The sequence below is a fragment of the Aminobacter sp. MDW-2 genome (genome assembly GCF_014250155.1).
Classification (GTDB): Bacteria; Pseudomonadota; Alphaproteobacteria; order Rhizobiales; family Rhizobiaceae; genus Aminobacter; species Aminobacter ciceronei.
The window spans coordinates 333676-389439 of record NZ_CP060197.1 but is presented as its reverse complement, the minus strand read 5'-3'; the positions used below and the strand labels follow the sequence as shown (position 1 = coordinate 389439).

At 63.9% G+C, this 55764-nt stretch carries 58 protein-coding genes and 1 pseudogene (2 of these 59 cut by a window edge); 38 read left to right on the top strand and 21 right to left on the bottom strand.

Features of this window, described 5'->3' with window-relative positions; genetic code table 11:
• The 3 genes from H5P29_RS01995 to H5P29_RS01985 form a co-directional block, all read right to left on the bottom strand.
• Positions 1-919: the 5' portion of an ABC transporter substrate-binding protein gene (locus tag H5P29_RS01995; protein WP_067955032.1), read on the bottom strand. It extends 566 nt beyond the left edge of the window; the window shows 919 of its 1485 coding nt (coding positions 1-919); its start codon is at positions 917-919; its stop codon lies beyond the left edge, outside the window.
• Positions 920-1582: 663 nt separating this feature from the next.
• Positions 1583-2953 (bottom strand): amidase, encoded by a 1371-nt coding sequence (locus H5P29_RS01990; protein ID WP_067955029.1) that lies wholly within the window; start codon positions 2951-2953, stop codon positions 1583-1585.
• Positions 2950-3117 (bottom strand): hypothetical protein, encoded by a 168-nt coding sequence (locus H5P29_RS01985; RefSeq protein ID WP_154384523.1) that lies wholly within the window; start codon positions 3115-3117, stop codon positions 2950-2952. The genes H5P29_RS01990 and H5P29_RS01985 overlap by 4 nt, the downstream gene beginning before the upstream one ends.
• A 101-nt stretch (positions 3118-3218) precedes the next feature.
• Here H5P29_RS01985 and H5P29_RS01980 point away from each other — a divergent pair, with 101 nt between their 5' ends.
• Positions 3219-4478, top strand: a complete 1260-nt coding sequence (locus H5P29_RS01980) for an FAD-binding oxidoreductase (protein WP_169808289.1) — start codon at positions 3219-3221, stop codon at positions 4476-4478.
• A gap of 116 nt (positions 4479-4594) precedes the next feature.
• Here the strand turns inward: H5P29_RS01980 and H5P29_RS01975 are convergent, their stop codons facing one another.
• Both H5P29_RS01975 and H5P29_RS01970 read right to left on the bottom strand, forming a co-directional pair.
• A complete protein-coding gene (locus tag H5P29_RS01975) occupies positions 4595-5359 on the bottom strand; it encodes an SDR family NAD(P)-dependent oxidoreductase (RefSeq protein WP_154384524.1) in 765 nt (254 codons plus the stop codon).
• Positions 5360-5406: 47 nt separating this feature from the next.
• Positions 5407-6879, bottom strand: coding sequence for a gamma-glutamyltransferase family protein (locus tag H5P29_RS01970; RefSeq protein WP_154384525.1), 1473 nt, complete (start codon positions 6877-6879; stop codon positions 5407-5409).
• Positions 6880-7049: 170 nt separating this feature from the next.
• On the opposite strand from H5P29_RS01970, the gene H5P29_RS01965 reads away from it, so the two are divergent.
• The 7 genes from H5P29_RS01965 to H5P29_RS01935 all read left to right on the top strand — a co-directional run bounded on the left by H5P29_RS01965 (position 7050) and on the right by H5P29_RS01935 (position 12083).
• Positions 7050-7808 (top strand): TenA family transcriptional regulator, encoded by a 759-nt coding sequence (locus H5P29_RS01965; RefSeq protein ID WP_154384526.1) that lies wholly within the window; start codon positions 7050-7052, stop codon positions 7806-7808.
• Between the two features lie 9 nt (positions 7809-7817).
• Positions 7818-8126: a 2Fe-2S iron-sulfur cluster-binding protein gene (locus tag H5P29_RS01960; RefSeq protein WP_067955019.1), complete on the top strand. Its 309-nt coding sequence runs from the start codon at positions 7818-7820 to the stop codon at positions 8124-8126.
• Between the two features lie 105 nt (positions 8127-8231).
• Entirely contained in the window at positions 8232-8561 is a 330-nt protein-coding gene (locus H5P29_RS01955; RefSeq protein ID WP_246765368.1) for a ferredoxin, read from the top strand.
• A gap of 25 nt (positions 8562-8586) precedes the next feature.
• Positions 8587-8880 carry a 2Fe-2S iron-sulfur cluster-binding protein gene (locus H5P29_RS01950; protein ID WP_067955016.1) on the top strand — a complete coding sequence of 98 codons (294 nt, stop codon included), beginning with the start codon at positions 8587-8589 and terminating at the stop codon, positions 8878-8880.
• Between the two features lie 74 nt (positions 8881-8954).
• Entirely contained in the window at positions 8955-10409 is a 1455-nt protein-coding gene (locus H5P29_RS01945; RefSeq protein WP_154384527.1) for an aldehyde dehydrogenase family protein, read from the top strand.
• 1 nt (position 10410) lies between these two features.
• On the top strand, positions 10411-11166 hold the full coding sequence (locus tag H5P29_RS01940; protein WP_246670726.1) for a sulfite exporter TauE/SafE family protein: 756 nt from the start codon (positions 10411-10413) through the stop codon (positions 11164-11166).
• A complete protein-coding gene (locus H5P29_RS01935) occupies positions 11163-12083 on the top strand; it encodes an ornithine cyclodeaminase family protein (protein WP_210252512.1) in 921 nt (306 codons plus the stop codon). The genes H5P29_RS01940 and H5P29_RS01935 overlap by 4 nt, the downstream gene beginning before the upstream one ends.
• A gap of 6 nt (positions 12084-12089) precedes the next feature.
• Here the strand turns inward: H5P29_RS01935 and H5P29_RS01930 are convergent, their stop codons facing one another.
• The 6 genes from H5P29_RS01930 to H5P29_RS01905 all read right to left on the bottom strand — a co-directional run bounded on the left by H5P29_RS01930 (position 12090) and on the right by H5P29_RS01905 (position 16647).
• Entirely contained in the window at positions 12090-12392 is a 303-nt protein-coding gene (locus H5P29_RS01930) for a hypothetical protein (protein WP_154384529.1), read from the bottom strand.
• Positions 12393-12442: 50 nt separating this feature from the next.
• A complete protein-coding gene (locus tag H5P29_RS01925) occupies positions 12443-12709 on the bottom strand; it encodes a YjhX family toxin (RefSeq protein ID WP_182573588.1) in 267 nt (88 codons plus the stop codon).
• A 225-nt stretch (positions 12710-12934) separates the two neighbouring features.
• The gene (locus H5P29_RS01920; RefSeq protein WP_154384531.1) at positions 12935-13279 is read right to left on the bottom strand and encodes a hypothetical protein; all 345 of its coding nucleotides are present in this window, start codon (positions 13277-13279) and stop codon (positions 12935-12937) included.
• A 631-nt stretch (positions 13280-13910) separates the two neighbouring features.
• Positions 13911-15419, bottom strand: a complete 1509-nt coding sequence (locus H5P29_RS01915) for a S8 family serine peptidase (protein ID WP_154384532.1) — start codon at positions 15417-15419, stop codon at positions 13911-13913.
• Positions 15416-16078: an anti-sigma factor gene (locus tag H5P29_RS01910; protein ID WP_154384533.1), complete on the bottom strand. Its 663-nt coding sequence runs from the start codon at positions 16076-16078 to the stop codon at positions 15416-15418. Before H5P29_RS01910 ends, H5P29_RS01915 begins: the two co-directional genes overlap by 4 nt.
• On the bottom strand, positions 16075-16647 hold the full coding sequence (locus tag H5P29_RS01905) for a sigma-70 family RNA polymerase sigma factor (protein ID WP_067965790.1): 573 nt from the start codon (positions 16645-16647) through the stop codon (positions 16075-16077). Before H5P29_RS01905 ends, H5P29_RS01910 begins: the two co-directional genes overlap by 4 nt.
• Positions 16648-16870: 223 nt before the next feature.
• On the opposite strand from H5P29_RS01905, the gene H5P29_RS01900 reads away from it, so the two are divergent.
• The 5 genes from H5P29_RS01900 to H5P29_RS01880 all read left to right on the top strand — a co-directional run bounded on the left by H5P29_RS01900 (position 16871) and on the right by H5P29_RS01880 (position 21548).
• Positions 16871-17599: a TenA family transcriptional regulator gene (locus H5P29_RS01900; RefSeq protein WP_067954995.1), complete on the top strand. Its 729-nt coding sequence runs from the start codon at positions 16871-16873 to the stop codon at positions 17597-17599.
• 89 nt (positions 17600-17688) lie between these two features.
• Positions 17689-18168 carry a heme-binding protein gene (locus tag H5P29_RS01895; protein ID WP_067965788.1) on the top strand — a complete coding sequence of 160 codons (480 nt, stop codon included), beginning with the start codon at positions 17689-17691 and terminating at the stop codon, positions 18166-18168.
• A 42-nt stretch (positions 18169-18210) separates the two neighbouring features.
• Positions 18211-19224 carry a 2Fe-2S iron-sulfur cluster-binding protein gene (locus H5P29_RS01890; protein WP_154384535.1) on the top strand — a complete coding sequence of 338 codons (1014 nt, stop codon included), beginning with the start codon at positions 18211-18213 and terminating at the stop codon, positions 19222-19224.
• A 29-nt stretch (positions 19225-19253) separates the two neighbouring features.
• The gene (locus tag H5P29_RS01885; protein WP_154384536.1) at positions 19254-20813 is read left to right on the top strand and encodes a carboxylesterase/lipase family protein; all 1560 of its coding nucleotides are present in this window, start codon (positions 19254-19256) and stop codon (positions 20811-20813) included.
• A 93-nt stretch (positions 20814-20906) separates the two neighbouring features.
• Positions 20907-21548, top strand: a complete 642-nt coding sequence (locus H5P29_RS01880) for a GntR family transcriptional regulator (RefSeq protein ID WP_067954987.1) — start codon at positions 20907-20909, stop codon at positions 21546-21548.
• Between the two features lie 11 nt (positions 21549-21559).
• On the opposite strand, the gene H5P29_RS01875 is transcribed toward H5P29_RS01880, so the two are convergent.
• Positions 21560-22579, bottom strand: coding sequence for a LacI family DNA-binding transcriptional regulator (locus H5P29_RS01875; RefSeq protein ID WP_182573585.1), 1020 nt, complete (start codon positions 22577-22579; stop codon positions 21560-21562).
• Positions 22580-22935: 356 nt separating this feature from the next.
• Between H5P29_RS01875 and H5P29_RS01870 the strand changes: the two genes are divergently transcribed.
• The 5 genes from H5P29_RS01870 (at position 22936) to H5P29_RS01850 (ending at position 29487) form a co-directional block, all read left to right on the top strand.
• A complete protein-coding gene (locus H5P29_RS01870) occupies positions 22936-24291 on the top strand; it encodes an ABC transporter substrate-binding protein (RefSeq protein WP_067954985.1) in 1356 nt (451 codons plus the stop codon).
• A gap of 213 nt (positions 24292-24504) precedes the next feature.
• Positions 24505-25521 (top strand): carbohydrate ABC transporter permease, encoded by a 1017-nt coding sequence (locus H5P29_RS01865; RefSeq protein WP_067965784.1) that lies wholly within the window; start codon positions 24505-24507, stop codon positions 25519-25521.
• Between the two features lies 1 nt (position 25522).
• Positions 25523-26677, top strand: a complete 1155-nt coding sequence (locus H5P29_RS01860) for a carbohydrate ABC transporter permease (protein ID WP_154384537.1) — start codon at positions 25523-25525, stop codon at positions 26675-26677.
• A gap of 17 nt (positions 26678-26694) precedes the next feature.
• On the top strand, positions 26695-28347 hold the full coding sequence (locus H5P29_RS01855) for an alpha-glucosidase (RefSeq protein ID WP_371746536.1): 1653 nt from the start codon (positions 26695-26697) through the stop codon (positions 28345-28347).
• 27 nt (positions 28348-28374) lie between these two features.
• Positions 28375-29487 (top strand): ABC transporter ATP-binding protein, encoded by a 1113-nt coding sequence (locus tag H5P29_RS01850; RefSeq protein ID WP_067954980.1) that lies wholly within the window; start codon positions 28375-28377, stop codon positions 29485-29487.
• A 128-nt stretch (positions 29488-29615) separates the two neighbouring features.
• On the opposite strand, the gene H5P29_RS01845 is transcribed toward H5P29_RS01850, so the two are convergent.
• Genes H5P29_RS01845 through H5P29_RS01830 form a run of 4 tightly spaced genes read right to left on the bottom strand, consistent with a single transcriptional unit; the run spans position 29616 to position 33032 of the window.
• Positions 29616-30458 (bottom strand): metal ABC transporter permease, encoded by an 843-nt coding sequence (locus H5P29_RS01845; protein ID WP_067954978.1) that lies wholly within the window; start codon positions 30456-30458, stop codon positions 29616-29618.
• The gene (locus H5P29_RS01840) at positions 30455-31315 is read right to left on the bottom strand and encodes a metal ABC transporter permease (RefSeq protein ID WP_067954976.1); all 861 of its coding nucleotides are present in this window, start codon (positions 31313-31315) and stop codon (positions 30455-30457) included. The genes H5P29_RS01845 and H5P29_RS01840 overlap by 4 nt, the downstream gene beginning before the upstream one ends.
• Positions 31312-32223, bottom strand: a complete 912-nt coding sequence (locus tag H5P29_RS01835; RefSeq protein WP_371818599.1) for a manganese/iron ABC transporter ATP-binding protein — start codon at positions 32221-32223, stop codon at positions 31312-31314. The genes H5P29_RS01840 and H5P29_RS01835 overlap by 4 nt, the downstream gene beginning before the upstream one ends.
• Positions 32220-33032: a metal ABC transporter substrate-binding protein gene (locus H5P29_RS01830; protein ID WP_246340588.1), complete on the bottom strand. Its 813-nt coding sequence runs from the start codon at positions 33030-33032 to the stop codon at positions 32220-32222. The genes H5P29_RS01835 and H5P29_RS01830 overlap by 4 nt, the downstream gene beginning before the upstream one ends.
• Before the next feature lie 602 nt (positions 33033-33634).
• On the opposite strand from H5P29_RS01830, the gene H5P29_RS01825 reads away from it, so the two are divergent.
• Both H5P29_RS01825 and gndA read left to right on the top strand, forming a co-directional pair.
• Positions 33635-34075, top strand: coding sequence for a Fur family transcriptional regulator (locus H5P29_RS01825; RefSeq protein ID WP_067954969.1), 441 nt, complete (start codon positions 33635-33637; stop codon positions 34073-34075).
• Positions 34076-34209: 134 nt separating this feature from the next.
• A complete protein-coding gene (gene gndA / locus H5P29_RS01820) occupies positions 34210-35628 on the top strand; it encodes an NADP-dependent phosphogluconate dehydrogenase (protein ID WP_154384539.1) in 1419 nt (472 codons plus the stop codon).
• A 127-nt stretch (positions 35629-35755) separates the two neighbouring features.
• On the opposite strand, the gene H5P29_RS01815 is transcribed toward gndA, so the two are convergent.
• Positions 35756-36844, bottom strand: coding sequence for a LacI family transcriptional regulator (locus H5P29_RS01815; RefSeq protein ID WP_154384540.1), 1089 nt, complete (start codon positions 36842-36844; stop codon positions 35756-35758).
• A 356-nt stretch (positions 36845-37200) separates the two neighbouring features.
• Between H5P29_RS01815 and H5P29_RS01810 the strand changes: the two genes are divergently transcribed.
• The 8 genes from H5P29_RS01810 to H5P29_RS01775 all read left to right on the top strand — a co-directional run bounded on the left by H5P29_RS01810 (position 37201) and on the right by H5P29_RS01775 (position 45126).
• A complete protein-coding gene (locus tag H5P29_RS01810) occupies positions 37201-38439 on the top strand; it encodes an ABC transporter substrate-binding protein (RefSeq protein ID WP_154384541.1) in 1239 nt (412 codons plus the stop codon).
• 126 nt (positions 38440-38565) lie between these two features.
• Complete coding sequence (locus H5P29_RS01805) at positions 38566-39468, top strand: carbohydrate ABC transporter permease (RefSeq protein ID WP_154384542.1); 903 nt, start codon at positions 38566-38568, stop codon at positions 39466-39468.
• A 43-nt stretch (positions 39469-39511) separates the two neighbouring features.
• Positions 39512-40414, top strand: coding sequence for a carbohydrate ABC transporter permease (locus H5P29_RS01800; RefSeq protein ID WP_154384722.1), 903 nt, complete (start codon positions 39512-39514; stop codon positions 40412-40414).
• A gap of 4 nt (positions 40415-40418) precedes the next feature.
• Positions 40419-41498: an ABC transporter ATP-binding protein gene (locus tag H5P29_RS01795; RefSeq protein WP_154384543.1), complete on the top strand. Its 1080-nt coding sequence runs from the start codon at positions 40419-40421 to the stop codon at positions 41496-41498.
• A gap of 29 nt (positions 41499-41527) precedes the next feature.
• Entirely contained in the window at positions 41528-42271 is a 744-nt protein-coding gene (locus tag H5P29_RS01790; protein WP_154384544.1) for a sugar phosphate isomerase/epimerase, read from the top strand.
• A gap of 12 nt (positions 42272-42283) precedes the next feature.
• Positions 42284-43426, top strand: a complete 1143-nt coding sequence (locus tag H5P29_RS01785) for a Gfo/Idh/MocA family protein (protein ID WP_154384545.1) — start codon at positions 42284-42286, stop codon at positions 43424-43426.
• A gap of 57 nt (positions 43427-43483) precedes the next feature.
• The gene (mgrA, locus tag H5P29_RS01780) at positions 43484-44536 is read left to right on the top strand and encodes an L-glyceraldehyde 3-phosphate reductase (protein WP_154384546.1); all 1053 of its coding nucleotides are present in this window, start codon (positions 43484-43486) and stop codon (positions 44534-44536) included.
• A 176-nt stretch (positions 44537-44712) separates the two neighbouring features.
• On the top strand, positions 44713-45126 hold the full coding sequence (locus H5P29_RS01775) for a Fur family transcriptional regulator (RefSeq protein ID WP_115733516.1): 414 nt from the start codon (positions 44713-44715) through the stop codon (positions 45124-45126).
• A 6-nt stretch (positions 45127-45132) separates the two neighbouring features.
• Here the strand turns inward: H5P29_RS01775 and H5P29_RS01770 are convergent, their stop codons facing one another.
• From H5P29_RS01770 to H5P29_RS01755, 4 genes are all read right to left on the bottom strand, one after another.
• The gene (locus H5P29_RS01770; protein ID WP_154384723.1) at positions 45133-45762 is read right to left on the bottom strand and encodes a LysE family translocator; all 630 of its coding nucleotides are present in this window, start codon (positions 45760-45762) and stop codon (positions 45133-45135) included.
• A 1-nt stretch (position 45763) separates the two neighbouring features.
• Entirely contained in the window at positions 45764-48745 is a 2982-nt protein-coding gene (polA, locus tag H5P29_RS01765) for a DNA polymerase I (protein ID WP_154384547.1), read from the bottom strand.
• 177 nt (positions 48746-48922) lie between these two features.
• Positions 48923-49354 (bottom strand): GNAT family N-acetyltransferase, encoded by a 432-nt coding sequence (locus tag H5P29_RS01760; protein ID WP_185910227.1) that lies wholly within the window; start codon positions 49352-49354, stop codon positions 48923-48925.
• Positions 49355-49519: 165 nt separating this feature from the next.
• Positions 49520-49906, bottom strand: a complete 387-nt coding sequence (locus H5P29_RS01755; protein WP_154384549.1) for a helix-turn-helix domain-containing protein — start codon at positions 49904-49906, stop codon at positions 49520-49522.
• Between the two features lie 171 nt (positions 49907-50077).
• On the opposite strand from H5P29_RS01755, the gene gstA reads away from it, so the two are divergent.
• The 10 genes and pseudogenes from gstA to H5P29_RS01705 all read left to right on the top strand — a co-directional run.
• Positions 50078-50683: a glutathione transferase GstA gene (gene gstA / locus H5P29_RS01750; RefSeq protein ID WP_154384550.1), complete on the top strand. Its 606-nt coding sequence runs from the start codon at positions 50078-50080 to the stop codon at positions 50681-50683.
• Positions 50566-51068, top strand: a pseudogene (locus H5P29_RS32890) (nuclear transport factor 2 family protein). The gene gstA and the pseudogene H5P29_RS32890 overlap by 118 nt, the downstream one beginning before the upstream one ends.
• A gap of 27 nt (positions 51069-51095) precedes the next feature.
• Positions 51096-51305, top strand: a complete 210-nt coding sequence (locus H5P29_RS01740) for a 4-oxalocrotonate tautomerase family protein (RefSeq protein ID WP_154384551.1) — start codon at positions 51096-51098, stop codon at positions 51303-51305.
• 345 nt (positions 51306-51650) lie between these two features.
• Positions 51651-53039 (top strand): M20/M25/M40 family metallo-hydrolase, encoded by a 1389-nt coding sequence (locus H5P29_RS01735; RefSeq protein WP_154384552.1) that lies wholly within the window; start codon positions 51651-51653, stop codon positions 53037-53039.
• A gap of 76 nt (positions 53040-53115) precedes the next feature.
• The gene (locus H5P29_RS01730) at positions 53116-53733 is read left to right on the top strand and encodes a ribonuclease D (RefSeq protein WP_154384553.1); all 618 of its coding nucleotides are present in this window, start codon (positions 53116-53118) and stop codon (positions 53731-53733) included.
• A gap of 142 nt (positions 53734-53875) precedes the next feature.
• The gene (locus H5P29_RS01725; protein ID WP_154384554.1) at positions 53876-54175 is read left to right on the top strand and encodes a hypothetical protein; all 300 of its coding nucleotides are present in this window, start codon (positions 53876-53878) and stop codon (positions 54173-54175) included.
• Positions 54176-54259: 84 nt separating this feature from the next.
• Entirely contained in the window at positions 54260-54511 is a 252-nt protein-coding gene (locus H5P29_RS01720; protein ID WP_067954926.1) for a hypothetical protein, read from the top strand.
• A gap of 36 nt (positions 54512-54547) precedes the next feature.
• A complete protein-coding gene (locus tag H5P29_RS01715) occupies positions 54548-54748 on the top strand; it encodes a hypothetical protein (RefSeq protein ID WP_154384555.1) in 201 nt (66 codons plus the stop codon).
• 204 nt (positions 54749-54952) lie between these two features.
• The gene (locus H5P29_RS01710) at positions 54953-55174 is read left to right on the top strand and encodes a hypothetical protein (RefSeq protein WP_067954921.1); all 222 of its coding nucleotides are present in this window, start codon (positions 54953-54955) and stop codon (positions 55172-55174) included.
• Positions 55175-55360: 186 nt separating this feature from the next.
• Positions 55361-55764, top strand: the 5' end (the start) of a protein-coding gene (locus H5P29_RS01705) for a transglycosylase domain-containing protein (protein ID WP_154384556.1). Its footprint extends 1840 nt past the window's final position; the window shows 404 of its 2244 coding nt (coding positions 1-404); it begins with the start codon at positions 55361-55363; the stop codon falls past the right edge of the window.

Genomic DNA, 55764 nt, shown 5'->3' with positions numbered 1-55764 from the left:
TGGGGTTGACGACCTGGCCCTTGGCCGGTGTGGCGTAGCCGCCGAACAGGCTCTCGGCCAGCGCCTTGCGGTCGACCGAAATGTTCATCGCTTCGCGGACACGCGGATCCTTGGTCACCTCGTTGTCGGTCGAGACGATCATCAGGCTGGTTTCGAGGCCGCTGACGGCCGCGAATTTCGGCGCCTGCTGGGCGAACTCCGGCAGAAGGTTGGTGATGACATCGAGCTCGCCCGCCATCAGGCCGGAAAGGCGCGTGCCGGATTCGCCTACGAAGCGATATGTCACCTTGTCGATCGACGCGGCATCGCCCCAATAGTCGGCGTTCTTCTCCAGCACGATGTCCTGGCCGCGGTTCCAACTGGTGAACTTATATGGGCCGGTGCCAACCGGCGCCTCGGCGAACTTGGCGTCCGCCGCATAGGTCGCCGGGATCATCTTCATCCAGTACATGCGCGAGGGCAGGATCGGATCCGGACCGGAGGTGATGATGCGCACTGTCAGGTCGTCCACCTTCTCGGCGCCGGTGATGGTGCCGAAATAGGCGGCTTGCTCCGACTTCAGCGCCGGATCGATGACGCGTTTGACGCTGTTGACGACGGCATCCGCGTTGAACGCCTCGCCATTGTGGAACTTGATGTTGGGCCTGAGCTTGAACTCCCAGGTCTTGGCGTCGACCGGCGTCGGCGCCGCGGCCGCAAGGCCGGCGATGAGCTCGCCGTCCGGCGTGCGCGCCATCAGCGTCTCATAGACATTGTCGTTGATCGCGCGCTCGCCGCCGTCGTCGCGCACCTGCGGGTCGAGCGTCGAAGGCTCCGAACCGATCGCGATGGTGATGTCGGCGGCCAGCGCCGACAGCGGGGAAAGTGCCATGATTGCCGCCACGGCGGCGCTGCTTGTCAGTCTCGTCAGTACGTTCATTGGTCCACCCATTCGCCAAAGACAACAAAATCGACCTGATGCGCGCAGTCTTGTGCTGCGCTGATAGTGTGGGCCGCCACATCCCTCGGCCAGAAGAGTGGATTGTATGCAATCGACTGTCAAGCGATTGTTGATCAACTTTGCTGACGATACCGGGTCGAGTTTCTGAAATTCGCCAAACGGCTCCATAAATTATTGAAAATGCACAAAATTTAGAACGTGATTGCTGAAATTTCGTTCACGAATATCACGCAAGAAATCGGTCCAGTGGTTCTTTTTGGCAATTTCTTGCATATAGTATACCAAAAATGACGATGGTAAGAAGGACGACGGCGTTCCTCCGCCTTTCCCGGCGGTCACGACTGCGGAAAATACATCGCGACGACAGCCACGGCTGCGCTGGTGTTGGGCGACAAGAGTGCAAATTGCGCCAGCCTGTTGGTGCAGCGGGAGACGTTATCCTGTTTGGCTGATCTCCACCGCGGCATGAGATTGCTGGGCAATACTCGTTTCGAACAAGGAACTGCTTGTACGTTCTGTTATCGCGTTTCTCGCTGGCAGCGATGTTGAACTGTTGCCCGCCTGCAGTGTTACGCGGGCAGCAGGCGGGCGCCACTGTTGCGGTGGTTCAAGGAGTGGGCCGCCAGATCGGCGGGGCTGGCGTCAGCTGAAATAGCGCGGTGGCAGCCTGACCAGATCGCCGTCGAGGCGCTCGAACATGGCGGCGATGTCGAAGATGCGGTTTTCGGTCCCGCTTGACCCGACGATCTGCAACCCCAGAGGCATGCCACTGCCGGCCTTGCCGAAAGGGAAGGCCAGCGCCGGGTGGCCGGTCAGGTTGGCCAGGATGTTGGGGATAGGCTCCTCGAGGAAGTAGAACTTGTCGACTGTCTTGAGCGGTCCCGCCGGTGCGAGTGCGCCAGGCAAAAGCATGGCGTCGACAGTGGCGAGGCTGGCGTCGACCCGTCTGCGCAGCACGTCGCGCAGCTTCCGTGCCGCGACGACGTCGGCGGCGGCAAGACTTTCACCAACCAGCGCGCGACCGCGAAACATTTCGCCAAAGGCGGAGAAATTGCCGCGCACCTCGGCGCCGTAATGTGCCGCGATCTCGGCCATCATCACCACAGCGCCCGGCGCATGGAAGGTTTCGAGCGGCGGCAGGTCGAGTTCGACGATCTCGCCGCCGTTGGCAGCGAAAAGCTCGAGCGCGTTGCGCATTGCCGTTACCACTTCGGGCCGCAGGCTGGCGCCCAGCCCCCAGGCGTCAGGTGATACACCGAGGCGCATGCCGGTAAATGACGGCGCGTCGCCGGCAGGCATCGGCCCGATTTCGTGCGCCGCCATCGCGGCATAGAGCCTGCGGCAGTCGTCGACACGCGCGGCGATCGGCCCGCAATGGTCCATAGAATGGGCCAGCGCATCGATGCCGTCCACGGGAACGACGCCGAAGCCCGGCTTGAAGCCGACCATGCCGCACATCGTCGCCGGCAGGCGGATCGAACCGGCGGTATCGGTCGCCACCGATCCCAGGCACAGCCCACCGGCGACAGTGACGCCCGACCCGCTCGACGAGCCGCCCGGAAACATCTCAGGGTTCCAGGGATTGCGCGCCGGCGGAAACGGCAGGTCGAAGGACGGTCCGCCGAAGGCCAGTTCATGGCAATTGGCCTTGCCGATGATGATCGCCCCGGCATCGCTGAGCCGGCGCACGACAGGCGCATCCTGCGTCGGCCTGCGGCCGAGCCGCGAATGCGAGGCGCCGGTGTTGGGCATGCCGGCAACCGCGACTATGTCCTTGACCGAGATCGGCACGCCCGCAAGCGGGCCGACAGTCTCGCCGGCCGCGAGGCGCGCGTCGAGACGCCGTGCCTGCGAAAGTGCTGCCTCGTCGGCGACATGGACGTAACCCGAAAGCTCGCCATCAAAACGCGCGATGCGGTCGAGGAAATGGCCCGTCACCTCGACGGCGGCGATCTCGCGGCGGGTCACTGTGGTGGCAAGTTCCGCAATGGAAAGCTGTTCCAGCCTGCTCATTGTTTGTCCTCTCGCTCCTGCGTGCGGGCCAGCTCTGTGACGCGCCTGGCCAGCCTGTCGAGCACTGCTATGCCGCGCGCGAAATCGGCGGCTTCCGCAGCACTTGCCTCAGGCGGCAGCGCGATCTCTTGGGAGGCGGGAGCAGGTGGGGTCACGTCGCGCATGTTTCGTCCGGTGCTGAGAGATAGGAATTGATCAGTATACGTCTGTTATGCATTGTTGGAATCGGCCGGTATCGAACCGACCGGGGCATCGGGTGGGCAGCGTGAAGCAGAATGAAAAGCCGTTCGACGTGGTGGTTGTCGGCGGCGGCATCGTCGGGCTGTCGGTGGCGCTCGAAGCGCAGTCTCGCGGTCTCGCGGTCGCCGTCATCGATCCTGACATTGCCGAGGCCCGGGCATCCTTCGGCAATGCCGGCGTGCTCAGCCGTGGCTCGATCTTCCCGATGGCCGCACCCGGCATCCGCGCGCGCTTGCCGCGTTATGCGCTTGGCCGCGACATCGCCGTGCGTGCCCGCCTGCGCTCGCTGCCGCATCTCGCACCCTGGCTGGTGCGCTTCCTGCTTGCCGCCGAGGAGGGCGCATGGCGCCGCACTGCGGCGGCACTCAACCCGATGGTCGCCGAGGCGTTCGACCGCCATGTCGCGCTGGCCGATCTCGTCGGCGGCCGCCATCTGATCAAGCGCAATGGTTGGCTCCGCCTCTATCGTAGCGCCGAGGCATTCGCCACCAGCGTCCTGGAGCAGGCGGTCCTGAAAGAGAACGGCGTCCGTATCGACTGCCTCGGCGAGGATGAGATCCGCCAGCTCGAGCCGCATCTCGCCCGCCGTTTCAGCAATGGCATCTTCTTTCCCGACACCGGTTCCGTCGAAAGCCCCGGCGAACTTGTCGAGCTCTACCGGCACGCGGCAGAAGGTCGGGGCGCGGTCCTTGTCGCCGGCAAGGCGGAAGCCATCCTCGAAACCGGCGAGACCATGGCGGTCATGGTCGCTGGCCGGAGGATCGAAGGTCGCCATGTCGTGCTCGCCGCCGGTGCCCGTTCGGCCGAGCTTGCTCGCACCCTTGGCTATCGTTTTCCGCTTGCGGCCGAGCGCGGCTACCATCGCCATTTTGCCCTTGCCGAGGGCGTTGAGCTGCGCCGCCCGGTCTATGATGCTGCCGGTGGCTACGTGCTGTCGCCGATGAACGGCAACGTGCGCCTGCTCACCGGTGTCGAGTTGGCGCGGCAGGACGATCCGCCAGAGCATGCCCAGATCGACGGTGTCGAACCCGATGCGCGAAAGACGCTTTCCTTCACCACGCCGGTCGACGGCAAAACCTGGCTCGGCAGCCGGCCGTCGACGCCGGACGGGCTGCCGGTCATCGGCCGCGCCGCCCGCCATCCCAGGCTGATCTTCGCCTTTGGCCACGGCCATATCGGCTTCGCCAACGGCCCGATGACAGGTGCCGTCGTCGCCAGCCTGCTCCACGACGAGCAGCCACCGGTGCCGGTTGCCGCCTTCGCGCCTTCGCGTTTCGGCGGCTAAAGCGTTTCCGCTCTTCCTCGAAATGCGGAAGCGCTGCACCTTCTTGTTCTTGCGCAATTCCGGACGGAAAACCGCGGCACACTTTTTCTGGAATTGCGCTAGGCGGCGGGGCGCGGTCACGGCAGCGTCAACCCGCCGTCGACATGCAGCGACTGGCCGGTGATCTGCCTGGCGTCGCGCGACAGCAGGAACAGGATCGCCGCCGCGACGTCGGCCGGTTCGGTCAGCCGGCCGGTAGGCGTCACGTCGATCGCCTTTTCCAGTGCCGAGGTCGTCGCCGCGAAATGGCCGGTCGGATCCTTGCGGGTGAAGCCCGGCACGACGCAATTGACCGTCACGCCCTTCGGCGCAAGTTGCACGGCCATCGATTTAGCCAGCGCCTCGAGCGCGCCCTTGGCGGCAGACGTCGCCGGAAAATGGATCTCGGCGGTGCCGAAGATGTGAGCGACAAAAGAGCTGACCACCACCACGCGCCCGCAGGCCGAGGCGACGAGGTCGGCCATCGCTGCATTGACGAGACGGAGCAATGCAGTCGGCATCGTCTCGAACGCATGGGCCAGATCGTCTGGCCCGACCTCGCCGAGCGTCGAGCGCGTCGCCTGGGCGGCGTTGGAAACGATCTGGTCGACGCGGCCGAAGCGGGCGCGGGCGGCAGCAATCATTGCCGCCGGCACAACGGGATCGGCGAGATCGCCGAGCACGATCTCGGTCGCAGCCCCCGATGCCCGGCAGGTCTCGGCGACGCTCTCCAGCCCCTCGGCATTCTTGCGTGTGTGCAGCACCAGGCCAATGCCAGGGGTTGCAAGCCGGCGGGCGGTTTCGGCGCCAATGCCGCTGCCGGCACCGGTGATGAGCACGATGCGATCGAATGATGTGGTCAAATCCTTGTCCCCAAAGCTATTGAGAGTGACGTTTGCAGGTGCTCGGCTCAGGCGCCTAGTGCCACGCCGTCCTTGCGCTTGTCCGAGCCGCCGAGCAGGCCGCCGTCTTCGTCGCGCACAACGAATTGCGCACCGCCGAAATCGCTGCGGCCGGCCAGTTCGCCGGCACCTTCCGGATCGCTGTAGCCTGCGTCGCGCAGCGTCCTGACGATCGCATCCGGCGTGCCCGGTTCGATCGCCAGTGCCATATCGCCCTCCAACCGCCAGCGCGGGGCATCGATGGCTGGCTGCAGCTTCTCACCCCAGGCGGCCAGACGGACCATCATCTGGACGTGGCCTTGCGGCTGCATGGCGCCACCGACGACACCGAAGCCGGCATGGAAGCGGCCGTCCTTCAACGTCGCCGCCGGGATTACCGTGTGGTAGGGCCGCTTCGACGGCCCCGGCCCGTTGATGTGGCCCGGTTCGGAAAAGCCTAAGCCCCGATTCTGCAGCACGAAGCCGCAGCCGGGCACGGCGATGCCGGAGCCGAAACGCTTGAAGATGCTGCTCATCAGCGTCACCGCCAGGCCATCCTTGTCGACGACAACTGTGCAGACCGTGTTGCCCGATGGATCGGCGACGATTTTCTTGGCCTTGGCCATGGCGCGGCCGACTGCTTCGACCATGGCACGCGTGGTCGTCGGATCATCCCGGTCGAGCGGCAAGGCATCGAGTTCCTCCAGCGCGTCGAGCACGGCCATGCCGTGGGTGTTGGGCGGGCATTCGAGCACTGTCAGGTCACGGAACTTTCGTTCGAGCGGCAGCACGAAATCGCCGCGATGGTTGGCGAAATCCTCAGCCGTCAGCAGCCCGCCCCTGGTCTGGTTCGCTGCCGCTGCTTGGCGGGCCGGGGTACCGAGATAGAAGGCATCCGGCCCATCGGCGGCGATTGCCCGCAACATTGCCGCCAGCTCGGGATTGGCGAACCGTTCGCCTTCGCGCGGCGTGCTGCCGGCGCTGTAGAGTTTTCCTGCAACCGGGTCGAGCTTGATCACCGGCTCGAACACTGCCCATTCGCGCGCGGTGATCGGCAGGACGGCAAAACCGTCGGCGGCGAGCGCGATGGCTGGAGCGATCAATTGGGCAAAGGGCAGGCGGCCAAAGCGGGCATGCAGGTCGAACCATCCGCGCACCGCGCCGGGCACGGTGACCGACAGTCCGTGTCGTTCGGGGATGCGCCGGTTCGGCAGGTTTTCCAACGCCTCGACCGACAATGCGGCCGGCGAGCGGCCGGTGCCATTGTAGCTGGTGGCATGGCCGTCTGGTTCAACCAGCATCGCCAGAAGGTCGCCACCGATGCCTGTCGCCATTGGCTCGACGACGCCGAGGATTGCATCCGCGGCGATGGCCGCGTCGACCGCGGTGCCGCCTGCGGCCAGCATGTCCTGGGCGGCGCGGGCGGCGAGCGGGTGCCCGGTCGCCACCATCGCGGTTTCGCTGCGAACGCCTGCGTTGCCGTGTGTCTCGGATCTGTCCATCGCTGTCGTTCCAATCCTGGTTCAGGCCTTCGATCATCGCCCTTGCAACATACTGTATGCGTCATGTCGCCGTGATCACCTGCACGACAGTAGAATGCGACTTGCGCCGATGTCAATTTGGTATACAGTATTCTAAATCGAGTTTGACATATCGAAGACAGGGGAACCGCATGACCAAGCCGATGAACCCGGACGAATTTCGCACCGCGCTGGAAAACGCCATCAAGGGCAAGAGCGCCAACAAGTCGCCATTCAGCCTCGCCTGGGCCAGCGGCAAGCTGAGCCGCGACCATCTCTCGCGCTGGGCCGAGAACCACTATCATTATGTCGGGCCGTTCGCGGATTACCTCGGCTACATCTATTCCCGCATGCCTGAGCAATATGTCGAGGCCAAGGATTTCCTGCTCGCCAACATGTATGAGGAAGAGATCGGCGGCGACCGCCACACCGACCTGCTGATCCGTTTCGGCGAAGCATGCGGCACATCCAGAGAGCGCATGACCGACCCGGAGAACATGTCGCCGACGACACGCGGCCTGCAGAGTTGGTGTTATGCGGTGGCGATGCGTGAGGATCCGATCGTTGCCGTTGCCGGACTGGTGGTCGGCCTCGAATCCCAGGTGCCGTCGATCTATCGCAAGCAGACGCCGACGCTGCGCGACAGTTACGGCTTCAGCGACGAGGAGGTCGAGTTCTTCGACCTGCACATCGTGTCCGACGAAATCCATGGTGAGCGTGGCTACCAGATCGTTCTTGAGCATGCGCGTACGGTCGAGATGCAGGAACGCTGCCTCAAGATCTGCGAGGTCGGCGCCCAGATGCGCCTGCTCTACACCACGGCCCTCTACAACGACTATGTTGCCGAGGATGTGAAGCTCGGCCGCGTTGCGCCGATGGAACCCGAACTCGCCGGCATCGGCGGGGTTTGAGGCACGCACATGCCGACAGTCGTGATCCATAGCAAGGGTGAGGCCTTCTCAGGCGAGGTCAAGGAGGACACCAACCTCGTCGTCCGCGCCGGCATCAAGCAGTTTCCCTATCCGCACCTCGCTTACAAATGCGGCATGGGAAAATGCGGCACCTGCGCCAGCCGCATCCTCGCCGGCGCCGAGCACCTGCCCCCGCCCAACTGGAAGGAGAAGAAGCAGCTCGGCGACAAGATCGACGAGGGTTTTCGGCTCGTCTGCCAGCTGTGGATCAAGAACGACATCGAACTCCGCCAGGAGAAGGTGACGGAGCAAGCCTAGCTGCGGTTTTCCGTCCGGAATTGCGCAAGACAAAGTGAGTTCGCCACGCCGGAGGGGCGCGGCACTTCCCGAACAGTTTGCCGGCAACGCTTCGGTGGTGTCGGCGTGACCAGCAATCAGCATGAGGTGGACGATATGTATGTGGTTCTGACGACCAAGCCGGGCGAGTTCCGGACCGAAATGAGCCCCGGCGTGCAGCCGGTCGAAACCTACGACTACATCTTCTACGGCCGCAAGCGCGCCAGCTTCACCATCGCCAAGCTGACCGACCAGGACCAGACGCGCATCCGCATCGTCGAGGACGAGCCGCCGCAGATCGAGAACAACGTGCCGTGCAAGCTGTTCGAGAAATTTTCGTCCGTCGAGGACGCCCGCCACGAGCTCAAGACGCTCACCACCTACGGCAGCATGGACATCCAGCTCAAGCTGGTCTGACCGGCCAACAGCATCGAACGCGCCGATGATCAACATCACCTTCATCACCAACGACAACAAGCAGGTGTCCGCGCCCGAAAACAGCAATCTGCTGCGCGTGTCGCTGCGCGAGAAGGGGGGCATCCCCTTCAAATGCGGCGGCGGGCTGTGCGGCACCTGCAAGTGCCGGATCGAGACCGGCATCGAGAACACCGATGCCGTCAAGCCCAAGGAACGCAACCACCTGACTTCAGACGATCTTGCCGCCGGTTTCCGCATGGCCTGCCAGACCTTCGTGCTCGGCGATGTCGCCGTCTCCTGGGTGCCAAAAGGACGCTGAGCAGGGTGCGCCGAGGCGCATTCTCGAAGCAGAACGACCGCCGAAGCAAACGACTCCCCGAAAGCAAACGACCAATGACAGAGCGACACCTGAACTACATCGCCGGCGAGTGGCAGCCAGCTTTTGGCGGCACCACCTTCGAGGACCGCAATCCCGCCGACGAGCGCGACCTCATCGGCCTGTTCCCGGATTCTGACGCTGCCGATGTCACTGCCGCCATCTCAGGCGTCTCGGCCGCCTGGCCGGCCTGGGCGGCGCAGTCGCCAGAGGTTCGCGCCGACGTTTTGTTCCGCGCCGCCGACATCATGGCCCGACGCGCCGACGAGATCGCCACCGAGCTGACCCGCGAGGAAGGCAAGACGCTGACCGAGGCACGCAACGAGGCCCGGCGCATCGCCGCCAACTTCCGCCTCTATGCCGGCGAGGCGCTGCGGCTCAATGGCGAGACTTACCCGAGCGACAGCGCACAACTGGTGCTGTCGCTGCGCCAGCCGGTCGGCGTGGTCGCAGTCATCACGCCGTGGAACTTCCCGCTGTCGATGGCCGCCCGCAAGCTCGGCCCGGCACTCGCCGCCGGCAATGGCGTCGTGTTCAAGCCGTCCGAAATCACGCCGCTGATGGGCCAGCGCCTCGTCGAGGTGCTGCTTGAGGCCGGCCTGCCACCAAAGCTCGTGGCGCTCGTCCAGGGCAAGGGCGCGAAGGTCGGTCAGGCGATCACCGCAAGCGCCGGTGTCGACGCGCTGACCTTCACCGGCTCCTATGCGGTCGGCAAGCAGATCGCGGCGTCGCTCTCCACCGACACCCGCGTCCAGCTTGAAATGGGCGGCAAGAACGCGACCGTCGTGCTGGTCGACGCCGGCATCGACAAGGCCGTCGCCACCATCGAGCGCGGCGCCTTCGGGCTCACCGGCCAGGCCTGCACCGGCACCAGCCGCGTGCTCGTCGCCCGCCCGCTTTATGCCGAACTGGTGGCGCGGCTCGAAAAATCGGCCTCCGCCATCAAGGTCGGCCCGGGCATGGCAGAAGGCGTGCAGATGGGGCCGCTTGCCACCCGCGTGCAATACGACAAGGTACTGGCCTATGTCGGCATCGCCCGCGAAGAGGGCGGCCGGGTCGTTGGCGGCGATGCGCTGCGTGAGGCCGACTCGAACCTGGCGCATGGCTATTTCGTCCGGCCCGCCGTCGTCTCCGACCTGCCGGAGACCAGCCGTCTGTGGCGTGAGGAGATTTTTGGGCCGGTCGTCGCGGTGCGCCCGATCGACAGCCTCGACGAGGCGATCAAGCTGGCCGACGACACCGAATACGGCCTCGCCGTGTCGCTGGTGACGGGTGATCTGCCGTCGGTGCTGCGCTTCGCCCGCGAGACCCAGCACGGCATCGTCAAGGTCAACAGCCCGACAACCGGTGTGTCACTCAACGCGCCTTTCGGCGGCCTCAAGCATTCGAGCAATCAGGCGGCCAAGGAGCAGGGCGGGGCCAACGTCATGGACTTCTACAGCCGCATCAAGAGCATCTATCTTGGGGCCTGACATGCTCCAGTCCCTGACTGAGCTGATGCCTGGCGACTTCGTGCTGGGCCATCTCGTCGGCATGGGCGCCATGGTCTTCATCGCGGCTTTGCTCCAGGGCATCGGCGGGCTCGGCTTTGCCATGGTCTCGGCGCCGCTCGCGGTGCTGTTCTTTCCCGAGATGGCGCCCGGGCCGCTGCTGGTGTTGGGCGCCGGCCTGGCACTGCTCGGCCTGCTCCGCGATTTCGATGCCGTCGACTGGCCGAGCGTGACGACGTTGATGGCCGGACGTGCCGGCGGCACGCTGCTTGCCGGCGCCACGCTCGCCGCCCTGCCGACCAATGCATTCTCGATCGTCTTTGCGCTGTTGATCCTCGCCGGTGTTGGCCTCAGCTTCGCCGGCTGGAAGGTCAGGGCGTCTCACCCCAACATGGCGATCGCCGGCCTCGCCTCCGGCCTGATGGGCACGATTACCTCGTCCGGTGCGCCGCCCTTTGCCATAGTCATGCAATATGTGCCGCCGCGCCAGATGCGGGCGACCATCAGCTGCGTCTTCTTCGCCGGCGCCATCCTGTCGCTATTGATGTTGGCATATGTCGACCGTTTCACCCTGCCGCAGCTCTGGCTTGGCATCCTGCTGTTCCCGCTGATGCTTGGTGGCTTCTTCGTCTCCGGCCGGTTCCACCGCTATTTTTCGCCGCGTGGCGTGCGTTTACTGCTGCTCACCATGTCCGGCCTCGGCGCGCTCGGCATCCTCGCGAGGACGGTCGTCCCATGAGCCTGCCCCACATATCAGACGAGCTGGTCGAGGCTGCCGTCTCCGCCGCCGAGGCGCGCGAGGTGCTGGCCGATGCCTTTCTGCGTTTCGGCCGCGAGGAGGCGGCGATGCAGGCGCGCATCCGCAGCGATGCCGGCGGCGTCAAGCTGTCGACCCTGGGCGCGGTCATCCCCGGACAGGAGGTGGTCGGCGCCAAGGTCTACACCACCATCAAAGGCCAGTTTTCCTTCATCATCCTGCTGTTCTCCTCGGTCGACGGCCGCGCGCTCGCCACCTTCGATGCCGGCGCCATCACCAAGCTCCGGACCGCCGGCTGCTCGGTCATATCGGCCCAGCACCTCGCCAGGCCGGAGGCCTCGACGCTCTCCGTCTTCGGCTCCGGTCCGCTCGGACGGGCCCATGCGGTGCAGATGGCCGAGGCCTTCCCGCTCCGGCGCGTGCTGCTTGTCAGCCGCTCGTCCGATCCTGCATCGGCGGTAGAACTTGAAGCCGCCTGCGGCATCCCCACGCGACTGGCCACGGCCGAACAGGCGGCCGCGGAAGCCGACATCCTGGTCACCGCCTCGCGTTCGCCATCCGCGCTGTTTTCGGGCGACCTGCTCAAATCAGGCTGTTTCATCGCCGCCGTCGGCTCGAGCCTGCCCAACACCCGCGAGCTCGACGACCGGGCGATGGCCCGTGCTTCGCTCGTCGCCGTCGAATGGCGCGAACAGAGCCAACGCGAGGCAGGCGATCTCGTGCTCGCGGATCCCACGGCGCTCGTTTCGGACAAGATCGTCGAGCTCGGCGAAATCCTCGCCGGCAAGGCACGCGGCCGCACCAGCGAGGACGAAATCACTATCTACAAGTCAGTCGGCGTCGGCCTGCAGGACATAGCCCTTGCGGGACTGGTTTACCGACGGATCGTCGGCGGGTAATTGCCTCTAAGGCTGAGTTGACGAGGGGTGCCTGACCGAGAATACGCGATACAGGCATGCAGCGGCAGACATCAGCCAGAATACGACGACAAGATAGGCGGTGGCGGTCGATCCGACGCACTCACCCTCTTTGATAGCGCAGGAGTTGGTCACGCCGGTAAGCAGGAAATACCCACACACCACCAGCGTGCCCGATGTGAGTGCCGCACTGATGACGCGGTGGCTTCCGCCAGACGTGAGCAGGATCGTCGCCAGCCTCGCAGCCAGTGGCGCAACGATCATCAGGCCCATCGCATAGACAGTTGCCATAGCTGCAATCCCGCTCTCATCGTTAGCTTATCCGATACCTGGCATACCCTCTATCCCTTCTTCGCCGCCTGACGTGCCTGCTGCAGGCTGACCACGCCTTCCCGTGAGATGGTGTAGTTGCCGCCGTTGCGGGAGACCACCAGACGCTTCGCCTTCAGCACCTTGAATTCGGCGAGGCCGGCGCCCTCGAGCGACCAACCTTCCCGGGTGACGAACGACGCTTCCAGTGGTCGGTTTCTGGTGTCTTTTTCCAGGATGATGGTGCCGCCAAACGACAGCACTTCGAGCGCTTTGCGCTCCTTCTTCGAGATATTCATGAAGTTGTGAGTCCGCAGTCCCAGCGCCAATGCACCGGGCGTCATCCACCATGGCGAGCAAAGAGCTCACCGGTTTGGCTGAACACGGCCCCGGTCCACGCGATGCGTGAAGCGGGGCTTTAGCGGGACTCAAAAGAACAGGTCATGATGGCGCGGAGCTATAGGTCAGATTGCGGCATGCTTAAGGCAGTTGCTTTGTCGAACGGCGGTTATGTCCGGCTGAGATCAGCGCCCCTGCAGGACGCGGATCAATTTGCTGTTGTCAGCGGTGGTGGAATCAAGATTGCGGTAGTCCTGGTAGGTGATGCGGTTTCTGGCCATGCCGTTGATCATGCGCTTGCAGAAGGTTTGCGCATAGTTGCTCGGGTTGATGTTGAACACCGTTGCCATATCGGCCTTGTCCTTGGCCGGGCGTGCATTCTCACGCTTGATGCAGTTCGCCATGATCTCGCGTTTGAGGGCGGGGCTGCCGCTAAGTGCCGTCTGAGCAGTCTTGTATTCGCCTTGCGACATTGTCGTGCAGCCCGCGACAATTGCGGAAAGGCCAAGCAAGGTTACCTTACGGGTCATGATGTGCGTCCGGGCGTGAAAATTGATTGAAGCAAATGATCGGAACAAATCGCCTACTGCAACAGCTAGGAATTTTCGTCAACTGTCAGTTGAAAATAAAGACGCGCACTGACGTGGCGTTATGAAAGGTGAAGATTGATTTAGTGAAATCTATATTAGCTGTGGCTTCTGTTTAATGTGGCGCCGTCACGGTCTCCGGCCAATGCGATCACCAGCTCAGCTGCGATCGGCAGATGATGTAGTAGCATTCGGCGTAGCGCCTGTACTCCGGCGTGCCATATGCCGGCTTCACGCCGCTGTCGTGATAGCTGTCGAGCAAGCGAGCACAAGTGGCCCTCTCGAATGGCGGCCAGGAACTGACGGCCAAGGCTTGCGGTGACGCCAGGGACATGGCTGCGACAATGAAGCATCCCAGGCTTGCAGCTGCGAAAAGCGAAGTGTTGCGCATGGGGTGACCATGTACATCTGTCGTTTTTTGCCTGCAACAGGCCAAGGATATTATGATGAACGAAGTAAATTGTCAGCGAAGCGACGGAAATTCCACGCCACCGTGCCGCAATTCGGTGGAGCAGTGGCTCCTGACATGTCGCTTCGATGGCATCGCGCAATTCTGCGCCGGGTGACGCCGCACCTATTGCTTTGCCGCCTCTGCCGCCCTGGTGTTGATCAGCCCGAAGCCGAAGTCGGTGTCGCGGCCCTTGTCGCCGAGGTCGGTGGCGGTGCTGGCCAGAGCCTTTTCGATCGAGTCGACGCTGCGTTTCGGCTCGGCGTGCAAAAGGTTGGCAATTGCGCCGCTGACGACGGCCGCGGCAAATGACGTGCCGGTGACCAGGTCGGTGCCGCCGCCGACGGGCGCCATCAGGTCGACGCCGGGTGCAGAGATATAGACATAGGGCCCGCGATTGGCCTGCTTCATGATCGCGTCCTTGGCGTCGGTGGCCGTCACCGCGATCACGCCCTTGTAGGCGGCGGGGTAGCCATAAGGCGCGCCCGGACCGTTGTTGCCGGCGGCGGCGACCAGGATCATGCCGCGCGCACGCGCACCGCGGCTCGCCTGCTCCAGCAGCGCGTTCTTGGGCCCGACGAAGCTCATATTGACGATCTGGACGTCCTGCTCGGCGGCCCAGTCGAGGGCGTTGAGGATGATTTCCATCGTTGACTTGCCGCCTTCGAAGGCGCGGGCGTGGAAGATCTTCGAACCCGGCGCCATGCCCTTGAAGTCGCCGGTGCCTGATATCAGCCCGGCCACCGACGTCGCGTGGTCACGCGCGGTGACGGCAACGCCCGGCATGGCGTCGAAGCTCTGTGCGATGGCGCCCTTGAGCGCCGGGTGGGTTTCGTCGATGGCCGTATCGATGACTGCGACATTGACGTTCTCGCCATTCGCCGCCGCCTCGTCGAGCGAGATGCGCTGGAAGGCGAAGCTGGGAGCGGCTGCCGCCTGCTGCAGTTCGTAGATGTGGTTGGGCTCGCGCTCGCTGGTACGGCCGTCGCCGGCGAGCTGCGCCAGCACCACGCCGACCGGACGGCCATCGGGAATGCCGAAGCGTACGAGGCTGGTGCCGAGCAGCGTCGACTGGCGCTGCGAGCGGATTTCGAGGCCGTAGGCGGCCGCCAGCGCCTGGGCGTCGGCGGCATCGCCGGCAACCGTCACCAACACCTCGTCAGGCACGAAGTTGCCCGAGATGGCGCGCGGTGCTGCGGTGATGGCGGGGCCGGGCGGCGTCGCATCGGCTGCAGGAGGCGTCGGCGGCGGAGATCCGGCCTGCCCGCCGCCGGAAGCAGCAGCGCCGCCTGCGGGATCGCGCAGCGGGTTGGGTGTCGGCACCGGCGTCGCCGGCTGGCTGCCCGAGGCGACGCCGGGAAAATCGCCGGGATTGGGGAACAGGTCGACGATCAGCTCGGGCAGCCCGACGGCGCCGGGCAGGCCGCTGCCGCCCGAGGGGCCTCCTGGGGTGGAACCGCCAGGCGCCGGGCCACCCGGCTGCAGGCAATTGGCGTTGCCGGCTGCCGTTGTCTGATTAAGGCAGTCGAGCTGTTGCGGCGTCAGGCTGGGGTCGTTGGTCTGGGCGAAAACAGGCGTGGCGGCGAACACCGCCGCCGCCAGCACGAGCCGTGCAATTCGCCCTGACGTGGTCATCCAGCCGGTTTCCTTCCTGCCGTCACCGTGTCCGCGAAGGGTGCCGCCGCAATGACGCCGACGATGCGGTCATAGTCGGCGACCGTCTCGGACGGGATGGCGATGCGGAACACGCCACTCGCTGTCGGGCCGTCGATGATCGAGGCACCATTGTCGCCGAGCAGGGTGGCGATGTCGGCCATCCTGGCGTCCGGCTTGAAGGTCACCAGCGCGAAGGGCAGCTTCGCCTGGTCCTCGCCGGTGCCGGCGACCTGGACGTCGTTGCCGCGGCTGCCCGGTTCGAGCACCGACTGCACCATGACCAGTGCCAGCAGTGCGGCTGCAGCACCCCAGGCGACGCCGACCGGCAGGCCCATGAAACGCTCCCAGACCCGCGACAGCAGCGACTGTGCCTGGGGCTCGCGCATCGGCCCGGCTTCGGCGTCGAGCAGCTTCGAGAAGCGGCTCAGCGCATCGGCGGGCGGGCGGATCGCCTCGTTGGCGGCCATCGTGCCGGAGAACTCCGCTTCGGCGGCTTCAAGGGCCGCGGGTGCCTCGGGATCGCTGGCAAGCCAGTCTTCCACGGTTGCCAGTTCGGACCCTTCGAGCGTGCCGTTCAGGTAGAAGGGCAGCAGCGTTTCGATCTCGTCGCGGCGCGACATCTTCTCGGCAGCGCTCATGGCCACCCCCTGTCATATCCGGCGGCCTTCAAGGCTTCGCCGAGCTTCTTGCGGGCATAGAACATCCGCGTCTTTACGGTGGCGACAGGAATGTCGAGCACCTCGCCAATCTCGGTGACCGACTTGCCATGGTAATAGGCAAGGTCGATGACCGTGCGATGCTCGTCGGCGAGCGTGTCGACGAGGCGGCGCAGGGCCGCACCCTTGTCCTGCTTCATCGTCGCCACTTCGGGTGTGTCGTTGTCGTCGGGCACTGCAGCCGCATCGTCGTCGTCAAGCCACTCTTCCTTGCGCTTGCGCATCGACGACAGCGCCTTGAAGCGCGCTATGCCGAGCAGCCAGGTCGAGACTTCCGAACGGCCTTCGAATTTCGGCGCCTGGCGCCACAATTCGAGAAACACTTCATTGGCTACGTCATCCGCCATCGCTTCCGACCCCGTCTGGCGCGCCACGAAACGGTAGACCCGTGCGTGGTGCCGCGTGAACAGGAGCCGCAAAGCGGCGCGGTCGCCGTTTGCGACGCGGCTCACGAGATCACGATCGGACATGGGGTCAGATGCGATGTTCATGGCCGGTGCTACCGCCGGGCTCCTGTCTGCTTGGTCGTTGTTGGCCGCAAAAAGGTTCACCGGAATGTTTCGGATGCAGGAAAGCTAGCGGAACTTCCGCGGCATGGCCAGTCCGGCGCGACACACTACCCCAGAGTATCCTTTACCGCCCCTTGCGCTCAGGTCATTTTGGTATACAGTATTCCAAAATGACCTGCAGACGACACCTCAAGGGGAACAGTGAATGACCGTTGCAATGAACCCGGACGAGTTCCGCACCGCGCTCGAAAACGCCATCAAGGGCAAGAGCGCCAACAAGTCGCCGTTCAGCGTCGGCTGGGCCAGCGGCAAGCTCAGCCGCGACCATCTCGCCCGTTGGGCGGAGAACCACTACCACTATGTCGGGCCGTTCGCGGACTACCTCGGCTACATCTACGCCCGCATGCCGGAGGGCTATGTCGAGGCCAAGGATTTCCTGCTCGCCAACATGTATGAGGAAGAGATCGGCGGCGACCGCCACACCGATCTGCTTGTCCGTTTCGGCGAAGCCTGCGGCACGTCGGGCGACAGGATGCGCGATCCCGACAACATGTCGCCGACCACCCGCGCCCTGCAGAGTTGGTGTTATGCGGTGGCGATGCGTGAGGATCCGATCGTCGCCGTTGCCGGACTGGTGGTCGGCCTCGAATCCCAGGTGCCGTCGATCTACCGCAAGCAGACGCCGACACTGCGCGACAAATATGGCTTTACCGACGAGGAGGTCGAGTTCTTCGACCTGCACATCGTCTCCGACGAGATCCATGGCGAGCGCGGCTACCAGATCGTGCTCGAGCATGCCCGCACGGTCGAGATGCAGCAGCGATGCCTCAAGATCTGCGAGGTCGGCGCGCAGATGCGGCTGCTCTACACCACCGCCCTCTACAACGACTATGTCGCGGCCGAACTGCCGCTCGACGAGCTGCTCGCCGCCTGATCCCGCCACAGTGGGAGCGCGCGGGGCGGCAACGCCGCGTGCGTTCCCCCGGTGGCCCAAAATATCAACAATTGCCGGACGATACCGACGTGAAACAGGTCCTGAAACTCGAACTCGAAGAAGCCCGCGTGATGGTGGCCGCGGCGGTCGCCAAGGCGCTGGAACTCAACGTTCCCGAAACTGTCTGCATCGCTGATGACGGCGGCTACCCGATCGCGCTGGAGCGCATGAACGGCGCGCGCGTCACCGGCCCGCAGATCGCCTGGAACAAGGCCTTCACCGCTGCCGGCCACAAGCGCTCGACGCACCTGTTTACCACCCCGCCCAACGGCCCGGCACTGCCCGGCAACGAGGCCTTCGGCATCCAGCTCAGCTTCGAGGGCCGCTTCGCCGCCTTTGTTGGTGGCTTTCCAGTCGTCGTCGATGGCGAGGTCATCGGCGGCGTCGGCTTGAGCGGCGGCAATGGCGAGCAGGACATCGCCTGCGGCATAGCTGCACTCGCAGCACTTGCGGCGTTGCTCGAGCCCAAGGGGCACAAGGTCATGGTGCAGGCCGACATCAAGAAGTGACCGAAGCGGCAGCGCCGCATCCCAACCGTAGTGGAGAAATGGATGGACCATGTTGTGCGCGTCCTCGAAACCGAGGACCAGTTTACCGTTGCCTCCGAGGAATCCGTGCTGATGGCGGCGATCCGCCAGGGCGTACAGCTGCTGCACGACTGCACCGAGGGTGGCTGCGGCACCTGCCGTATCAGGCTGATGGAAGGCTGCGTCCGCTATGAGGAATACCCGCTGGCGCTGTCCCCGGAGGACGAGGAAGAGGGCTTCGCCCTTGCCTGCCAGGCGCGGCCGGAGAGCGACCTGCTGATCTCGACCGAACGGCCGATGGAGCCGTGCTCCGATCCAGAACGGTATACCGCGACCATCCAGTCTGTCCGCAATGTCGGCCGCGACGTCGTGCACCTGACGCTGGCACTTCCCGGCGCGGAACAGCTTGTCTACCGGCCAGGGCAATATCTCAATGTGCTGCTCGGCGACGGCAACAAGCGCAGCTTTTCGATGGCTTCGGTGCCCAACGGCAAGACCGTCGATCTGCACATCCGACGTGTACGTGACGGTCACTTCACCGCGGGCCAGTTGCCGCGGCTCGGCCCCGGCGACCGGCTTGACGTCGAGCTGCCGCATGGCCTGTTCTGCTGCCGCAAGGAGGATTTTCGCCCGTTGCTGATGGTAGCGACGGGCACGGGGCTGGCGCCGATCAAGAGCATACTGGAATCGCTGATGGACGATCCCGACTGCCCGCCTGTGTCGCTCTATTGGGGCATGCGTACCGAGGACGACCTCTATCTGCATGACGAGATCCAGTCCTGGGCCGAGCGTCTGTGTGACTTCCAGTATGTGCCGGTGCTGTCGCGGCCCGGTCCGGGCTGGCAAGGGCGGCAAGGCTATGTCCAGGAGGTCGCCGCCGAGGACATCGGCGATTTTTCCGAGCACGCGATCTACATGTGCGGCTCGCCCAAGATGATTTCGAGCGCCAGGAAACTGTTCGTCGAGAACGGCGCCAATCCCGGCTTCATCTACGCCGACGCCTTCAATTTCCAGCACACGCTCGTGCCGGCCGAGTAGCGGCGAACGGCTGGTAGGGCGAGGGCAGCATGGAGATCGCAGTCGAAACGCCCGCCGGCAGCCTCGCCGGGCAACGGCATGACGGCGTCGACCGGTTCCTCGGCATTCCCTATGCGGCGGCGCCCGTCGGTGCTCTGCGGTTGCGGTCGCCAAGGCCAGCGCCTGGTTGGGCCGGCATACGGCGTGCCGACCACATCGGTCCGGCGGCACCGCAGCATCTCGCCGGCAGCCAGACCTGGCTCACCGAGCCGATCGCCTGCATGGACGAGGACTGCTTGACGCTGAATGTCTGGGCGCCTGCCGATGCCTGCGATGCGCCGGTGCTGGTCTGGTTCCATGGCGGGGCGACGCGTAATGGCCATGGCGGCGCTGCCGCCTGTGACGGTTTTCGCCTCGCCCGCGAACACGGCATCGTCGTCGTCACCGTCAACTACCGTCTCGGCCCGCTGGGTGGTCTTGCCCATCCCGAACTCACCGACCCCGAAACCGGCACATGCGCCAACTGGGGCATGCAGGACAAGATCGCGAGCCTGCGCTGGCTGCGCGACAGCATCGCCGGCTTCGGCGGCGATCCGCGCAAGATGACGATAGCTGGCCAATCCTCTGGCGCCGCCAATGTCGTGCTGATCGCGCAGAACCCGGACTGTGAGGGGCTGTTTTGCGGTGTCATCGCCCAAAGCCCTCCGCTGTTCCAACCGCCAATGTTCGTCGGGCTCGACGATGCCGCCGAATACACCGAGGCGGTGGCTGCGGCACTGGGCACCTCGGTCGCCGGCCTGCGCGATCTCGACGGTTCCGACCTCGTCCGCCGCGAAGCTGCGCTGCTGCGCGATGTCGACTTCGCCAGACGGTTCCCCCGGCCGCGCACCGCGCCCACGCTCGATGGCAGGTTGGTGCATGCCTGGCCGCATGACGGGGTGCTCGCCGACGTGCCGCTGCTGATCGGTTTCACCCGCAACGAGGCCAGGTTCTGGTATGACCTCGCTCTGCCCGACGGCACCAGGCTTTCGGCACTGACGCCGCCCGAACCGGGTGCGCCATTCGAAGCGGCGCTGGCGCGGCTGATTGCGCTGCATTACCCGTTCGAGCCCACGCCTTCGCCCGCGGCGACCTTCGCCGCCTATGGCTTTGCCATGCCGGATGCCGGCTCCGCCGCGATCTGGCTCGCCATCTACTCCGACCTCGTCTTCCGCGCGCCGATCTTGCACTATGCAACGCGCCATGCGCGGCGCGGCTCGCCCGCTTTCCTCTACGATTTCGCCTGGCCGCTCGCCGTGACCGGCGGCACGCCGCACGCCGCCTGCGTGCCGTTCGTCTTCGGCACCCACCGCCATCCGCATCTTGCGCCCAAGATCGGCGTCGATGTCGATGCCACCGTCGCCGCCGCGATGGCTGCCTGGGCGACCTTCATTCGCCACGGCACGCCGGCAACGCCAACTCACGATTGGCCGGGTCTCAACCCCGGGTTGCCATTGGACGCCGCGGAGGCGATGAGCATCGGCCGCGACGGTATGCTGTTTGGGCCACTCCATGGCGCAAACCGGCTCGCGTCGTGGCCTGCAATGCAGCAGATGGGCGATGCGGATTGAATATTGTACTCCAAAGCCCGGACGCTATATCATCCGGCACAAGGCGTTGCTTCCGCAGGTTGATTCGACCCTTGCCACAGGAAGTGTAAGACCATGACCGTCGTACTCGGGGAAATCCACGCTCCGCTCACCAAGCTGATCACCGCCGCCTTGCGCGAGCGCATCGTCAGCGGCGAAATCGGCGTCGGCGAAAGATTGGTCGAGGGCCGCCTTTCCGAGGAGATGGGCGTGTCGCGCATGCCGGTACGCGAGGCGCTGCGCGAGCTCGCCGCCGAAGGCATCGTCACCATCGAGCCGCGACGCGGCGCTTCCGTCACCGTCTTCAGCGAGGAGCAGAAGCGCGAGCTGGTCGAGGTTCGCGCCACGCTCGAGGCGCTCAACGCCAAGCTCGCGGCCAAGCGCCACGATCCCGAACAGATCGCCGCCCTGCAGCGCATCCTCGACGACGGCGCCAAGCTCGCCGACACCGACGATCCGGTGCTGCTGTCGCGCCAGAACACCGAGTTCCACGAGGCGCTGGCAACCGTCGCCGCCAATTCCGTGCTGCAGGACATGGTGCGCTCGCTGCGCGACCGCACGGTCATGCTGTTCGCGCCGATCAGCAAGCGCCGCGGCCGCCAGAACTGGGAAGAACATGCCGGCATCCTGCGGGCGGTGATCGCCGGAGACAGCGAACTCGCCGCCCTGCTGGCCGCCCGCCACGTCTACAACGCCGCCGAGATGCCGCAGGAATAGCCTGGCGGTTTCTATCTCGCGCCTGAAATGGACCCGCGCACCACCAGGTCGACCGGCCAGACCTCGCCGCGTGCGCCGTCTTCCAGCCCCGAAATGCGCGCCGCCAGCCTTTCGGCGACGCGGGCGCCCGCGGCGCGGATCGACGAGCGTGTCGTCGTCAGCGGCACCGAAAAATGCTCCGGCTTCAGCCAGTGGAACACGTCGTCGTGGCTGACCAGCGAGAGATCCCGTGGCATCGAGAGATTGAGGTCGCGCGCCGCGCGTACGATGCCAAGCGCCATCAGCAGGCTGGAGCAGACGATCGCCGTCGGCGCCTCCGGCCCCTCGAGCAACCGCCGCGCGGCGCGGTAGCCGTTTTCCTCGGTCATGATCTCCGAACGGATGTTCTTCGGCTCCAGCACCAGCCCGCTTTCGGCCAGCGCTCGCCTCACGCCGCGCTCGCGGAAGATGGCGAAGGTCTGGGTGTCGTCGCCATTGATCAGCGCCACCCGCTTGTGACCGAGCTGGACGAGCAGCCGCGTCGCGTCATGAAAGGCGCCTTCATTGTCGATGTCGATGAACGGATAGTCGAAATCGAGGCCTTCGCTGCGGCCATGCACGATGAAGGGGATGCCGAGCTGGTGGGCAAGCGCCACGCGCTTGTCGGCATTGTAGGGCGCCGAGATATAGAGCGCGTCGACCTGCTTGTTGGCGACGATGCGCCGGTAAGTGGTTTCTTCGTCCTGGGCATCCGCCGGGCTCAGCACAAGATCGAGTTCGTGGCCGCGGGCATAGTCGCCGAGGCCGGAGAGAAATTCGACGAAATGCGGATCGATGTCGACCGAGGCTCCCGTGGGCATGACATAGCCGATCATCCCGGCCTTGCCGGTCGCCAGCCGGCGCGCACTCGGGTTCGGCCGGTAGCCGTGGCGCTTGGCGGCATCGGTAACCCGCCGACGAGTCTCCTCGCTGACCTCGGGATAGCCGTTCAGCGCACGACTCACCGTCGTCTGCGAGAGTTCGAGCATCAGCGACAATTGCTTGAGGTTCACCTCGGCTCCGATTCTCAAAGCGCTTTCAATCGGGCTTCTGCCTGATGTCGGGCGAAGCAGCTGCGTGTCGCCGGCAAGAATAGCTGCCGAATTGCTTGCTTTGAAGCGAAATCTACTCGTGCGGTACCCAAAAAGCATGCTGCAGCGCACACTGCTGTCGAACTTAAATCGATTAGTTGAGCGAGCCTCTTGACTCCTGACAATTCCGGTGGCGTGATGCGGCAATCCAAAGCGCTTTGAAATGCCGTTGCGTGAAGCAGTTGCAGCTCATGCAAGTCTGGGGCACAGTTCGGGGCGGTGCAGGCGGGCGGAATGGAGGTTCCGTCCGGAGTTTTCGATCCACTGGGAGGAAGACCATGAGGAAGACCCTGTTGCTGGGCGTGGCTTTTGCCGCCGTCGCCCTGAGCGCGCCCGCTTCGGCGGAGCTGAAGTTCAAACCGGGCGAGGACGCCCGCTTCACCTGGGCAAATTTCGACGAACTCAAGAAGGTCGACCTGAAGGGCGAGACGCTCTCGATCTTCGGGCCATGGCGCGGTGAAGACGAGGCACTGGCCCGTTCGGTGCTCGACTATTTCAGCGAGGCCACCGGCGCGACGATCAACTACTCGTCGTCCGAGAACTACGAACAGCAGATCGTCATCGACACCCAGGCTGGCAGCCCGCCCAACATCGCCATCCTGCCGCAGCCGGGCCTGATCCAGGATCTGGCCTCCAAGGGCCTGCTGACGCCGCTCGACGAGGGCACTGCCAATTTCATCAAGGAGAACTACGGCGCCGGCCAGTCCTGGGTCGATCTTGGCACCTACAAGGACAAGGACGGCAAGCCCGGCTTTTACGGCTTCCCGTTCAAGGCCGACCTGAAGTCGCTGGTCTGGTATGTGCCGGAGAATTTTGAGGAAGCCGGCTACGAGGTTCCCAAGACCTGGGAAGAGATGCAGGCGCTGACCGACAAGATCGTCGCCGATGGCGGCGTGCCGTGGTGCATCGGTCTGGGTTCGGGTGGCGCCACCGGCTGGCCGGCCACCGACTGGGTCGAAGACATCATGCTGCGCACCCAGGCGCCCGACGTCTATGACAAGTGGACCAGGAACGAGATTCCGTTCAACGATCCGGCCGTCGTCAACGCGCTCGACATCTTCGCCAAGATCGCCACCAACGACAAATATGTCGATGGCGGCAAGGCGGCGGTCGCCGCGACCGACTTCCGAGACAGCCCGAAGGGCCTCTTTGCCGTGCCGCCGAAGTGCTACATGCACCGCCAGGCGTCGTTCATCTCGTCCTTCTTCCCGGAAGGCACCAAGCTCGGCGAGGATGCCGACTTCTTCTACCTGCCGCCCGTCGCCGCCAAGCCCGAGCTCGGCAATCCCGTACTCGGCGGCGGCACGCTGTTCACCATCGCCAAGGACTCCAAGGCCGCGCGTGCCTTCATCGACTTCCTGAAGATGCCGCTCGCCCACGAGATCTGGATGGCGCAGTCGGGCTTCCTGACCCCGCTCAAGACGGCGAACAAGGAAGCCTATGGCAACGAAGCGCTGAAGAAGCAGGGCGACATCCTGGTCAACGCCTCGACCTTCCGCTTCGACGGTTCCGACCTGATGCCGGGCAAGATCGGCGCCGGCGCCTTCTGGACCGGCATGATCGACCTCGTCGGAGGCAAGCCCGCAGCCGATGTCGCAGCCGACATCCAGAAGAGCTGGGACGCGATCAAGTAAGCGTTCAAGCTAGTCCCCTCGCTTGCCGCTTCGCGGACGCCTTCCCCTTGTCGGGGGAGGCACCGGCGGCCCCGACCCGGTCCCCCCTCCCGCCGGGAGCGGTGCCCCGGCGTGTCGCGGAGAGCGGGTGAGGGGACTTCCTTTCAAGTCTGCTCGAACAAGTCCGTTGAAAAGGGCCCGTTGAAAAGGGCCGGTTGAAAGGGAATGATTCCCATGACGGCACAGATACTTTCGGCCATTTTCACCATCATCGTCGGCGTCGGCGGTTGCGTTGTCTATTACTGGGGCGCCAACAAGATCCTCGACGCGGTCTTTCCCTCGCGCGGCGTTTCAGGCGCTGCCGCCGTCGACAATCTGCGTCGCCAGGGCCTGATCCGGCCATGGCTGTTCGTCGGCCCGGCGATGCTGATCGTCACTGTCTACCTTGTCTATCCGGTGATCGAGACACTCAGGCTGTCCTTCATGGACCGTGGCGGCGAGAACTTCGTCGGCCTCGCCAACTACAGCTGGGCCTTCGGCGACCGCGAGTTCCGCAATTCGATCTTCAACAACCTGTTGTGGCTCGCCGTCGTACCGGCTGCCTGCACCTTCTTCGGCCTGATCATCGCCGTGCTCACCGACAAGATCTGGTGGGGCAACATCGCCAAAAGCCTGGTCTTTCTGCCGCTCGCCATCTCTTTCGTCGGCGCCAGCGTCATCTGGAAGTTCGTCTATGAGTATCGGGCCGAGGGCCAGACCCAGATCGGCATCCTGAACGCCGCCGTGCAGTATCTCGGCGGCAATCCGCAGGTGTGGATCTCGACGCCGTTCTGGAACAACTTCTTTCTGATGGTCATCCTGATCTGGATCCAGACCGGCTTTGCCATGGTCATCCTGTCGTCTGCCCTGCGCGGCATTCCGGAGGAGACCATCGAGGCCGCCGTCATCGACGGCGCCAACCCGTTCCAGATTTTCTGGAAGATCATGGTGCCGCAGATCTGGGGCACGATCGCGGTCGTCTGGACCACCATCACCATCCTGGTGCTCAAGGTCTTCGACATCGTGCTGACCATGACCAACGGCCAGTGGAACAGCCAGGTGCTGGCCAATCTGATGTTCGACTGGATGTTCCGCGGTGGTGGCGACTTCGGCCGCGGTGCGGCGATTGCCGTCATCATCATGCTCGCCGTCGTGCCGATCATGATCTGGAACATCCGCCAGGCCAATCGTGAAGGTGGGGGAGGACACTGACATGGCCAGTTCAAGGGGAAAATCCGTCATCGGCCGCTTCGGCGTCCACATCGCGGTGCTGGTCTTCGTTGCCATCTGGACCATCCCGACGCTCGGCATCCTGGTCAGCTCGCTGCGCGACAAGGATCAGCTCATCGTCTCGGGCTGGTGGACGGCGTTGTCGACTTCGTCTCAGACCGAGGCCGGGCGCACCGACGCCGCCGACAAGCAGGTCGAGAAGGACGGCAAGTTCCTGATCATGGGCAACCTGTTCGGCGCCGGCGACGCACGCACCGTGACCGCCTTCGGCACCAAGGCGCAGCAGCCGACGCAATTCGAAGCCGGCACTGCCGCCGACCTCGGCGAGGGCGTGACGCTTCAGGTCAATGACGACGGCTCCTACGTGATGTCGTCGCCCAAGGCCTTCGAGATCACCCGTGGCCAGCGTGTCTATTTCTCGGCCTCGGCGCCGCCGCGCTTCACCACCGACAACTACCGCACAGTGCTGTTTTCGGAAGGCATCGGACGCTCCTTCATCAATTCGCTGACGGTCACCATTCCGGCGACAATCATTCCGATCCTGATCGCCGCCTATGCTGCCTATGCGCTTGCCTGGATGCGTTTTCCCGGCCGCGCGCTGCTGATCGCCGTCATCATCGGCCTGCTCGTCGTGCCGCTGCAGATGTCCCTCATTCCGCTGCTCAAGCTCTACAATGGCGTCGGCCTGTTCTTCGGCGTGCCTGCCAAGACCTATCTCGGCATATGGCTGGCGCATACAGGCTTCGGCTTGCCCTTCGCGATCTATCTCCTGCGCAGCTACATTGCCGGCCTGCCGCGCGAGATCATGGAATCGGCGCGCATCGACGGCGCCAGCGACTTCGAGATCTTCGTCAAGATCGTGCTGCCGCTGTCCTTTCCGGTGCTCGCCTCCTTCGCCATCTTCCAGTTTCTCTGGGTCTGGAACGATCTGCTGGTGGCGATGGTCTTCCTTGGCTCGGGCTCCGACCAGCTGGTGCTGACCGGCAAGCTCAATGCCCTGCTCGGTTCGCGCGGCGGCGACTGGGAAATCCTCACCACCTCGGCCTTCGTCACCATCATCGTGCCGTTGATCGTGTTCTTCTCGCTTCAACGTTATTTCGTCCGCGGCCTGCTCGCGGGCTCAGTCAAGGGAGGCTAGCTCAGATGCAAGCCGCAATGCGCAAGTTCGAAAACCCTGAAACCGCTGTCGATCGCGACTGGTGGCGCGGGGCGGTGATCTACCAGATCTACCCCCGCAGCTATCAGGATTCGAACGGCGACGGCATCGGCGACCTCAGGGGCATCATCGACCGGCTGCCGCACATCGCCTCCCTGGGTGCGGATGCCGTCTGGATCTCGCCCTTCTTCAAGTCGCCGATGAAGGATTTCGGCTACGACATTTCGGACTATCTCGACATCGACCCGATGTTCGGCACGCTCGCCGACTTCGACGCTATGATCGCAGAAGCCCACCGCCTCGGCCTCAAGGTGATGATCGACGGGGTCATCTCTCACACCTCCGATCTGCACGCCTGGTTCAAGGAAAGTCGCGCCAGCCGCGACAATGCCAAGGCCGACTGGTACGTGTGGGCCGACGCCAAGCCCGATGGCAGCCCGCCCAACAACTGGCTGTCGATCTTCGGCGGCTCTGCATGGCAGTGGGACACCAGGCGCATGCAGTATTACCTGCACAACTTCCTGGCCGAGCAGCCCGACCTCAACTTCCACAACCGCGACGTCCAGGACGCGCTGCTCGACGTTACCCGCTTCTGGCTCGACCGTGGCGTCGACGGTTTTCGTCTCGACACCATCAATTTCTACTTCCACTCGGCAGGCCTCGAGGACAATCCGGCGCTGCCGCCGGAACAGCGCAACGACCAGACGGCACCCGCGGTAAACCCCTACAATTTCCAGGACCACATCTACGACAAGAGCCGGCCGGAGAATCTTGAATTCCTCGCCCGCTTCCGCGCCGTGCTAGACGAGTATCCGGCGGCCGCAGCTGTTGGCGAAGTCGGCGATTCCCAGCGCGGTCTCGAGGTCGTGGCGTCCTACACCGCCGGCGGCGACAAGGTGCAGATGTGCTACGCCTTCGACTTCCTGGCGCCGGAAAAGATATCGGCCGCCAAGGTGCGCACGGTGCTCGAAGATTTCGGCAAGGCGGCCAGCGACGGTTGGTCGTGCTGGGCCTTCTCCAACCACGACGTCGTCCGCCACGCCTCGCGCTGGGGCATGGGCGAGGCCGACCGCACCGCCTATCTCAAAGTGATCTCGGCGCTTCTGATGTCGCTGCGCGGTTCGGTCTGCATCTATCAGGGCGAGGAGCTTGGCCTGACCGAAGCCAGCCTCACCTTCGAGGATCTGCAGGACCCTTACGGCATCCGCTTCTGGCCCGAGTTCAAGGGCCGCGACGGCTGCCGCACGCCAATGGTGTGGAATAAGGACGCCGTCAATGGCGGCTTCTCCCGGGCGAAGCCCTGGCTGCCGGTGCCCGCGGATCATCTGGCGAAGGCTGTCGACACCCAGGAGGGTGATGCGGCCTCGCTGCTTGAGCACTACCGGCGCTTCCTGGCCTTCCGCCGTTCACATCCGGCGCTCGCCAAGGGCGAGATCGCCTTCCTCAAGGCAGAAGACGACGTCGTCGCCTTCACCCGTCGCGAAGGCAACGAGGAGGTCGTCTGCGTCTTCAATCTTGGCAGCGCGCCGGCTAACATCGACCTCGGAGGTCGTGGTCTGCAGCCCTTGCCGGGGCATGGGCTCGATGGAAATGCCAACGCCGGCGCAGTCCGGCTCGGTGGTTACGGCGCCTGGTTCGGGCGCTTCGTCTGACCGCAAATTAGGTACTGGGAGGAAACCATGGCCGATCTAACGCTCAGGGACGTCAAGAAGTCATACGGCAATCTCAACATTCTTCATGGCATCGACCTCGACATCAAGTCGGGCGAGTTCATCGTTTTCGTCGGCCCTTCGGGCTGCGGGAAGTCGACGCTGTTGCGTTCGATCGCAGGCCTGGAGGAGATCACCGGCGGTGAACTGTACATCGCCGGCGAGAAGGTCAACGACGTGCCGCCGTCCAAGCGCGGTATCGCCATGGTGTTCCAGTCCTACGCGCTCTATCCGCACATGACCGTCTACGACAACATGGCGTTCGGCATGAAGATCGCTGGCGAGAGCAAGGCCGAGATCGACAAGCGGGTGCGCGCCGCGGCCGAAATCCTGCAGCTGACCAAATATCTCGACCGCCTGCCCAAGGCGATGTCCGGCGGCCAGCGTCAGCGTGTCGCCATCGGCCGCGCCATCGTGCGCAACCCGAAGGTCTTCCTCTTCGACGAGCCGCTGTCCAACCTGGATGCCGCCTTGCGCGTCGCCACCCGCATCGAGATTGCCAAGCTGAAGGAATCGATGCCCAATACAACGATGATCTACGTCACCCACGACCAGGTCGAGGCGATGACGCTGGCCGACCGGATCGTCGTGCTCAAGGATGGCCGCATCGAGCAGGTCGGTTCGCCGATGGAGCTCTACAAGCATCCCGGCAATCTGTTCGTCGCCCAGTTCATCGGCTCGCCGGCGATGAACATCGTTGCCGGTACCATCGAAAGGACAGGCGAGACGAGCGTCGTCAGCCATGTCGGTGGCCACAAGAGCTCTGTTCCGGTGGCGACGCCCTCTGAGGCCCAGGGCAAGCCAGTCAGCTTCGGCGTGCGACCCGAGGATCTCTATGTTGCGACCGGTGACGACTACCTGTTCGAGGGGCTCGTCGACTATGTCGAGCAGCTCGGCGAGGTCCAACTGGTCTATGTCGACATCGGTCGCGCGGAGCAGCCGCTGGTGGCCAAGCTGCCCGGCAATGTCGAGGTCAAGCGCGGTGCCAAGATTCGGCTCGCCGCCAGTCCCGACGAACTGCACATCTTCGACAGTGAGGGTCATTCCTTTGCCCGCCGCCGGCTGACGGCTGCAGCTGCGTAAACGCCTTGCCGTCCCCTTTGCGGGGAGGGTGACCCAAAAAGGCCGGGTGTGGTGAGCGTGGGAACTCCTACGCCCAAACCCGCTCGGCTCTGTTGCTCGGCCCTCCCCACAAGGGGAAGGTATGCTGTTCACTCTACCGCCACCTGTTTCTGCCTGATCGCCGTCCGCCGCTTGGAGACAAAGAACGCCGCGACGAATGTCAGGCTCATCAGCAGAACGATGGTTGGCGCCGGCGCGCTGTCGATGAAGAAGCTGAGATAGACGCCCGACAACGAGCAAGACACCGCCACCAGCACTGACACCATAAGCATACGCTCGAAGCGGTCGGTGAGCAGGTAGGCGATTGCGCCGGGGGCGATCAGCATGGCAATGGCGATGATGATGCCGACGGCCTTCAGCGCGCCGACGATGGTCAAAGACAGTATCGTCAGCAGCCCATAATGCAGCAGCCTGACCGGCAGGCCGATGGCCTGCGCGTGCTGTGGGTCGAAGGCATGCAGCAACAGGTCGCGGCGGAAGAAGCCGATGGCACCTGTTGCCACCAGCGCGATGGCTGCCGTCTGGCCGACATCGCTCCAGCTCACGCCGAGCATGTCGCCGAACAGGATATGGTCGAGATGCACGTCGGTCTGGATCTTCGTGTAGAGCACGATGCCGAGGCCAAACATACCGGAGAAGACGATGCCCATGACGGTGTCTTCCTTGATCCGGCTGTTCTGCTTGAGATAGCCGGTTGCCAGCGCGCAGGTCATGCCGGCGGCAAAGGCGCCGACCGCCAGCGGCAGGCCGGCGATGTAGGCCAGCACGACGCCGGGCAACACCGCATGGCTGATGGCGTCACCCATCAGCGACCAACCCTTGAGCACCAGGAAGCAAGACAACAGTGCCATTGGCACCGCAACCAAAAGCGAGATGGCGAAAGCCTGCTGCATGAACGGGAAGGCGAAGGGCAGGGCGAGGGTTTCGATCATGCCCCAGCCTCCAGTTCCAGCCGCGCCCGTCGCCGCGCCGCAAGCAATCCGTGCTTGGGTGCGAAGACGAAGGCGACCAGGAAGATCAGCGTCTGCGCCACCACGATGATGCCGCCGGTCGCGCCGTCCAGAAAGTAGCTGGCATAGGCGCCGGCAAAGCTGGTCACGCTGCCGATCGCCACGCTGATGACGATCAACCGGGGAAACCGGTCGGTGAGCAGATAGGCCGTCGCCCCCGGCGTCACCACCATGGCGATGACCAGGAAGGCGCCCACTGTCTGCAAAGCCGCCACCGTCGAGGCCGACAGCAGCATGAAAAACAGCACCTTGAGCAAATCAGGGTTCAGCCCGATCGAGCGCGCGTGGTTCTCATCGAAGAAGGCGACCATCAGGTCTTTCCATTTGGCGAGCAGGATCGCCAGCGAAATGCCGCCGATCAGGACTAGCTGCAACGTGTCGGAAGGCGTCACCGCCAGGATGTTGCCGAGCACGATGGTCTGGATGTTCACCGAGGCCGGCGACAGCGAGATCATGAACAGGCCAAGCCCGAAGAAGGAGGTGAAGATCAGCCCGATGATGGCGTCCTCCTTCAGCTTGGTGCGCTGGTTGAGAAACAGCATGGCGCCCGCCGCCAGCCCGCCCGACAGGAACGCGCCGAGCGCGAAGGGCAGGCCGAGCATGTAGGCGCCGGCGACGCCTGGGACAATCGAATGCGAAAGCGCGTCGCCGATCAGCGACCAGCCCTTGAGCATCAGATAGGCCGACAGGAAGGCGCAGACGCCGCCGACGAGTGCAGACACCCACATGGCGTTGAGCATGTAGCCGTAGCCGAACGGCTCGATCAGCGTGGAGATCATTTCCGGCGCCCACCCGATTTGTCGGCCCGATCATTGCCGTTTCCGTCGCCATAGATGACGAAGGGTCGCTCGTCGTCGGTCAGCACCGTCACCTGTCGCGTATCGGCATCGTCATGCAGTTCGGAGCCGCCGAGGATGAACTGGCGCAGCACGCCGCCGAAGGCCTTTTCGAGGTTGGCCTTGGTGAAGGTTTCAGAAGTCGGCCCGGCCGCCAGAACGGTCCGGTTGATCAGGACGGCGCGGTCGCAGAAGCGTGGCACAGAACCCAGATTGTGGGTCGACACCAGCATCACCCGACCTTCGTCGCGCAGGCCCTGCAAAAGCGCGATGATCGCCTCTTCGGTGCGCACGTCGACGCCGGTGAAGGGTTCGTCGAGCAGGATGAGTTCGCCCTCCTGCGCCAGCGCGCGGGCCAGGAATACACGCTTCTTCTGCCCGCCCGACAGTTCGCCGATCTGGCGCTTGCGGAAGTCGGCCATGCCAACGCGTTCGAGCGCTGCGTCCACCGCCTCGCGGTCGATGCCGCGCGTCATGCGGAGGAAATTCATGTGGCCATAGCGGCCCATCATGACGACATCCTCGACAAGGACTGGAAAATTCCAGTCGACGTCCTCGCTTTGCGGCACATAGGCGACGAGGTTTTTCCTCAGCGCTTCGCGTGCCGGCTGGCCTAAAATCTCGACGCTGCCTGACGCCAGCGGCACGAAGCCCATGATCGATTTGAACAGGGTCGACTTGCCCGAGCCGTTGACGCCGACGAGCGCGGTGATGGTGCCGCGCGGAATGGCGAATGAGGCGTTGCGCAAGGCGGTGTGGCCGTTGCGGTAGGTCACCGAGATATTGGAGACGTTGAGCCCGTCGCCCGGGGCGGCCTCCGCCTGGGGCCGCCCTTTCATGGGTGCAGTCATTGGGTCAGTCCCTTGACGATGGTCTGAGTGGTGACGCTCAACAGGTCGAGATAGGTCGGCACCGGGCCGCTCTCATCGCTCAGCGAGTCGACATAGAGCACGCCGCCATATTTTGCCCCGGTCTCGCGTGCGACCTGCTCGGCAGGCTTCGACGACACGGTGCTTTCGCTGAACACGGCCGGAATGCCGTTGGCCTTGACGAGGTCGATCACCTTGCGCACCTGCTGGGGAGTGCCTTGCTGGTCGGCATTGATCGGCCAAAGATAGACCTCCTTCAGCCCGAAGTCGCGCGCCAGGTAGGAGAAGGCGCCTTCACTGGTGGCGAGCCAGCGGCGCTCGGCAGGGATGGTCTCGATGGCCTTGTGAATCGGCGCCACCGTCGCCTTGATCTTCTCGGCATAGGCGGCGGCGTTCCTGGCGTAGACCTCGGCGTTTTCAGGGTCTTTCTCGGCGAAGGCCTTGCGAATGTTCTCGACATAGATCAGCGCCGCCTCTGGAGACATCCAGGCATGCGGGTTGGGCTTGCCCGTATAGGGACCCTCGGCGATGCCCATCGGCACAACGCCATCGGAGACGACGGCCTGGCTGACGCCGTCGAGGTTTTCGAAGAACTTCTGGAACCACAGTTCGAGGTTCAGGCCGTTCCACAAAACGAGGTCGGCCTTCTGGGCGCGCAGGATGTCGCCCGGCGTCGGCTGGTAGTTGTGAATCTCGGCATTGGGCTTGGTGATCGATTCCACCTCGGCTGCGTCGCCGGCGACGTTGCGGGCGATGTCGGCGATCACGGTGAAGGTGGTCACCACCTTCATCTTGCCGCCCGCCGCGCTGTCCTGAGAGCAGGCCGAAAGCCCGAGCGCCGCCGCAAGCAGAGCGATGGCGGCGAAGGTGGTGCGAAGTGCTGTCATGGTAATCCCGTTTCAGAATGCCGCACCGAAGGGGCGGCAGCTACGGTGCCTTACCTAATGGCAGTTGGTGCGCCTGTCAATGCAATTGCAAATCGTTTGCAAGTAGAGATGTGACTGTCGCTTACTGAACCTTCCGAAGTGGTCTTGTTGCGCGGGCGACGGCAGGCAGGATGGTCGATGCGTGGATAGCTTGTTGACGCTTTTAGCTTCTTTTTAGCTCCCACAGATCGGCTATGCCGCGATCCGTCCGATCGCCAGCGTCGCCAACATCTCGGGGCCTTTTTGATGCAACGTGGCAGAATGAGCGCCCCTGGCGACGAGACTAATCTCCCTCCTTGTGGGGGAGATGGCCGGCAGGCCATCACGGCGGGGAGGGTTGGCTTCGTATAGCGCGGGCCGTCTTCCACTTGCTCCCACGCGGGGGACACGCATCGCCCCACTTCACCTGGGGATGAACGGCGACATAATCTTTTGCAACTGAGTGTCATCTGGCACATAGTCGCGCCATGACGAAGACGCCTGTGAAACATGCTCCCAAGAAGCCGGACTACGAGAAAGCGCTGCGCAAGGCGGGCATCCGCATCACGCGGCCGCGCAAGATCATCCTTGGCATTCTGGGTGAAACTGAGGACCATCCCGACGCGCTGGAGATCTTCCGCCGCGCCGAACAGGTCGACAAGAGCATCTCGCTTTCGACAGTCTACCGCACCATGAAGTTGCTCGAGGAGATGGGGGCCATTCACCGCCATGCCTTCGAGGGCGGGCCATCGCGCTTCGAGCAGGCTGGCGGCGATCACCACGATCATCTCATCGACATGGACACCGGCGACGTCATCGAATTCCGCTCCGATCGCATCGAGCAGCTGCAGCAGGAAATCGCCCGCCAGCTCGGCTACGACATCGTCCATCACCGGCTCGAGCTCTACGGCCGCCGCCGCAAGGACTGATGACGCAAGGTCAGGCCACGACGAGTTGATCGACCGGCGACAAGGCGCGTCGGGCGGCGAGTTGACCTCGGCAAAAGCGCGGTCAATCATGCCGCGTCTTCGACGACAGCAATCAGCAGACAGGACCAGCGACCATGGAAAAAGCCGAAATCGGACTGATCGGATTGGGCACGATGGGCTCGAACCTGGCGCTGAACATCGCCGAAAAAGGCCATCGTATCGCCGTCTTCAATCGCACACCGGCCCGGACGCAGGCGTTTGTCGAATCGGCGGGCGCCTTGCGCGACATGGTCGTGCCCTGCGGCTCGATCGAGGAACTGGCCGCCGCCATCCGCCCGCCGCGACCGATCATCATCATGGTGCTGGCCGGCGATCCGGTCGACCAGCAGATCGCAGCCCTGCGCCCGGTTCTCGCCGCCAACGACATCATCATCGATGCCGGCAACGCCAATTTCCGCGACACGATGCGCCGCTTCGAGGAGCTCGACGGCTCGGGCCTGACCTTCATCGGCATGGGTGTCTCGGGCGGTGAAGAGGGCGCGCGCCACGGCCCCTCGATCATGGTCGGCGGCACGCCTGAATCCTATGCCCGCGTCGAGGACGTGCTGACCGCGATTTCGGCCAAGTACAAGGGCGAGCCCTGCGCCGCCTGGCTCGGGCCGAACGGCGCCGGCCATTTCGTCAAGACCATCCACAACGGCATCGAATATGCCGACATGCAGATGATCGCTGAGATCTACGGCATCCTGCGCGACGGGCTGTCGATGACGCCGAAGCAGATCGCGCCGGTCTTTGCCGGCTGGAACAAGGGCCGGCTCGAATCCTACCTGATCGAAATCACCGCATCGGTGCTCGAAGCCGACGATCCCAAGACCGGAAAGCCGGTGGTCGATATCATCCTCGACCGCGCCGGTCAGAAGGGCACCGGCAAGTGGTCGGTCATCGAGGCACAGCAGCTTGGCATCCCGGCGACAGCCATCGAAGCGGCGGTCGCGGCACGCGTGCTGTCGTCGATGAAGGATGAACGGCTGGCGGCGGAAAAGGCCTACGGCGCCAACACGCTGAAATTCGCCGGCAACAAGGACGAGGTACTCGGCGATCTTGAGCTTGCACTGTTTGCCGGCAAGATTGCTGCCTATGCGCAAGGCTTCGCCGTGATGGCCGGCGCGTCGAAGGAATTCGGCTGGAACCTGCCGATGCCGACCATCGCCAAGATCTGGCGCGCCGGTTGCATCATCCGTTCGCAGTTCCTCGACACCATCGCCGAAGCTTTCGGCAAGGCCGATCGGTCGACCAATCTTTTGATGGTGCCGGCCTTTGTCGAGATCATGGGCAAGGCGCATCCGTCGCTGCGCCGCATCGTCGCCCGCGCCGCCGAGGCCGGGCTGCCGGTGCCGGCGCTGTCGTCGGCGCTGGCCTATTTCGACGGCTATCGCCAGGGTCGCGGCTCGACCGATCTCACCCAGGCGCAACGCGATTTCTTCGGCGCTCACGGCTTCGAGCGCATCGACGAGCCGGGCGCGCACCACGGGCCGTGGGGCAGCGGCAGTTAGCGTCCTCAGGGAAGTGTCGGGCAGCGCTGCCCCTCATCCGCCTGCTGACAGCGTCTCCCGGTGAATGGGGAGACGGGAAGCTGCCGCGGCGCGGCCCCCCTCGCCACGTATACGGGGAGAGGGCTGCTCAGGTGGTGTCGTCTTTTCCTGATCCGGGTGTCTCGTAGGCCTCGACCGCCTTGGGCTTGCTGAGGCTCTGCAGGGCACCGATGTCGCGCCCGGCGATGCGGCCGAGCACGGCGCGGGCGAGTTCGGCGCCCGCCAGCCGCACGTCTTCATTGACGACGTAGAGCTGCGGTCTGAGCAGGTGCAGCAGTTTTGACGATTGCTTGGAAACGATGTCGACGTCCTGGCCGATCCGGAAGCCGGCCTCCTCGATGCCGGCGACCAGCGCGAAGGTGCCGGCCCCCGCGCCGCTGACGAAGGCATCTGGACGGTTGGGTCGGCGCATCAGCTCGACGGTCTGCTTTCGAATGTCCTCGATGGAATGGTCGACGGTGGCCATCGGGAACGGCACTTCGCTCAATCCGTGTTCCATCAGGGCGTCAGCGAAGCCGTCGCGCATGTGATGGTAGTAGCTGAGGTTCGAGGGCGGGGCGAGCAGCGCCAGGCGCTTGCGCCCGAGCGCTGCGAGCTTCTTCACCGCCTCGATTGAATAGGCATGGTTGTCGAAATCGTGGAACGCATGGTCGATGCCCATATGGGTGCGGCCATGGGTGGCAAAAGGCATGCCGCGCTCGGTCATGTAACGCACACGTTTGTCGTCGGGTTCGGTGCGCGAGATGATGACGCCGTCGGCCGACGCCGTCTCGACGACATAACGCACCGGCTCCAGCGGATCGTTGTTGCGCGAATAGGGTGTCACCACCAGGTGATAGGGAGTCTGCGCCAGCGCCTCGGAGATGCCGTAGATGAGGTCCGAGACGAAGCCGCCGACCTGCTCCTCGGTGTCGAGCACCAGGCTGATGACATTGGTCTTGCCGGTGCGCAGGCGCACGCCGGCGCGGTTTGGCCGGTAACCGATCTGGCGGGCGACGAGCTGCACGCGCTGCCTGGTCGCCGCGCCGATTTCGGGGGCGTCCTTGAGCGCGCGCGAGACGGTCGTGACGCCGAGGCCGGTCATGAAGGCGATGGTCTTCAGCGTCGGCGGATTGGCCTCGCCGCCAGCGGCCTGGTCGGCATTTTCATCCGGCGGTGTCTTGTCGTTCATGGCCATTGCCCCACCGTGATCCCTGCTCGGCGCATATCGCATTTGCATGATGGACCTGACAAGCGCTTTCCTGCAAGAACTGTAACGTTTCACATTGTGCCAATTCACGGTGTTTTTGGAGAGCCCCCACGGTCGACGGCTCAGGCGTGACCGTGCGCTGCAAAATGGCTGTCGACTGTTGATTCATCTGCATGATTTGCTTGGAAATGCTGCATTGCGGCGCGATTTACCAGCGCAACAGGGCTGCTGCTTCTCCTGGCTTTAGTTCGGCTCGCGAAGAAAATATCGCACACCCATTGCAGCGGCCAAAAACTTCGCCTAACGTCCGTACCTGTAACGTTTCAGATTCAGGGAGGAGTACGATGCGTTATAGGCTGACGACAGCTGCATTTGCAGCAAGCGTCGTGTTTGGGGCTGCAGGTTCAGCCTCCGCGACCGATCTCGAAGTGACGCACTGGTGGACCTCCGGCGGCGAGGCGGCGGCAGTTGCCGAACTCGCCAAGGCCTTCGATGCCACCGGCAACAAATGGGTCGACGGCGCCATCGCCGGTTCCGGTGACATCGCTCGCCCGATCATGATCGGGCGCATCACCGGCGGCGATCCGATGGGCGCAACCCAGTTCAATCATGGCCGCCAGGCGGAAGAGCTCGTCCAGGCTGGATTGATGCGCGATTTCACCGAACTGGCACAGAAGGAGGGCTGGACAAAGTTCATCCACCCCAAGAGCCTGCTCGACGGCTGCACGCTGGACGGCAAGATCTACTGCGTGCCGGTCAACATCCATTCGCAGCAGTGGCTGTGGCTGTCCAACAAGGCCTTTGCCGACGCCGGCGTGGCGGTACCGAAGAACTGGGACGAGTTCGTCGCAGCGGCGCCGGCGCTGGAAAAGGCGGGCATCGTACCGCTCGCCATCGGCCAGCAGCCCTGGCAGACGACGCTCGCCTTCCAGGTCATCCTCGTCGCACTTGCCGGTCCGGAAACGTTCCAGAAAGTGTTTGGCGACAAGGACGCGACTTTGGCTGCCGGCGCCGAAATGGCCAAGGTCTTCGCCGCCGCCGACCAGGCGCGCCAGATGTCGGCCAGGTCCAACGTCCAGGAGTGGAACCAGGCGACAAGCATGGTCATCAACGGCAAGGCCGGCGGACAGATCATGGGCGACTGGGCTCAGGGCGAGTTCCAGGTCGCCGGCCAGGTTGCCGGCAAGGATTACACCTGCCTGCCCGGCCTCGGCGTCAACGAGATCATCTCGACCGGCGGCGATGCCTTCTACTTCCCCAAGCAGACCGATCCTGAAAAGGCCAAGGCACAGGAGGCGCTTGCCTCGGTGATGCTGTCGCCGGCGACCCAGGTTGCCTTCAACCTCAAAAAGGGCTCGCTGCCGGTGCGCGGCGACGTCGACCTGAACGCCGCCAATGACTGCATGAAGAAGGGGCTCGAGATCCTCGCCAAGGGCAACATCATCCCGGCGCCCGACCAGTTGATGTCGGCCGATGGCGTGACCCAGATCAATGATCTGTTCGTGGAGTTCTTCGCCAACAAGGAGCTTTCGCCACAAGACGCGCAGAAACGCTTTGCCGAAATCATCGCCGCTGCGGACTAGGGCAGGGCATCCGGGCTTCCCGACCCGGTTCCTGCCTGAGATGCTGCAGTCCTGTCAGCGGCGTTCTGCCGGCCCCGACATGTCGGGACCGGCAGATTGGCTGACGATCCGGATGGGTGCCGACCGATGACCCCGACGTATCAGGGCCGACCATTCAGCTTGTTTCGCAACCTGAATGCCAAGATCGCCTCGATCCCGATGATCCTGACCGCGCTGGTCATTTTCGTCGGCGGCACGGCGTGGACGGTGTTTTATTCCTTTACCAACTCCAAACTGCTGCCCCGCGCCAGCTTCGTCGGCTTCGACCAGTACGAGCGACTGTGGGCGACGCCGCGCTGGCTGGTGGCGGTCGAGAACCTCGCCATCTACGGCGTCTGCACGCTGGTCTTTTCACTGGTCATCGGCTTTGTGCTGGCTGCCCTGATGGACCAGAAGATCCGTTTCGAGAACACCTTCCGCACCATCTTTCTCTACCCTTTCGCGCTGTCCTTCATCGTCACCGGCCTGGCGTGGCAGTGGATCCTCAATCCAAATTTCGGCATCCAGCAGGTGGTTCGCAATCTCGGCTGGGAAAGCTTCACCTTCGACCCGCTCTACAATGCCGACATCGTCATCTACGGCATTCTGATCGCCGGGCTGTGGCAGGGCACGGGGCTGATCATGTGTCTGATGCTGGCAGGCCTGCGCGGCATCGACGGCGACATCTGGAAGGCGGCGCGCGTCGACGGCATCCCGACCTGGAAGACCTATGTCTTCATCGTCATCCCGATGATGCGGCCGGTGCTTGTGACCACGTTGGTGATCATCGCCAGCGGCATCGTCAAGGTCTACGACCTCGTTGTCGCCCAGACCAGCGGCGGCCCCGGCATCGCATCCGAAGTGCCGGCCAAATACGTCTACAACTACATGTTCCTGGCGCAGAATCTGGGGCAGGGCTTCGCCGCCTCGACAATGATGCTGCTGTCGGTCGTCATCGTCATCGTGCCCTGGGCCTATCTCGAATTCGCCAGGAGGCGCCGCCATGGCTGAGCAGCTTCTGCGCGCCGCCCCCGAACTTGCGGTGGCAAGCGCCATGCCCGCCCGCGCAAGGGCGCTGTCGGGGCCGCATGGCCCCAGGCCGCGCCGCCGCTTCTCCCGCCGCAACGTCTTCATCTACGGCACGCTGGCGCTTGTCGCCGTCTACTACCTGCTGCCGCTCTATGTGATGGTGGTGACGTCGCTGAAGGGCATGCCCGAAATCCGGCTCGGCAACATCTTCTCGCCGCCGGTCGAGATCACCTTCGAGCCATGGATCAAGGCATGGTCGACGGCCTGCACCGGCCTCAATTGCGACGGGCTGTCGCGCGGCTTCTGGAACTCGGTGATGATCACCGTGCCGTCGGTGTTCCTGTCGATATCAATCGCCTCGATCAATGGCTACGCGCTGGCCAACTGGCGCTTCAAAGGCGCCGAGGTGTTTTTCACCGTGCTCGTCGTCGGCGCCTTCATTCCCTACCAAGTGATGCTCTATCCTGTAGTCATCGTGCTGCGCGAGATCGGCCTCTATGGCTCGCTGTGGGGCCTGGTGCTGGTGCACACCATCTTCGGCATGCCGATCCTGACGCTGTTGTTCCGCAACTATTTCGCCTCGCTGCCGGAGGAGCTGTTCAAGGCGGCTCGTGTCGACGGTGCCGGCTTCTGGACGATCTATCTCAGGATCATGCTGCCGATGTCGTTGCCGATCTTCGTCGTGGCGATCATCCTGCAGGTCACCGGCATCTGGAACGATTTCCTGTTCGGCGTCGTCTACACCAAGCCCGACACCTATCCGATGACGGTCCAGCTCAACAACATCGTCAACGCCGTACAGGGCGTGAAGGAGTACAACGTCAACATGGCAGCCACCCTTCTGACCGGACTGGTTCCGCTCGTCATCTACTTCATTTCAGGCAAGCTTTTCGTCCGCGGCATCGCCGCCGGCGCGGTGAAGGGGTGAGGCGATGACGAGTGTCCAGGTCAGGGACGTTTCGCTCAGCTTCGGCGCCTATGATGTGCTCAAGGAGCTAAACCTCGACGTGCCCGAGGGCGAGTTCCTGGTGTTGCTCGGTCCCTCCGGCTGCGGCAAGTCCACGCTGCTCAACTGCATAGCCGGCCTGCTCGACGTGTCCGAAGGGCAGATCTTCATCAAGGGCAAGAACGTCACCTGGGAGGAGCCCAAGGATCGCGGCATCGGCATGGTGTTCCAGTCCTATGCGCTCTATCCGCAGATGACGGTGGAGGGAAACCTGTCCTTCGGCCTGAAGACGGCAGGCATGGCGAAGGACGAGATCGCAAGGCGTATCGCCCGCGCAGCCGAGATCCTGCAGATCGAGCCGCTGCTCCAGCGCAAGCCGGCGGCGCTGTCGGGCGGGCAGCGCCAGCGCGTGGCGATCGGCCGGGCGCTGGTACGTGATGTCGACGTGTTCCTGTTCGATGAGCCACTGTCCAATCTCGACGCCAAACTGCGCTCGGAGCTGCGCGTCGAAATCAAGCGGCTGCACCAGAAACTCGCCAACACCATGATCTACGTCACCCACGACCAGATCGAGGCGATGACGCTGGCCGACCGCATCGCCGTCATGAAGGGCGGCGTGATCCAGCAGCTCGACGCGCCGCAGGTGATCTACAACAAACCGGTCAATCGCTTCGTCGCCGGCTTCCTCGGCTCGCCCGGCATGAACTTTCTCGACGGCGAGGTTGAGGGCGATGCGCCGACATTCGTCGCGACAGACACAAAGATACCGCTCGGCCGCTACGGTTTTGGCGACGCGGCTAAGCCCGGCAAGGCGGTGTTCGGCGTGCGGCCGGAGCACATTGCCACGGGCGATGCCGCTGCTGCCATGCCCTTTCAAGTGGACGCCAGGGTCGAGCTGGTCGAACCGATGGGTTCGGACACGCTGGTCTGGACGAAGCTTGGCGGCCAGAGTTTCGCCTTCCGCGTCGAGGCCGAACGCCATCTGGCGTCGGGCGATCAGCTGCGCATCGGCTTCGATCCAGCGCGCGCCTCGCTGTTCGACGGCCAGAGCGGCAGCCGCATGTGAAATCCCCTCCCAAACAAACGGACAGAACCATGGACTGGTCATTCCAACTCTACAGCGCCCGCAACTTTCAACCCTGGCAGAATGTGCTCAAGACGCTCGGCGCCCTCGGTTACGCCCAAGTCGAGGGCTTTGGCGCCGTCTACGAAGAGCCCGCGGCGTTCCGCGCCGAGCTCGACAAGAACGGTCTGGCCATGCCGAGCGGCCATTTCGGCATCGACCTTCTGGAGCAGGATTTCGCCAAGGCGGCAGGCATCGCCAGGACGCTCGGCATGAAGCTGATCGCCTGCCCGTGGCTCGAGCCGGCGGAACGGCCTACCGACGCGGATGGCTGGCGGGCATTCGGCAGGCGTCTTGCTGCCATTGGCGCAAAGGCCAAAGAAGCAGGTTTCGACTTTGCCTGGCATAACCATGACTTCGAGTTCGTGCCGGTTGGCGGCGTGGTGCCACAACGCGTGATCCTGGAGGCCGCCCCTGAGGTCGGCTGGGAAATGGACGTCGCCTGGGTGATCCGCGGCGGATCCGACCCGCTGCACTGGATCGAGGAGTTCGGCCCGCGCATCCTGGCTGTCCACGTCAAGGACATCGCGCCTCAAGGCTTGGCGACGGATGAGGACGGCTGGTCCGACGTCGGACACGGCACGGTCGACTGGGCGGGGCTGGTGACGGCTTTGCGCAAGAACACGCCGGCGAAGTATTTTGTCATGGAACACGACAACCCGGCCGATTTCGAGCGCTTCGCAAGCCGCTCGATCGCAGCCGCCAAGACCTTCTAGGGGGAACAGCATATGGCAAGGAAACTCGGCGTCGGGGTGATCGGCTGCGGTAACATCTCGAAGACCTACTTCAAGCATGCGCCTGAATTCAAAGGCATCGAGATGCGTGCCTGCGCCGACATCAACATGGATGCGGCCAAGGCACGGGCGAAGGAATTCAAGCTGCGCGCCGAGACGGTCGAAGGGCTTTTGGCATCTGACGACATCGACATCGTCGTCAATCTGACCATTCCGGCGGTGCACTACGAGGTGTCGAGGCAGGCAATCGAAGCTGGCAAGCACGTCTATTCGGAAAAGCCATTCGTGCTGGCCATCAAGGACGGGCTCGACCTCAAGAAGCGCGCCGACAAGAAGGGCGTGCGCATCGGCTCGGCGCCCGACACCTTCCTCGGCGGCTCACATCAACTGGCGCGGCACTTGATCGACACCGGCAAGCTCGGCAGGATCACCTCGGGCACCTGCCACGTGATGAGCCATGGCATGGAGCATTGGCACCCCAACCCCGACTTCTTCTTCCAGCCGGGCGGCGGGCCGATCCTCGATCTCGGACCGTATTACATCGCCAATCTGGTCCAGTTGATCGGGCCGGTTGCCCGCGTGGCTGCACTGTCGTCGATCCCGGCGAAGGAGCGAACCATCTTGTCGAAGCCACGCGCTGGCGAGAAGATTCCGGTGACGACACCGACGACGATCCTTGCGCTGATGGAGTTCGAGAACGGCGCTGTCTTTACCTTCAATGCCAGCTGGGATGTCTGGAACAGCGGCCACGCGCCGATGGAGCTTTATGGCGAGCAGGGCACCATCCACATGCCGGACCCCAATTTCTTCGGCGGTGATCTCAGCTACACCAGGGGCGAAAAGCCTGTGAAGACGCTGCCGAAATGGGACCACCCCTTCTCGGTTGCCAACGAGAAGCATCCGCACGGCATGATGGCCAATTACCGCACGGCGGGTCTCGCCGACATGGCGCTGGCAATCATGCAGGGCAGGCCCCATCGCTGTTCGCTGGAACTCGCCAACCACGTCATCGATATCATGACCGGTATACTGAAGTCGGGCGAGACGAAGAAGTTCGTCGAGATGCAGACGACCTGCGAGCGCCCGGAGCCGCTCGGCCCGGCTGCTGCAAGGGGGCTGCTGGCTCCGTCGAAATAGGCTAAGACAGGGGAACGGCCTATCGGCCGATTCCCCTTTCCATTCGAGGACAGCATCATGACCTGGCAGCCGGCTGCGAACCGTTACGAAAACATGGTCTACAATCGCTGCGGCAAATCGGGGCTCAAACTGCCGGCGATCTCGCTCGGCCTGTGGCACAATTTCGGCGAGGACACGCCGCACAACACCAAGCGCGCCATCTGCCAGAAGGCTTTCGACCTCGGCATCACCCACTTCGACCTTGCCAACAATTATGGCCCGCCGCCCGGCTCGGCCGAGACCGCCTTCGGCGACATCCTGCGCACCGACTTTGCCGGTCTCCGCGACGAGATGATCATTTCGACCAAGGCCGGTTACGACATGTGGCCCGGTCCCTACGGCGAGTGGGGCAGCCGCAAATATGTGTTGGCGAGTCTCGACCAGAGCCTGAAGCGCATGGGTCTCGACTATGTCGACATCTTCTATTCGCACCGCTTCGACCCGGACACCCCGCTCGAAGAGACGATGGGTGCGCTCGACCATGCCGTGCGCTCCGGCAAGGCGCTTTATGCCGGCATCTCCTCATACAATGCCCAGCGCACCCGTGAGGCGGCCGACATCCTGCGCCAGCTCGGTACGCCCTGCCTGATCCACCAGCCGAGCTATTCGCTGATCAACCGCTGGGTCGAGGATGACGGCCTGCTCGACGCGCTCGACGGGTTGGGCATCGGTTCGATCGTGTTCTCGCCGCTGGCACAGGGCATGCTGACCGGCAAATATCTCGGCGGCGTGCCGGAAGGCAGCCGCGCATCGCAGGGCAAGTCGCTGCGCCCGGCCTTCCTCAACGACAAGAACCTCGCCAACATCCGTGCGCTGAACGGTATTGCCGAACGCCGCGGCCAGACGCTGGCGCAGATGGCGCTGGCCTGGGTGCTGCGTGGCGGCCGCGTCACTTCGGCACTGATCGGCGCCAGCCGTCCTGAGCAGGTCGAGGATTGTGTCGGCGCGCTGAAGAACGCAATCTTCACCGATGCGGAACTGGCCGAGATCGACACCTATGCCCGCGAGGCCGACATCAACCTGTGGGCCCGCTCGTCCGAGCGCGAAGGGCCGGCGCGGCAGAAGAAATAAGCTGGTGCTCTGAAGGTTCGAAACATGCAGGCGGCGGGCGTTCCCGCCGTTTGCTTTTGGGGCAGATTGTCTTTGCCGGCCGGACGCGCTAGCAAAACCCGTGTCCAGTCGCCATCTTAGGCGGTGGATTGTTCCGTCCGGGCATCGGCCCGGCCGAGGAAGGTGAAAGCGGAAAGATGGCGGCGCGGGTTACGCTGACGAAGAACCAGCAGAAGGTTCTGGAGAAACTCGAAGTGGCGACCGGACCGCTCAGCGCCTACACGCTGCTCGACCAGTTGCGCGACGAGGGTTTTCGCGCGCCGCTGCAGGTCTATCGCGCCCTTGAAGCGCTGATGAAGGACGGGTTCGTCCATCGCCTCGAAAGCCTGAATGCCTTCGTCGCCTGCTCCGAGCCGCACGACCACAGCCATCACAACCACCGCATGACGGCCTTTGCCATCTGCGACACCTGTGGCCAGGTGACCGAGATCTCGGACGAGACGATCGGCAAGCAGCTCGATCACTGGGTTGGATCGACCGGCTTCGTCGCCAAGAAGGCAGTAATCGAGTTCCGCGGCACTTGCGCCAAATGTGCTGCGATCGCCGCCTGAACCAGCTTAGCGTGCCGTCGCAAACGCGAACCAGACGGCCACGGCCGCCAGCAGCGCCGACAGGAACTTTCGCGCGACCTTCTCAATCCGTGGGTTGTTGAGCAAGGGCTCGAGCGTCCCTGCCAGTGCCACGATCAATGCATGGATGATGGTCGCGACCGCGACATAGATGGCGGTCAGCGTGAGCGTCTGCGACAGCACCGGCTTGTCGGCGATGATGAAGGTCGGCAGCACAGCGACATAGAACACCGCCGCCTTCGGGTTCAGAAGGTTGGTTACCAGCCCGCGGGTGAAATAGCGCCGGTCGGCATCGTTGCCTTCGGATACCACGTCGCCCGGACCGCGCCAGCCTTCATAGGCGAGAAAGAGCAGGAACAATACGCCGGCCCAGCGCAGGCCCTCGTAGAGCAGGTGCGATGACTGGATCAATTCGGTGACGCCAAGTGCCGCGACCACGCCGATGGTGGCGAGACCGAGCGCGATGCCGGCCACCGTGGCGAAGCCGGCGCGGCGGCCTTCGCCAGCCGACACCAGTGCCAGATAGGTCATGTTTGGCCCCGGTGTCAGCTCGATGATGACAGAGGTCAGGGAAAAGGAAAGCAGCGTCGGCAGGTCAGATGCCGCCGCGAACTCCATCTCAGTGCGCTTCGTCCCAGCTGTCGGCGGCGTTGGCGTCGACATGCAGCGGCACCGACATCGACGCGGCCGGCATGGCCGCGTTCTCCATCACGTGCCGAACTACAGGGATCGTCGCTGCGACCTCATTCTCGACAGTTTCGAAGATCAGTTCATCGTGTACCTGGAGCAGCATGCGCGCCGACAGCTTGGCCGCGATCAGTGCGTCGTCCATGCGGATCATCGCCCGGCGGATGATGTCGGCTGCGGTGCCTTGCAGGCGGGCGTTGATCGAGGCGCGTTCATTGAAGGCGCGTACCGACGGGTTCGACGAGCGGATTTCGGGATAGTGGATGCGGCGGCCGAAGATGGTCTCGACATAGCCGTTGTCACGGCAGAACGCCTTGGTCTCGTCCATATAGGCGCGGATGCCGGGGAAGCGCTCGAAATACTTCTTGATGTAGTCGGACGCTTCCTCGCGCGGGATCGACAGCTGATTGGCGAGGCCGAAGGCCGAGATGCCGTAGATGATGCCGAAGTTGATTGCCTTGGCGCGGCGGCGCACTTCCGACGGCATGCCCTCGACCGGCACCGAGAACATTTCGGATGCCGTCATGGCATGGATGTCGACGCCGTCGGCGAAAGCCTGCTTGAGCTGGGCAATGTCGGCGACATGGGCGAGCACGCGCAGCTCGATCTGGCTGTAGTCGGCCGAGATCAGCTTGTTGCCCTTGTCGGCGATGAAGGCGGTGCGGATCTTGCGGCCTTCGGCGGTGCGGATCGGAATGTTCTGCAGGTTAGGATCCGACGACGACAGCCGGCCGGTGGTGGTGGCGGCCAGCGCGTAGGAGGTGTGGACGCGTTTGGTCTCGGGGTTGATGAAACCGGGCAGGGCGTCGGTATAGGTCGATTTCAGCTTGGTCAGCTGGCGCCAATCAACGATCTTGCGCGGCAGCTCGTGGCCTTCGGCGGCGAGATCCTCGAGCACCTGCGCCGAGGTCGACCACTGGCCGGTCTTGGTCTTGGTGCCGCCGGGCAGGCCCATGCGGCCGAACAGGATGTCGCCGAGCTGCTTGGGCGATCCGATGTTGAAGCGCTCGCCGGCAAGCGTGTTGATCTCGTCTTCAAGCCGCGCGGCACCCTGGGCGAGCTCGCCCGACAGCCGCGACAGGATCTGCCTGTCGACCGAGATGCCGCGCTGCTCCATCTCGGCCAACACCGGCACCAGCGGGCGCTCCAGCCGCTCGTAGACCGAGGTCAGCCCCTTGGCGGCGAGGCGTGGCTTCAGCACGCGCCACAAGCGCAGTGTCACGTCGGCATCCTCGGCGGCATAGGCGGTCGCCTTGTCGATGTCGACCTGGCCGAAGCCGACGAAGTTCTTTCCCGAGCCGGCGATGTCCTTGAAGGCGATCGGCGTGTGGCCGAGCCATTTTTCCGACAGCGGGTCCATGCCGTGGCCGCCATTGGTGCCGCCGTCGAGCACGTAGGACAACAGCATCGTGTCGTCGAACGGACTGATGTCGACGCCGTGGCGGTTCATCACCACCAGGTCGTATTTCAGGTTCTGCGCGATCTTCAGCACCGAACCGTCTTCGAGTAGCGGCTTGAGGGTGGCTAGGGCGTCGCGCACCGGAATCTGGTTCTCGACCAGGCCACCGCCGAGCAGGTCGCCGCGTCCGCTCTTATGGGCGAGCGGCACATAGGCGGCGCGTCCCGGTGCGGTGGCGAAAGAAATGCCGACGAGCTCGGCCTGCATCGGATCGAGCGAGCTGGTCTCGGTGTCGAATGCCATGACGCCGGCCTCGGTCGCTTCAGCCACCCAGGCCTTCAGTGTCGCGAGGTCACGGATCGTGACATAGGCGGCGTGGTCGAATTTTTCCGAGACTGCGGCTGCAGCGATCTTGTTGGCGAGGTCGGTAGGCGTGTCGAGCGCGGTGCCGCCGTCGGCAGGGGCGGACGGGGGCACTGCGGCGGAGATGCTGCCGCCGTTCGCACGCGCGGCGGGACCTGCGGCGGGTGCCGCTGCAGGTGTTGCGCCCGCTCCGACGTCCGGTCCATGCGCGTCGGCGCCCCATTGCACTGATACCGGCACGGCCTCGATCTCGCCCGCCTCGGTGCCCGTGGCCTCAGCGACGCGGCGCGTCAGCGACGTGAATTCCATGGTCTTGAGGAAGCCGATCAGCTTCGGCCCGTTGGGCGGCTGCAGCACGAAATCTTCGAGCCCGTCGGTCACCGGCACATCGATCTTGAGCCGCACCAGCTCGCGCGAAATGCGCGCCTTTTCGGTGTTGTCGATGATCGACTGGCGGCGCTTGTCTTGCTTGATCTCGGAGGCACGGGCGAGAAGCGTGTCGAGGTCGCCGAACTGTTCGAGCAATTGTGCTGCCGTCTTTGGGCCGATGCCGGGAACGCCCGGCACGTTGTCGACCGAGTCGCCGGTCAGCGCCTGCAGGTCGATCATCTTCTCCGGTGGCACGCCCCACTTCTCGATGACCTCGGGGATGTTGATCTGGCGATCCTTCATCGGGTCGTACATCGACACGCTGGGACCGACGAGCTGCATCAGGTCCTTGTCGGAGGAGACGATTGTGGTGTCGCCGCCGGCCTCGCAGGCAAGCCTGGCGTAGGTTGCGATCAGGTCGTCGGCCTCGAAACCCTCCATCTCGATGCAGGGCAGCTCGAAAGCTTTGGTCGCCTGGCGGATCAGGCCGAATTGCGGGATCAGGTCTTCCGGCGGCGCCGAGCGGTTGGCCTTGTATTCAGGATAGAGCTCGTTGCGGAAGGTCTTGGAGGAATAGTCGAAGATGACGGCGAAATGGGTCGGCACCACGCCGGCTTCGGTGTTGCGCGCGTCGAGCATCAGCTTCCACAACATGTTGCAGAAACCGGACACCGCGCCGACCGGCAGGCCGTCTGACTTACGGGTCAGCGGCGGCAGCGCGTGATAGGCGCGGAAGATGTAGCCGGAGCCGTCGACTAGGAAGAGATGATCGCCTATTTTCATGGCGATACGGGTAGCTTGGCACAGCGCGGCTGTCCATGGTCAAGCGGGCTTTGCCGCCGTCTACTGACAAGTCGTTGACACCATCTGTTGCGGGTCGTCACGTCGACACCGACAAGGTGGCGGCTGACGCGCTGCGACCGGCAACATTCAAGCGCCGGAGGGCGATCTTGGCGCCTCTTATTGCGGCGCAAAACGCTTTGAGACGGTCTCGGCGCTCTCGCTATAGTCGGTAAAGCCAATGCCTCCGTAATAAGCCTGGCCGCCGGTGTTTTCCTTGCGGATGGTTGCGTCGATGAAGCTGACACCCGCATTTTTCGCAGCTTCCACCGTGTTGGCGAACAACGCCCTTCCGGCGCCCCGCTTGTGCGCGTGCGGATCGACGAAGGTTGCAATGACGCCCCAGTCGGGGGGCAGCCGATCGCCCGGCCAGTCTGGGTCGGACCAGTCGAGCGACTGGAACCCCAGCACCTGCTCGCCCTCCAGCGCCACGAAGCAGCTGATTCCGAGTTTCGGCGAGATGAAGTAGTCGATGATGCGCTGGTCATCGAACTTCTCGCGATGCGCCGTGGTTCCGCCGATGTCGATGATTTCGTTCAGGATTCGGGCCATGGCGCTGGCGTCTTGAGGCAGGGCGGCTCGGACATGCACGGGCATGGACTGTTCATTCCGGAGTTGGATTGGCTGATTTGCCCAAGACTAGGCGGCCAGCATCCTTGTGCAAAGGGGCGCGGCCTCGGCAACTGACATTGGCCGCCAGCCCAGACCGTGTCCATGTCAGGAGGCTGGCATCGCCATGTCGTCGGACTGGCCATGGGCGGCCTGGCGCTGCTTGATCTTGTGCCCGATCGCCACGATAGCCGCGATCGCCGGCTGGAACTCGGTGCCGAGGTCGGTCAGCCCGTATTCCACCGAGGGCGGCGACGTCGGCATCACGCGGCGCCACAAAACGCCTTTGGCCTCGAGATCGCGCAGCCGTCCGGTCAGCACCTTTGCCGAAATAGCTGGGATGTCGTGGCGCAGCTCGCCGAAGCGGCGCGGGCCGGCGCTGAGGTACCAGATGATGTTGGGTGTCCAGGCGCCGCCGAGCAGCGACATGCATTCGCTGAGCGGACAGGCCTCGGGCGGCTCGGGAGCGCGGTTTCTGCGAAGTTTCAGCGCCATGGCTCGAGCACCTCAGTAATCGTCGGGTTACTGCGGCGAAACTGCCGTTACCGCCTGGATACCCGATAATGAAGATCACCTCAAGTTACCTGGTATCCAGAGGTAACGATTATCTGTTAGCCCTTCGCCTGCAAACATGACCTTAACGTTTCAGGCGCAAGGAAACCTCACTTGAAGCTCTATTACACACCCGGATTCTGCTCGCTTTCACCGCACATCGTGCTGCACGAACTGGGCGGGCAGTTCGACGTCGAGCGTGTCGACGTCGAGACCAAGACGACCGAAACTGGGGCGGATTTCCGCGCCATCAACCCCAAGGGCTATGTGCCGGCGCTTCGGCTCGGCGATGGCGAGGTGCTGACTGAGGGCGCAGCGATTGTCCAGTATCTCGCCGACAGCAACGGCGCGCGGCGCCTGGCGCCGGAGCCGGGCACGCTTGCCCGTGCGAGGCTGCAGGAGCAGCTGAACTTCATCGCATCCGAACTGCACAAGGCATTCGGGCCGCTGTTTCACGGAGCCACGGGCGAAGCCAAGGACGCGGCGGAAGCGAATGTCGGCAATCGCCTCGACCATATGGAAAGGCAGTTCGCCGATGGCCGTGCCTACCTGCTCGGCGACCATTTCTCGGTTGCCGATGCCTATCTGTTTGTCGTCGCCAGATGGACCGGCCCAACAGGGATCGGCCTTGCACGCTGGCCACGCCTGTCGGCCTTCGTCGAGCGCGTGCATCAGCGCCCGTCCGTCGTTGCCGCGATGGCCGCCGAGGGCCTGGCATGACCGCCGCCGACCACGCCACGGCCTATGCCGAAGTCGCCGATGCGCTCACGGATTATTTCGACGGGCTCTACTTCAGCGACACCAAGCGGCTGACGAGGATTTTCCACCAACAGGCGATCTACGCCTGCGCGACGGAAGGCGAGCTGCTGCGGCTGACCATGGACGAGTATTTCCCCATCGTCGACAAGCGGCCTCGCCGGCGACCCGGTCGGAGGTGCGCACTGATCGCATCGTGTCGATCGAGTTCGCCGGTCCGGTGACGGCCTTCGCCAAGCTCAACTGCGCCATCGGGCGCAAGCATTTCACCGACTTCCTGACGCTGGTGAAGCTCGATGGCCGCTGGCAGATCATGTCAAAGGTTTTTCACTTCGACCTGCAGTCCTAGTGAGCCGCCGGGAACGGGAGCAGAAGAATGCCCTACGTCAATATCAAGATTACCCGTGAAGGCGTGACGCCGGAGCAGAAAGCCGCCTTGATCAAGGGCACAACCGATCTTCTCGTCGACGTTCTCGACAAGGATCCGACGACGACGTTCGTGGTAATAAATGAAGTCGATTTGGAGGATTGGGGCGTCGGCGGAATGCCTGTCGAACAGTACCGTCGCGCGCGCGGCAAGGGCTGAGCAGGGCTGCGGTCCGATCACGCGCATGTTACAAAAGTGTAATCTTCGTGCCCTTGAATCGCCACGTTCAAAGGAACAAATGTAGGGCATCGGCAGTTTTTGCCGAAGTCCGGTCTCAGGCCCGTCCCCCGCCTATCCGGACCCTGCGGCAGCCTCATCCCCCTCTCCGGGCTGCCGCACCGTTTAAGAATGTGCCGCCGTGGCTCCCCCCTCCACCACGGCGGCACTTTTTTGTCCGCTTGCCAGAGAGCTTTCGCAGCGTTGACCGCTGGCCCAATCCTGCCGCCTTTTCGTTTTCACATCGGCCCACTAGGTTGCGCGCCAGAAGAATCGAAAGGCACCCCAATGTCCGTTGTCGCACCCGTTCTCGATCGCCTCGACAAGAATCTCGACCAGAGCCTGGAGCGCCTGTTCGAGTTGCTCCGTCTCAAGTCGATCTCCACCGACCCGGCCTTTGCAGGCGACTGCCGCAAGGCCGCCGAATGGCTGGTCGCCGACCTCAAGACCATCGGCTTCGACGCCAGCGTGCGCGACACGCCAGGTCATCCGATGGTGGTCGCCCATCACGACGGCCCCGCCGGCTCGCCGCATGTACTGTTCTACGGCCACTACGACGTGCAGCCGGTCGACCCACTTAACCTCTGGGAAGACGATCCCTTCGATCCCAAGATCAAGGAGATCGCCGGCGGCATCAAGGTCATCACCGGCCGCGGCTCGTCCGACGACAAGGGACAGCTGATGCTGTTCGTCGAGGCCTGCCGCGCCTGGAAGGAAGTGCATGGCGGCCTGCCATGCAGGATTACGCTGCTGTTCGAGGGTGAGGAGGAGTCCGGTTCGCCGTCGCTGAAGCCATTCCTCGAGGCCAATGCCGAGGAGTTGAAGGCCGATTTCGCCATGGTCTGCGACACTGGCATGTGGGACCGCCAGACGCCCGCCATCTGCGTCGGCCTGCGCGGCCTCGTCGGTGAGGAGGTGATCGTCAAGGCCGCCGACCGCGACCTGCATTCGGGTGAATATGGCGGTGCCGCCGCCAATCCGGTGCGCATCCTGTCCAAGGTGCTGGCAGCCATCCATGACGAAAATGGCAGCGTCACCATTCCCGGCTTCTATGACGGCGTCGAGGAGACGCCCTCGCAGGTGTTGAAGTCGTGGGAAACGCTCGGCGAGACGGCGGAAAACTTCCTCGGCGAGATCGGTCTGTCGATCCCTTCGGGCGAGAAGGGCCGGTCGATCCTCGAACTGGTCTGGGCCCGCCCGACCGCCGAGTTCAACGGCATATCAGGCGGCTACACCGGCAAGGGCTTCAAGACGGTCATCGCCGCCGAAGCGTCGGCCAAGGTGTCGTTCCGCCTCGTGCACAAGCAGAACCCCGACAAGATCCGTGCCGCCTTCCGCGACTTCGTGAAGGCGCGCATTCCGGCCGATTGCAGCGTCGAGTTCCACGAGCATGGCGCCGGGCCGGCGATCCAGCTGTCCTACGACTCGCCGTTCCTGGCAAAGGCCAAGGATGCGCTGTCGGACGAGTGGCCCAAGCCGGCCGTAATGCTCGCCATGGGTGGCTCGATCCCGATCGTCGGCGACTTCCAGAGCTTCCTTGGCATGGAGTCGCTGCTCGTCGGTTTCGCTTTGCCTGACGACCGCATCCACTCGCCGAACGAGAAATACGATCTGGCCTCGTTCCACAAGGGCCAGCGCTCCTGGGCGCGTATTCTCGAGGCGCTGACGCGCAAGTGAGCCAGAAACCGAGGTTTCTATTGATTTTTCCTCCGATCGCGGCAACTGAGTTGCCAAGCCGCGATCGGAGACACGCATGACCATCCGCTTTCACAAGCACGACCTTCCCGACCTCCAGCACTACGACGTCGATGCCGTTGCCATCGACACCGAGACGCTGGGGCTGAACCCGCATCGCGACCGCCTTTGCGTCGTCCAGATTTCGCCGGGCGATGGCACCGCCGACGTCATCCAGATCGCGCCGGGCCAGAAGAAGGCGCCGAACCTCACCGCGCTTCTGAAGAACCGCAAGGTGACCAAGCTGTTCCATTTCGGCCGCTTCGACATCGCCGTGCTCTACAACGCCTTCGGCGTGATGACCGAGCCGGTGTTCTGCACCAAGATCGCCTCGCGCCTGGTCCGCACCTACACCGACCGGCACGGCCTGAAGGACATCTGCAACGAGCTTTTGGGCGTGTCGCTGTCCAAGCAGCAGCAGTCGTCGGACTGGGCGGCAGAGACGCTGTCGCCGGAGCAGCTCGAATACGCCGCCTCCGATGTGCTCTACCTGCACCGGCTGCGCGACGTGCTCGCCGCTAGGCTGGAGCGCGATGGCCGCAGCAGGGAAGCCGAGGCCTGCTTCCGCTTCCTGCCCACCCGCGCCAAACTCGACCTGATGGGCTGGGACGAAGAAGACATCTTCGCCCATAGCTGAGTTCTAAGCGCTTGATATCGTGAAAGATCCGTCCGACTGTAGCTGCAGGCGGTCGGACTGGGTGGCGACGTTTAGCCCCGCCTAGGGAACAACAGCCTGCCTGAGCCGTTTGGATGCGTACCAGATGAAAGGACGCATACGAATGGCTTCCACCCGTGAAGAAATCCAGGCCGACCTCGAAGAACAGGTTTCCCAGCTGACCAAGCAGGTCGCTTCGCTGACCAAGTCGATGTCCAAGCGCGGCTCCGCAGCCCTTGCCGACAGCCGTGAAAGCGCTTCAGAGCTTTACGAAGGTTTGTACGACCGCTTCACCGATGCCTTGCCGGCGATGCGCAAGCAGGCGCGCGTGGCGAAGAAAACCGCCCAGGACAATCCGATGACGACAGCACTTGTCGGCGTCGCGGTCTTCGGCCTTGTCGCTGCCCTGCTCAGCCGTCGCTGACTTTTGCCGCCGCGTGGCTTTACCGGGCCGCGCGGTCGTCTATCGTTGGCCAGCAATCCGCCAGCAGCAATCCGAGAGACCCAGATGAGCGCCAAACTGCCGATCGCTTCCGCACCTACCGATGGCTCCAAGGTCACGGTCTACTGGACCGACCGCGACGGCCAGGAAAATGAATCGGTTGCGCAGTACCGGTCGCTGGACCGCCTGAAGGCATCAGGCGGGCAATGGGACGACAGCGACACCGGCTGGTGGGCCTATGTCGACAGCGACACCCAGAAACGCATCAGCCCGCACTCCTGGGCCAAATCAGGCGGCAGCGACGAAGACGACGAATAGGCGTATGATCGGTTCTGCCAGCCAGGGAGCATAGCCATGGCCGAAAAAACCGATCGCAAGGAACATGAGTTCATGGTGGCGGCCGTGGAGGCTGCCAAGGACGACACGCTGGACGGCGTCGCCGTGACGCTCGTCGATGCCCGCGGCGGCCGTGTCCGCCTTCACATGGCCACAGACATCGCCGAGATGCTGCGCGAGCGGGTCTCAGCTGCCCTCAACAAGACGACCGGACCATAGAAGCGGCCGCCACTGCCGCCGACCTCCAAACTGCTTCCGATGCAGGTCCAACGCCACGTTGGGGGTCATCATCTCCGCGCCGACGCCCTGTCCTGCTACCGATTAGAGGCAGCGTAAAAAATCTCAAATCTCTTTTGAACCATTTCGCCCTTGGCTGCGACCCAGTCTCGTGAGGTGGGAAAATTCATTTCAAAGGAGAGAACCATGAGTGTATTCCGCAACATCATTCTGGCCGTCGTCGCCGCTTCGGCGGTGACCGCGTGCCAGTCGACAGAGATCCGCCGTTGCGAATGGAAGCCGAAGGATCCGCGCTACCTGCAGAGCAGCAATTGCTGCGACAAGAACGATCCCTCGAGCCCCTGTTACAAGGGCAGCGACCGCCCCGACAAGCCGAACGATCCGCGTCCTGACCCGATCCCGCAGTGACATGGACCGACCGCCAAACCGCCGCCCGCAAGGACGGCGGTTTTGCTGTTTCGGTCACCCCTATCCACAGCGCGGCCGTTGCGCCTTGCCCACAGGTCGGCAGCTCCGGTTGTTTAAGGCCTCCTTAAATCGCCGCATTTACTGTCCAACCGGAACGCCATTGGCATGGGGGCCGGACAAACAGGTATGGCGAACCGGAACGACAGACGCATCGAGCCCAGCTTCGATGGACCGCGCAATGATGCGGAGGACGACGTCTTTTCGGTGCGCGAGGAGGACCGCGTCGTGCCCAGCCGCCGCAAGCAGCCCGCCAAGCGCAAGTCGTCCAAGGGCCGCGCGCCTGAACGCGGCCGCAGCCGCTCGCGCAAGCCAAAGCGCGGCCTGTTCGGCATCTTCGGTCGCCTGGTCTACTGGTGCTTCGTTCTTGCCATCTGGGGCGGCATCGCCGCTGCCGGCATCGTCGTCTACTACGGCGCCAAGATGCCCAGCGCCACCACCTGGGCCATTCCCGACCGTTCGCCCAACATCAAGATCGTCGGCGTCGACGGCCAGCTCGTCGCCAATCGCGGCATGACCGGCGGCGAGGCTGT

Coding starts and splice junctions, on each gene's coding strand:
- polA (WP_154384547.1), bottom strand. CDS start 48,745: ATGAAAATAGGCGATCATCTCTTCCTAGTCGACGGCTCCGGCTACATC.
- H5P29_RS01950 (WP_067955016.1), top strand. CDS start 8,587: ATGATCAACATCACCTTCATCACCAACGACAACAAGCAGGTGTCCGCG.
- H5P29_RS01710 (WP_067954921.1), top strand. CDS start 54,953: ATGAGTGTATTCCGCAACATCATTCTGGCCGTCGTCGCCGCTTCGGCG.
- H5P29_RS01770 (WP_154384723.1), bottom strand. CDS start 45,762: ATGGAGTTCGCGGCGGCATCTGACCTGCCGACGCTGCTTTCCTTTTCC.
- H5P29_RS01965 (WP_154384526.1), top strand. CDS start 7,050: ATGACCAAGCCGATGAACCCGGACGAATTTCGCACCGCGCTGGAAAAC.
- H5P29_RS01990 (WP_067955029.1), bottom strand. CDS start 2,953: ATGAGCAGGCTGGAACAGCTTTCCATTGCGGAACTTGCCACCACAGTG.
- H5P29_RS01945 (WP_154384527.1), top strand. CDS start 8,955: ATGACAGAGCGACACCTGAACTACATCGCCGGCGAGTGGCAGCCAGCT.
- H5P29_RS01885 (WP_154384536.1), top strand. CDS start 19,254: ATGGAGATCGCAGTCGAAACGCCCGCCGGCAGCCTCGCCGGGCAACGG.
- H5P29_RS01720 (WP_067954926.1), top strand. CDS start 54,260: ATGAGCGCCAAACTGCCGATCGCTTCCGCACCTACCGATGGCTCCAAG.
- H5P29_RS01880 (WP_067954987.1), top strand. CDS start 20,907: ATGACCGTCGTACTCGGGGAAATCCACGCTCCGCTCACCAAGCTGATC.
- H5P29_RS01970 (WP_154384525.1), bottom strand. CDS start 6,879: ATGGACAGATCCGAGACACACGGCAACGCAGGCGTTCGCAGCGAAACC.
- H5P29_RS01900 (WP_067954995.1), top strand. CDS start 16,871: ATGACCGTTGCAATGAACCCGGACGAGTTCCGCACCGCGCTCGAAAAC.
- H5P29_RS01785 (WP_154384545.1), top strand. CDS start 42,284: ATGGCAAGGAAACTCGGCGTCGGGGTGATCGGCTGCGGTAACATCTCG.
- H5P29_RS01790 (WP_154384544.1), top strand. CDS start 41,528: ATGGACTGGTCATTCCAACTCTACAGCGCCCGCAACTTTCAACCCTGG.
- mgrA (WP_154384546.1), top strand. CDS start 43,484: ATGACCTGGCAGCCGGCTGCGAACCGTTACGAAAACATGGTCTACAAT.
- H5P29_RS01730 (WP_154384553.1), top strand. CDS start 53,116: ATGACCATCCGCTTTCACAAGCACGACCTTCCCGACCTCCAGCACTAC.
- H5P29_RS01805 (WP_154384542.1), top strand. CDS start 38,566: ATGACCCCGACGTATCAGGGCCGACCATTCAGCTTGTTTCGCAACCTG.
- H5P29_RS01840 (WP_067954976.1), bottom strand. CDS start 31,315: ATGATCTCCACGCTGATCGAGCCGTTCGGCTACGGCTACATGCTCAAC.
- H5P29_RS01915 (WP_154384532.1), bottom strand. CDS start 15,419: ATGACCACGTCAGGGCGAATTGCACGGCTCGTGCTGGCGGCGGCGGTG.
- H5P29_RS01760 (WP_185910227.1), bottom strand. CDS start 49,354: ATGGCCCGAATCCTGAACGAAATCATCGACATCGGCGGAACCACGGCG.
- H5P29_RS01855 (WP_371746536.1), top strand. CDS start 26,695: ATGCGCAAGTTCGAAAACCCTGAAACCGCTGTCGATCGCGACTGGTGG.
- gndA (WP_154384539.1), top strand. CDS start 34,210: ATGGAAAAAGCCGAAATCGGACTGATCGGATTGGGCACGATGGGCTCG.
- H5P29_RS01865 (WP_067965784.1), top strand. CDS start 24,505: ATGACGGCACAGATACTTTCGGCCATTTTCACCATCATCGTCGGCGTC.
- H5P29_RS01960 (WP_067955019.1), top strand. CDS start 7,818: ATGCCGACAGTCGTGATCCATAGCAAGGGTGAGGCCTTCTCAGGCGAG.
- H5P29_RS01800 (WP_154384722.1), top strand. CDS start 39,512: ATGCCCGCCCGCGCAAGGGCGCTGTCGGGGCCGCATGGCCCCAGGCCG.
- H5P29_RS01775 (WP_115733516.1), top strand. CDS start 44,713: ATGGCGGCGCGGGTTACGCTGACGAAGAACCAGCAGAAGGTTCTGGAG.
- H5P29_RS01890 (WP_154384535.1), top strand. CDS start 18,211: ATGGACCATGTTGTGCGCGTCCTCGAAACCGAGGACCAGTTTACCGTT.
- H5P29_RS01835 (WP_371818599.1), bottom strand. CDS start 32,223: ATGACTGCACCCATGAAAGGGCGGCCCCAGGCGGAGGCCGCCCCGGGC.
- H5P29_RS01795 (WP_154384543.1), top strand. CDS start 40,419: ATGACGAGTGTCCAGGTCAGGGACGTTTCGCTCAGCTTCGGCGCCTAT.
- H5P29_RS01985 (WP_154384523.1), bottom strand. CDS start 3,117: ATGCGCGACGTGACCCCACCTGCTCCCGCCTCCCAAGAGATCGCGCTG.
- H5P29_RS01940 (WP_246670726.1), top strand. CDS start 10,411: ATGCTCCAGTCCCTGACTGAGCTGATGCCTGGCGACTTCGTGCTGGGC.
- H5P29_RS01810 (WP_154384541.1), top strand. CDS start 37,201: ATGCGTTATAGGCTGACGACAGCTGCATTTGCAGCAAGCGTCGTGTTT.
- H5P29_RS01755 (WP_154384549.1), bottom strand. CDS start 49,906: ATGGCGCTGAAACTTCGCAGAAACCGCGCTCCCGAGCCGCCCGAGGCC.
- H5P29_RS01870 (WP_067954985.1), top strand. CDS start 22,936: ATGAGGAAGACCCTGTTGCTGGGCGTGGCTTTTGCCGCCGTCGCCCTG.
- H5P29_RS01905 (WP_067965790.1), bottom strand. CDS start 16,647: ATGAACATCGCATCTGACCCCATGTCCGATCGTGATCTCGTGAGCCGC.
- H5P29_RS01935 (WP_210252512.1), top strand. CDS start 11,163: ATGAGCCTGCCCCACATATCAGACGAGCTGGTCGAGGCTGCCGTCTCC.
- H5P29_RS01910 (WP_154384533.1), bottom strand. CDS start 16,078: ATGAGCGCTGCCGAGAAGATGTCGCGCCGCGACGAGATCGAAACGCTG.
- H5P29_RS01725 (WP_154384554.1), top strand. CDS start 53,876: ATGGCTTCCACCCGTGAAGAAATCCAGGCCGACCTCGAAGAACAGGTT.
- H5P29_RS01740 (WP_154384551.1), top strand. CDS start 51,096: ATGCCCTACGTCAATATCAAGATTACCCGTGAAGGCGTGACGCCGGAG.
- H5P29_RS01925 (WP_182573588.1), bottom strand. CDS start 12,709: ATGAATATCTCGAAGAAGGAGCGCAAAGCGCTCGAAGTGCTGTCGTTT.
- H5P29_RS01825 (WP_067954969.1), top strand. CDS start 33,635: ATGACGAAGACGCCTGTGAAACATGCTCCCAAGAAGCCGGACTACGAG.
- H5P29_RS01715 (WP_154384555.1), top strand. CDS start 54,548: ATGGCCGAAAAAACCGATCGCAAGGAACATGAGTTCATGGTGGCGGCC.
- H5P29_RS01850 (WP_067954980.1), top strand. CDS start 28,375: ATGGCCGATCTAACGCTCAGGGACGTCAAGAAGTCATACGGCAATCTC.
- H5P29_RS01930 (WP_154384529.1), bottom strand. CDS start 12,392: ATGGCAACTGTCTATGCGATGGGCCTGATGATCGTTGCGCCACTGGCT.
- H5P29_RS01860 (WP_154384537.1), top strand. CDS start 25,523: ATGGCCAGTTCAAGGGGAAAATCCGTCATCGGCCGCTTCGGCGTCCAC.
- H5P29_RS01815 (WP_154384540.1), bottom strand. CDS start 36,844: ATGGCCATGAACGACAAGACACCGCCGGATGAAAATGCCGACCAGGCC.
- H5P29_RS01735 (WP_154384552.1), top strand. CDS start 51,651: ATGTCCGTTGTCGCACCCGTTCTCGATCGCCTCGACAAGAATCTCGAC.
- H5P29_RS01845 (WP_067954978.1), bottom strand. CDS start 30,458: ATGATCGAAACCCTCGCCCTGCCCTTCGCCTTCCCGTTCATGCAGCAG.
- H5P29_RS01920 (WP_154384531.1), bottom strand. CDS start 13,279: ATGACCCGTAAGGTAACCTTGCTTGGCCTTTCCGCAATTGTCGCGGGC.
- H5P29_RS01830 (WP_246340588.1), bottom strand. CDS start 33,032: ATGAAGGTGGTGACCACCTTCACCGTGATCGCCGACATCGCCCGCAAC.